The organism is Enterobacter cloacae complex sp. SYL001, from assembly GCF_049237025.1.
Lineage (GTDB): Bacteria > Pseudomonadota > Gammaproteobacteria > Enterobacterales > Enterobacteriaceae > Enterobacter > Enterobacter intestinihominis.
On sequence record NZ_JBMKJI010000012.1, the window covers coordinates 57672 to 113539 of the forward strand.

61 protein-coding genes, 2 tRNA genes and 2 other RNA genes (2 of these 65 cut by a window edge) are annotated in these 55868 nt (G+C 54.5%); 29 read left to right on the forward strand and 36 right to left on the reverse strand.

Features of this window, described 5'->3' with window-relative positions; all coding sequences use genetic code 11:
* Nucleotides 1-138: the 3' portion of an MFS transporter gene (locus tag ACOTZP_RS13065; RefSeq protein WP_271075099.1), read on the forward strand. It extends 1074 nt beyond the left edge of the window; the window shows 138 of its 1212 coding nt (coding positions 1075-1212); its start codon lies off the left edge, out of view; the stop codon is at nt 136-138.
* Nucleotides 139-213: 75 nt separating this feature from the next.
* Here the strand turns inward: ACOTZP_RS13065 and flgL are convergent, their stop codons facing one another.
* From flgL to flgB, 11 genes are all read right to left on the reverse strand, one after another.
* Nucleotides 214-1167 (reverse strand): flagellar hook-associated protein FlgL, encoded by a 954-nt coding sequence (gene flgL, locus ACOTZP_RS13070; protein ID WP_023299791.1) that lies wholly within the window; start codon nt 1165-1167, stop codon nt 214-216.
* Nucleotides 1168-1183: 16 nt separating this feature from the next.
* On the reverse strand, nt 1184-2824 hold the full coding sequence (gene flgK, locus ACOTZP_RS13075; protein WP_023305863.1) for a flagellar hook-associated protein FlgK: 1641 nt from the start codon (nt 2822-2824) through the stop codon (nt 1184-1186).
* Nucleotides 2825-2899: 75 nt separating this feature from the next.
* Entirely contained in the window at nt 2900-3853 is a 954-nt protein-coding gene (gene flgJ / locus ACOTZP_RS13080) for a flagellar assembly peptidoglycan hydrolase FlgJ (RefSeq protein ID WP_063147631.1), read from the reverse strand.
* Nucleotides 3854-4951, reverse strand: coding sequence for a flagellar basal body P-ring protein FlgI (locus tag ACOTZP_RS13085; RefSeq protein WP_022647728.1), 1098 nt, complete (start codon nt 4949-4951; stop codon nt 3854-3856).
* A gap of 12 nt (nt 4952-4963) precedes the next feature.
* Nucleotides 4964-5662: a flagellar basal body L-ring protein FlgH gene (gene flgH / locus ACOTZP_RS13090; protein ID WP_023299788.1), complete on the reverse strand. Its 699-nt coding sequence runs from the start codon at nt 5660-5662 to the stop codon at nt 4964-4966.
* A 57-nt stretch (nt 5663-5719) separates the two neighbouring features.
* Nucleotides 5720-6502, reverse strand: coding sequence for a flagellar basal-body rod protein FlgG (flgG, locus tag ACOTZP_RS13095; RefSeq protein WP_000625853.1), 783 nt, complete (start codon nt 6500-6502; stop codon nt 5720-5722).
* An 11-nt stretch (nt 6503-6513) separates the two neighbouring features.
* Nucleotides 6514-7269 carry a flagellar basal body rod protein FlgF gene (locus ACOTZP_RS13100; RefSeq protein ID WP_022647727.1) on the reverse strand — a complete coding sequence of 252 codons (756 nt, stop codon included), beginning with the start codon at nt 7267-7269 and terminating at the stop codon, nt 6514-6516.
* Between the two features lie 20 nt (nt 7270-7289).
* Nucleotides 7290-8540: a flagellar hook protein FlgE gene (gene flgE / locus ACOTZP_RS13105; RefSeq protein WP_023305860.1), complete on the reverse strand. Its 1251-nt coding sequence runs from the start codon at nt 8538-8540 to the stop codon at nt 7290-7292.
* Between the two features lie 26 nt (nt 8541-8566).
* Nucleotides 8567-9277, reverse strand: coding sequence for a flagellar hook assembly protein FlgD (flgD, locus tag ACOTZP_RS13110; protein ID WP_003857994.1), 711 nt, complete (start codon nt 9275-9277; stop codon nt 8567-8569).
* 11 nt (nt 9278-9288) lie between these two features.
* The gene (gene flgC, locus ACOTZP_RS13115; protein ID WP_003857997.1) at nt 9289-9693 is read right to left on the reverse strand and encodes a flagellar basal body rod protein FlgC; all 405 of its coding nucleotides are present in this window, start codon (nt 9691-9693) and stop codon (nt 9289-9291) included.
* A 3-nt stretch (nt 9694-9696) separates the two neighbouring features.
* Complete coding sequence (gene flgB / locus ACOTZP_RS13120) at nt 9697-10113, reverse strand: flagellar basal body rod protein FlgB (RefSeq protein ID WP_022647724.1); 417 nt, start codon at nt 10111-10113, stop codon at nt 9697-9699.
* Between the two features lie 157 nt (nt 10114-10270).
* On the opposite strand from flgB, the gene flgA reads away from it, so the two are divergent.
* From flgA to flgN, 3 genes are all read left to right on the forward strand, one after another.
* Complete coding sequence (gene flgA / locus ACOTZP_RS13125; RefSeq protein ID WP_022647723.1) at nt 10271-10930, forward strand: flagellar basal body P-ring formation chaperone FlgA; 660 nt, start codon at nt 10271-10273, stop codon at nt 10928-10930.
* A gap of 93 nt (nt 10931-11023) precedes the next feature.
* Nucleotides 11024-11317, forward strand: coding sequence for a flagellar biosynthesis anti-sigma factor FlgM (flgM, locus tag ACOTZP_RS13130; RefSeq protein WP_003858002.1), 294 nt, complete (start codon nt 11024-11026; stop codon nt 11315-11317).
* A 4-nt stretch (nt 11318-11321) separates the two neighbouring features.
* On the forward strand, nt 11322-11747 hold the full coding sequence (flgN, locus tag ACOTZP_RS13135; RefSeq protein WP_022647721.1) for a flagella biosynthesis chaperone FlgN: 426 nt from the start codon (nt 11322-11324) through the stop codon (nt 11745-11747).
* Nucleotides 11748-11805: 58 nt separating this feature from the next.
* Here flgN and murJ read toward each other — a convergent pair whose 3' ends face one another.
* The 4 genes from murJ to rimJ form a co-directional block, all read right to left on the reverse strand.
* Complete coding sequence (gene murJ / locus ACOTZP_RS13140) at nt 11806-13341, reverse strand: murein biosynthesis integral membrane protein MurJ (protein ID WP_017384735.1); 1536 nt, start codon at nt 13339-13341, stop codon at nt 11806-11808.
* Between the two features lie 129 nt (nt 13342-13470).
* A complete protein-coding gene (locus tag ACOTZP_RS13145) occupies nt 13471-14394 on the reverse strand; it encodes a Gfo/Idh/MocA family protein (protein WP_058647113.1) in 924 nt (307 codons plus the stop codon).
* Nucleotides 14395-14396: 2 nt separating this feature from the next.
* Nucleotides 14397-15047: a YceH family protein gene (locus tag ACOTZP_RS13150; RefSeq protein ID WP_045307934.1), complete on the reverse strand. Its 651-nt coding sequence runs from the start codon at nt 15045-15047 to the stop codon at nt 14397-14399.
* 9 nt (nt 15048-15056) lie between these two features.
* Nucleotides 15057-15641, reverse strand: coding sequence for a ribosomal protein S5-alanine N-acetyltransferase (gene rimJ / locus ACOTZP_RS13155; protein ID WP_003858007.1), 585 nt, complete (start codon nt 15639-15641; stop codon nt 15057-15059).
* A gap of 236 nt (nt 15642-15877) precedes the next feature.
* On the opposite strand from rimJ, the gene mdtH reads away from it, so the two are divergent.
* From mdtH to ACOTZP_RS13200, 9 genes are all read left to right on the forward strand, one after another.
* Complete coding sequence (gene mdtH / locus ACOTZP_RS13160) at nt 15878-17086, forward strand: multidrug efflux MFS transporter MdtH (protein ID WP_022647718.1); 1209 nt, start codon at nt 15878-15880, stop codon at nt 17084-17086.
* 120 nt (nt 17087-17206) lie between these two features.
* A complete protein-coding gene (locus ACOTZP_RS13165; RefSeq protein WP_023305855.1) occupies nt 17207-17767 on the forward strand; it encodes a lipoprotein in 561 nt (186 codons plus the stop codon).
* A gap of 128 nt (nt 17768-17895) precedes the next feature.
* On the forward strand, nt 17896-18942 hold the full coding sequence (gene pyrC, locus ACOTZP_RS13170; RefSeq protein WP_022647716.1) for a dihydroorotase: 1047 nt from the start codon (nt 17896-17898) through the stop codon (nt 18940-18942).
* Between the two features lie 75 nt (nt 18943-19017).
* On the forward strand, nt 19018-19263 hold the full coding sequence (dinI, locus tag ACOTZP_RS13175) for a DNA damage-inducible protein I (RefSeq protein WP_022647715.1): 246 nt from the start codon (nt 19018-19020) through the stop codon (nt 19261-19263).
* A gap of 273 nt (nt 19264-19536) precedes the next feature.
* Nucleotides 19537-19791: a biofilm formation regulator BssS gene (gene bssS, locus ACOTZP_RS13180; protein ID WP_023299782.1), complete on the forward strand. Its 255-nt coding sequence runs from the start codon at nt 19537-19539 to the stop codon at nt 19789-19791.
* Nucleotides 19792-19905: 114 nt separating this feature from the next.
* A complete protein-coding gene (solA, locus tag ACOTZP_RS13185; RefSeq protein ID WP_023305854.1) occupies nt 19906-21024 on the forward strand; it encodes an N-methyl-L-tryptophan oxidase in 1119 nt (372 codons plus the stop codon).
* 50 nt (nt 21025-21074) lie between these two features.
* Nucleotides 21075-21188, forward strand: coding sequence for a YceO family protein (locus tag ACOTZP_RS13190; RefSeq protein ID WP_022647713.1), 114 nt, complete (start codon nt 21075-21077; stop codon nt 21186-21188).
* A 226-nt stretch (nt 21189-21414) separates the two neighbouring features.
* Nucleotides 21415-21981: a cytochrome b gene (locus ACOTZP_RS13195; RefSeq protein WP_022647712.1), complete on the forward strand. Its 567-nt coding sequence runs from the start codon at nt 21415-21417 to the stop codon at nt 21979-21981.
* A 1-nt stretch (nt 21982) separates the two neighbouring features.
* The gene (locus tag ACOTZP_RS13200) at nt 21983-22561 is read left to right on the forward strand and encodes a YceI family protein (RefSeq protein ID WP_022647711.1); all 579 of its coding nucleotides are present in this window, start codon (nt 21983-21985) and stop codon (nt 22559-22561) included.
* Nucleotides 22562-22599: 38 nt separating this feature from the next.
* Here ACOTZP_RS13200 and ACOTZP_RS13205 read toward each other — a convergent pair whose 3' ends face one another.
* A complete protein-coding gene (locus ACOTZP_RS13205) occupies nt 22600-23649 on the reverse strand; it encodes a rhodanese-related sulfurtransferase (RefSeq protein WP_023299780.1) in 1050 nt (349 codons plus the stop codon).
* Nucleotides 23650-23867: 218 nt separating this feature from the next.
* Between ACOTZP_RS13205 and ACOTZP_RS13210 the strand changes: the two genes are divergently transcribed.
* The 3 genes from ACOTZP_RS13210 to ACOTZP_RS13220 all read left to right on the forward strand — a co-directional run bounded on the left by ACOTZP_RS13210 (nt 23868) and on the right by ACOTZP_RS13220 (nt 26625).
* A complete protein-coding gene (locus ACOTZP_RS13210) occupies nt 23868-24794 on the forward strand; it encodes a Kdo(2)-lipid IV(A) acyltransferase (protein ID WP_271075098.1) in 927 nt (308 codons plus the stop codon).
* Nucleotides 24795-24935: 141 nt separating this feature from the next.
* The gene (gene mdtG, locus ACOTZP_RS13215) at nt 24936-26171 is read left to right on the forward strand and encodes a multidrug efflux MFS transporter MdtG (protein ID WP_154848736.1); all 1236 of its coding nucleotides are present in this window, start codon (nt 24936-24938) and stop codon (nt 26169-26171) included.
* A 79-nt stretch (nt 26172-26250) separates the two neighbouring features.
* On the forward strand, nt 26251-26625 hold the full coding sequence (locus ACOTZP_RS13220; RefSeq protein WP_271075097.1) for a MysB family protein: 375 nt from the start codon (nt 26251-26253) through the stop codon (nt 26623-26625).
* 7 nt (nt 26626-26632) lie between these two features.
* Here the strand turns inward: ACOTZP_RS13220 and ACOTZP_RS13225 are convergent, their stop codons facing one another.
* From ACOTZP_RS13225 to mdoG, 3 genes are all read right to left on the reverse strand, one after another.
* Nucleotides 26633-26860 (reverse strand): YceK/YidQ family lipoprotein, encoded by a 228-nt coding sequence (locus tag ACOTZP_RS13225; protein ID WP_003858030.1) that lies wholly within the window; start codon nt 26858-26860, stop codon nt 26633-26635.
* Nucleotides 26861-26944: 84 nt separating this feature from the next.
* A complete protein-coding gene (gene mdoH, locus ACOTZP_RS13230; RefSeq protein WP_271075096.1) occupies nt 26945-29473 on the reverse strand; it encodes a glucans biosynthesis glucosyltransferase MdoH in 2529 nt (842 codons plus the stop codon).
* Entirely contained in the window at nt 29466-31019 is a 1554-nt protein-coding gene (mdoG, locus tag ACOTZP_RS13235) for a glucans biosynthesis protein MdoG (RefSeq protein ID WP_032622136.1), read from the reverse strand. The genes mdoH and mdoG overlap by 8 nt, the downstream gene beginning before the upstream one ends.
* A gap of 255 nt (nt 31020-31274) precedes the next feature.
* Here mdoG and mdoC point away from each other — a divergent pair, with 255 nt between their 5' ends.
* Entirely contained in the window at nt 31275-32414 is a 1140-nt protein-coding gene (gene mdoC, locus ACOTZP_RS13240; RefSeq protein WP_022647705.1) for a glucans biosynthesis protein MdoC, read from the forward strand.
* Nucleotides 32415-32455: 41 nt separating this feature from the next.
* Here the strand turns inward: mdoC and ymdB are convergent, their stop codons facing one another.
* The 5 genes from ymdB to csgB form a co-directional block, all read right to left on the reverse strand.
* Nucleotides 32456-32992 (reverse strand): O-acetyl-ADP-ribose deacetylase, encoded by a 537-nt coding sequence (ymdB, locus tag ACOTZP_RS13245; RefSeq protein ID WP_022647704.1) that lies wholly within the window; start codon nt 32990-32992, stop codon nt 32456-32458.
* Between the two features lie 80 nt (nt 32993-33072).
* Entirely contained in the window at nt 33073-33393 is a 321-nt protein-coding gene (locus tag ACOTZP_RS13250) for a type 1 fimbrial protein (RefSeq protein WP_045307928.1), read from the reverse strand.
* A 153-nt stretch (nt 33394-33546) separates the two neighbouring features.
* Nucleotides 33547-33879, reverse strand: a complete 333-nt coding sequence (csgC, locus tag ACOTZP_RS13255; protein ID WP_023299776.1) for a curli assembly chaperone CsgC — start codon at nt 33877-33879, stop codon at nt 33547-33549.
* A gap of 56 nt (nt 33880-33935) precedes the next feature.
* On the reverse strand, nt 33936-34391 hold the full coding sequence (gene csgA / locus ACOTZP_RS13260) for a curli major subunit CsgA (protein ID WP_003858043.1): 456 nt from the start codon (nt 34389-34391) through the stop codon (nt 33936-33938).
* A 39-nt stretch (nt 34392-34430) separates the two neighbouring features.
* On the reverse strand, nt 34431-34886 hold the full coding sequence (gene csgB / locus ACOTZP_RS13265) for a curli minor subunit CsgB (RefSeq protein ID WP_023299774.1): 456 nt from the start codon (nt 34884-34886) through the stop codon (nt 34431-34433).
* 743 nt (nt 34887-35629) lie between these two features.
* Between csgB and csgD the strand changes: the two genes are divergently transcribed.
* The 4 genes from csgD to csgG are packed head-to-tail and all read left to right on the forward strand — an operon-like array spanning nt 35630 to nt 37977.
* Nucleotides 35630-36280: a biofilm master transcriptional regulator CsgD gene (gene csgD / locus ACOTZP_RS13270; protein ID WP_006809293.1), complete on the forward strand. Its 651-nt coding sequence runs from the start codon at nt 35630-35632 to the stop codon at nt 36278-36280.
* Between the two features lie 4 nt (nt 36281-36284).
* Complete coding sequence (csgE, locus tag ACOTZP_RS13275; protein WP_003858052.1) at nt 36285-36674, forward strand: curli production assembly/transport protein CsgE; 390 nt, start codon at nt 36285-36287, stop codon at nt 36672-36674.
* A 26-nt stretch (nt 36675-36700) separates the two neighbouring features.
* Complete coding sequence (gene csgF, locus ACOTZP_RS13280; RefSeq protein WP_003858054.1) at nt 36701-37117, forward strand: curli production assembly/transport protein CsgF; 417 nt, start codon at nt 36701-36703, stop codon at nt 37115-37117.
* 26 nt (nt 37118-37143) lie between these two features.
* Nucleotides 37144-37977: a curli production assembly/transport protein CsgG gene (gene csgG, locus ACOTZP_RS13285; protein WP_023299773.1), complete on the forward strand. Its 834-nt coding sequence runs from the start codon at nt 37144-37146 to the stop codon at nt 37975-37977.
* Between the two features lie 43 nt (nt 37978-38020).
* Here csgG and ACOTZP_RS13290 read toward each other — a convergent pair whose 3' ends face one another.
* The 4 genes from ACOTZP_RS13290 to ghrA form a co-directional block, all read right to left on the reverse strand.
* A complete protein-coding gene (locus tag ACOTZP_RS13290; protein WP_271075095.1) occupies nt 38021-38503 on the reverse strand; it encodes a DUF1097 domain-containing protein in 483 nt (160 codons plus the stop codon).
* A gap of 96 nt (nt 38504-38599) precedes the next feature.
* On the reverse strand, nt 38600-39154 hold the full coding sequence (locus ACOTZP_RS13295; RefSeq protein ID WP_022647698.1) for a TorD/DmsD family molecular chaperone: 555 nt from the start codon (nt 39152-39154) through the stop codon (nt 38600-38602).
* Between the two features lie 19 nt (nt 39155-39173).
* On the reverse strand, nt 39174-39911 hold the full coding sequence (locus ACOTZP_RS13300) for a phosphatase (protein ID WP_271075094.1): 738 nt from the start codon (nt 39909-39911) through the stop codon (nt 39174-39176).
* Nucleotides 39912-39995: 84 nt separating this feature from the next.
* Nucleotides 39996-40934, reverse strand: coding sequence for a glyoxylate/hydroxypyruvate reductase GhrA (gene ghrA, locus ACOTZP_RS13305; RefSeq protein ID WP_154051632.1), 939 nt, complete (start codon nt 40932-40934; stop codon nt 39996-39998).
* 229 nt (nt 40935-41163) lie between these two features.
* On the opposite strand from ghrA, the gene ACOTZP_RS13310 reads away from it, so the two are divergent.
* Nucleotides 41164-41251: transfer RNA gene (locus ACOTZP_RS13310), tRNA-Ser, on the forward strand.
* 44 nt (nt 41252-41295) lie between these two features.
* Nucleotides 41296-41432, forward strand: a non-coding RNA gene (locus ACOTZP_RS13315) — RtT sRNA.
* A gap of 62 nt (nt 41433-41494) precedes the next feature.
* On the opposite strand, the gene ACOTZP_RS13320 is transcribed toward ACOTZP_RS13315, so the two are convergent.
* Nucleotides 41495-42400 (reverse strand): LysR family transcriptional regulator, encoded by a 906-nt coding sequence (locus ACOTZP_RS13320; protein WP_271075093.1) that lies wholly within the window; start codon nt 42398-42400, stop codon nt 41495-41497.
* A gap of 109 nt (nt 42401-42509) precedes the next feature.
* Here ACOTZP_RS13320 and ACOTZP_RS13325 point away from each other — a divergent pair, with 109 nt between their 5' ends.
* The 4 genes from ACOTZP_RS13325 to ACOTZP_RS13340 all read left to right on the forward strand — a co-directional run bounded on the left by ACOTZP_RS13325 (nt 42510) and on the right by ACOTZP_RS13340 (nt 44473).
* The gene (locus tag ACOTZP_RS13325; protein WP_271075092.1) at nt 42510-43370 is read left to right on the forward strand and encodes a pirin family protein; all 861 of its coding nucleotides are present in this window, start codon (nt 42510-42512) and stop codon (nt 43368-43370) included.
* Between the two features lie 20 nt (nt 43371-43390).
* Nucleotides 43391-44068 (forward strand): isochorismatase family protein, encoded by a 678-nt coding sequence (locus ACOTZP_RS13330; RefSeq protein WP_003858068.1) that lies wholly within the window; start codon nt 43391-43393, stop codon nt 44066-44068.
* A gap of 137 nt (nt 44069-44205) precedes the next feature.
* Nucleotides 44206-44293: transfer RNA gene (locus tag ACOTZP_RS13335), tRNA-Ser, on the forward strand.
* Nucleotides 44294-44336: 43 nt separating this feature from the next.
* A non-coding RNA gene (locus ACOTZP_RS13340) (RtT sRNA) lies at nt 44337-44473 on the forward strand.
* 213 nt (nt 44474-44686) lie between these two features.
* Here the strand turns inward: ACOTZP_RS13340 and ACOTZP_RS13345 are convergent.
* From ACOTZP_RS13345 to efeU, 5 genes are all read right to left on the reverse strand, one after another.
* A complete protein-coding gene (locus tag ACOTZP_RS13345; protein WP_271075020.1) occupies nt 44687-46192 on the reverse strand; it encodes an alanine/glycine:cation symporter family protein in 1506 nt (501 codons plus the stop codon).
* A 419-nt stretch (nt 46193-46611) separates the two neighbouring features.
* Nucleotides 46612-47403 carry a phosphate starvation-inducible protein PhoH gene (phoH, locus tag ACOTZP_RS13350; protein WP_017384762.1) on the reverse strand — a complete coding sequence of 264 codons (792 nt, stop codon included), beginning with the start codon at nt 47401-47403 and terminating at the stop codon, nt 46612-46614.
* Between the two features lie 499 nt (nt 47404-47902).
* Nucleotides 47903-49186, reverse strand: coding sequence for an iron uptake transporter deferrochelatase/peroxidase subunit (gene efeB / locus ACOTZP_RS13355; RefSeq protein WP_023305843.1), 1284 nt, complete (start codon nt 49184-49186; stop codon nt 47903-47905).
* A 3-nt stretch (nt 49187-49189) separates the two neighbouring features.
* On the reverse strand, nt 49190-50317 hold the full coding sequence (gene efeO, locus ACOTZP_RS13360; protein WP_022647690.1) for an iron uptake system protein EfeO: 1128 nt from the start codon (nt 50315-50317) through the stop codon (nt 49190-49192).
* Between the two features lie 41 nt (nt 50318-50358).
* Nucleotides 50359-51192 carry an iron uptake transporter permease EfeU gene (gene efeU / locus ACOTZP_RS13365; RefSeq protein ID WP_271075017.1) on the reverse strand — a complete coding sequence of 278 codons (834 nt, stop codon included), beginning with the start codon at nt 51190-51192 and terminating at the stop codon, nt 50359-50361.
* A 251-nt stretch (nt 51193-51443) separates the two neighbouring features.
* Here efeU and ACOTZP_RS13370 point away from each other — a divergent pair, with 251 nt between their 5' ends.
* Nucleotides 51444-52628: a NupC/NupG family nucleoside CNT transporter gene (locus ACOTZP_RS13370; RefSeq protein WP_023299769.1), complete on the forward strand. Its 1185-nt coding sequence runs from the start codon at nt 51444-51446 to the stop codon at nt 52626-52628.
* Nucleotides 52629-52710: 82 nt separating this feature from the next.
* Here ACOTZP_RS13370 and ACOTZP_RS13375 read toward each other — a convergent pair whose 3' ends face one another.
* Nucleotides 52711-53130, reverse strand: a complete 420-nt coding sequence (locus ACOTZP_RS13375) for a DUF3574 domain-containing protein (RefSeq protein ID WP_023305840.1) — start codon at nt 53128-53130, stop codon at nt 52711-52713.
* Between the two features lie 72 nt (nt 53131-53202).
* The gene (gene putP, locus ACOTZP_RS13380; protein WP_022647686.1) at nt 53203-54711 is read right to left on the reverse strand and encodes a sodium/proline symporter PutP; all 1509 of its coding nucleotides are present in this window, start codon (nt 54709-54711) and stop codon (nt 53203-53205) included.
* Between the two features lie 422 nt (nt 54712-55133).
* Here putP and putA point away from each other — a divergent pair, with 422 nt between their 5' ends.
* Nucleotides 55134-55868, forward strand: the 5' portion of a protein-coding gene (gene putA / locus ACOTZP_RS13385) for a trifunctional transcriptional regulator/proline dehydrogenase/L-glutamate gamma-semialdehyde dehydrogenase (protein WP_404349424.1). It continues 3228 nt past the right edge of the window; only the first 735 of its 3963 coding nucleotides appear in the window; its start codon is at nt 55134-55136; its stop codon lies beyond the right edge, outside the window.

Here is a 55868-nt window from a genome sequence, read left to right on the forward strand (position 1 = left end):
GCATTAGGCAGCAATATCTATACGCTGGCAGGCTGGACGGGCGTGGTAGCACTGGCAACCCTGTGTGGTGCCATTGCGCTGGCTATCAGAGTGATTGAAAGCGCCCGGGTGGTGTCCGCTCAGGCAGAAAGTGTGTAAAAAAAATGCCCAACCCGGACGGGTTGGGCAGTCAAAACATGCCCAGTTTCAAGACATGTCAAACAGGTCAGAGTCTTATCTGTTCATCTGGAACAAAGACATACCCTGCATATCGCTAAAGGCTTTATACGAGGCCTGCAAAGCCGCCTGCTGCATGGTGTAGGAAGAAATCACCGAGTTCCAGTCCACGTCAACCAGGTCGCTCATCTGCTGAGTCTGGCCCAGCGCGCGGTCTTCACCCAGAGAATCCAGCTTGCCCAGCTCGTCCAGCTTGATGCCGAGGTCGGCGCGCACGGTCAACACGTTGTTGAGGGAGTTGCTCAGGCCACGGTTGGCTTTATCAATAGCCGCCGTAAATGCTTCAGCCTTCGTTTCGTCATCGCCAATCGGCTTATTCAGCGCTTCAATTGCGGAGTCGAGGATCTTGAACAAATTCGTTTCCGGCGCACTACCATCTGGCTCTGGCTTCGCATTGCTGGTGAAGCTATCGAAAACTTCAGTGCCCGTATGGCTGATTTGCATCGTGCGCGCAGAGTCAACCTGCTGGCTGATTGGCGTTCCGCCGCCCTTATAATCACCCGTAGCCTGGTCGAAAGCCGCCGCTTCGGTCTTGTAACCGGAAAAAATATAGCGACCGTTACCGTCCGTGCTGTTAGCCAGGTTCATGAGCTGATCGCGAATACCTTGCAGGTTCGTTGCCAGCGAAGCGCGGTCATCGTCACTTAACGTACCGTTGCCCGCATTGACAATCTTTTCCTGAGCAGCCTGGATAGCGGTTGTCACTTGCGATAACACGTTTTCTTCCAGCGAGACTTTCGTCGTAGCGAAGGAGCGCGCCAGCGCATACTGGCTATTTTGCGTTTGGGCCTGAGAGAGCACAACGGCCTGCGAAGCGGCAATCGGATCGTCAGACGGACGGTTGATACGCTTCCCCGTAGACATCTGCTCGCCGTAGCTGAGCCAGAGGCTTTGGGAGTTCGTCACGCCGCGCATGCTTTGCTCATACATCATTTGAGTACTAATACGCATTTTTTATGCCTCAGCCTTAGCGGATATTGATCAATGCATCAAACAGCGTGCTCGCCGTTTGCAGCACCTGCGCATTCGCCAGATAGTACTGCTGATAGCGTTGCAGGTTGCCATACTCTTCATCCAGGTTAACCCCGGAGATTGACTGCTGTTGTTTGGTCAGCTGCGTAACAACGTTAACTTTGGTTTCGCTGCTGGTTTTCAGCGACGCCGTGGTGCTGCCCACCGTACTGACCAGCGCGGCATAAGCATCGTTAAAGGTTTTGTTCCCCCCCACCAGCTTGGCGCTCTGCAAATCCAGCAGCTTTTGGCCATTGGTATTGTCGCTTTCGCCGCTTCCTTGCGCGGAGGCCATCGCCAGTTTGGACTCGTCGCTGATCGCAACGTCCATATTCACGATAACGTCATTCACCGGCTTCACGATAAAGCTGTCTTTATTATTGGCCGAGCCGCTAATGTTGACGTTGAGGCCATCAAACGACAGATTACCGCTGGTATCCGGCATAGCCGTGAAGCTGGTGTTGTCTGACAGACGGGTGATGGTCCAGTCAGTACCGTTATACTCAACTTTGTAGTTTGTCGCCTGGACCTTGGTACTGTCCGTCATCGTTGCCGTCACGGACGCGCTTCCGGTGTTCTTACCGTTACTCAGCACTGCCGGGGAGCCAAAATCAAACAGCTTGCCGCCTTTATCCCCGTTGGCATCAAAGCCCGCCTGGTGCTGGGTATTCATGGCATCCGCAAACGCCAGCGCCATCTGGTTAAGCGTATTTCGCGCCTGATCCAGATCCTGAGAACGGAACGTTAACAGCCCCCCAAGCGACCCCGTGGTGATCTGTTTTTCCGAGATCTCCACGTTGCCCGCTGCGGCATCCACATACGCAATCGTTGTACGTGCAGGGTCCGCGCTGGATTTCACCGCAGCCAGCTGGCTGGCGTTGCTGCCCTGTACCAGGGTGTAGCCGTTGGCGATAGAGATGTTGTAGGTGCCGCTGTCCTGTACGGTCACGTCCACACCGACTATTTTGTTCAGTTCGCTCACCAGCTGATCGCGCTGATCGAGCAGTTCGTTCGGGGATGCGCCCGCCCCTACGCCAGTCAGCCGGGAAATCTGATCGTTAAGGTTGGCAATCTGCTTCGCATAGTTATTGATCTGATCGACGCTGGTAGAAATCGCCGTATTGACCTGCGCATCCTGATCGCGGAGATATTGATCGTTAGTTTTGAACTGGTTTACCAGACCATCTGCCTTCCCGAGTACCGTCTGGCGTGCAGCCGGATCTTCTGCGTTACTCACCAGCGTTTGCAGGCTTTTAAAGAAATCCTGGAGGTTGGCAGAAAGCGAGTTCGTGGTATCCGACAGCACGTCGTCAATTTTCGACATCTGCTGGTAGCGCGTGGTCAGGCCGCTGCTCTGGTTCTGCGCCGCGCGCAGCTGGTTGGTAATAAACGCATCATATTCACGCTGAACGCCGGAGACATAGACCCCGTTACCCACCCAGCCGCCGCCGGTCAGGGTGCTGTTTGATGCGCCCAGAATGGTAGTCTGGCGGGTATAACCTGCCACGTTGTAGCTTGAAATATTATTACTGACGGTATTGAGTGCCGACTGCGCAGCACTGAGGCCACTCATGGCGCTGTTAATCAAACTGGACATGGGGGTTCCTTTTATACGTTCAGACACGAGTCCTGATGAAGGTTATCGGCAACCTCCACCGGGACTTGAGAACTTTCAGAACAGATTTTCGAGATCTGTGCTATACGCTTTGCTGACCTTCTCAGACATGGATTTCAGCTGCTGGATCATGCTGGTCAGCTTGCGTGCATAGTTTGGATCGGTCGCGTAGCCGGCATTCTGCAATGCCTGAGCGCCCTGCTCTGGCGTGGTGGCCTGGGTCACGGCGGTGTAACGCGGATTCCGGCTCAGCAGCCCGACATAATCCGACAACGCTTCCAGATACGAGCTGTAGACGCGGAATTTGGCTTTCACCTTCACTGCCGCACCGTTCTCATATTCGGTGGTGGTAATTTCCGTGGTCGGCCCCTTCCAGCTGGAAGTGGCCTTCACGCCAAAGATGTTGAAGCTCGGCTCGCCGTTCTCCCTGCGGATCTGACGTTGCCCCCAGCCCGACTCCAGCGCCGCCTGCGCCAGAATCAGATGGTGTGGCACGCCGCTTTCTTCACTGGCAAGACGCGCCGGCAGGGAGAGCTGCGCCAGGAAGTCTTTGCTGTCGCCGGAGAGCGGCTCGTCACGCGTTTCTGCTGGCTTCGGCATCGCCTTACGCACCATCTGGGTCAGCGCCTGATTTTGATAACTGGTCACCTTTTCCAGATCAAACTTCAGCGGCACCTGCGGCGGGGCCTCTTCAGGCGGGAGCCCCTGAGCGGCTGCGGTCTGCTTCACAATCATGTCCGCCAGGCCGAGCCCCTTTCCGGCGGTCATTTGCTGGGCAATCTGCTGATCGTACATGCTGGTGTAAAGCCGCGTGGAATCGCTGCTGAACATGCCATCTTTCGGCAGGGTTTCACGCATGCTTTTCAACATCATTTGTACGAACATGCCTTCCACCTGACGGGCCACCGGGCGGATATTCGCCGCCGGATCCTTGCCCGCTTTGGTTTTCAGCTCGTTGAGCGACTGGGCATCCCAGGCGGCACTGGTCAACAGTTTGCTATCGGTCAGCATTTAGATGATTTCCAGTTTGGCGCGCAGGCAGCCTGCACTTTGCATGGATTGCAGAATGGACATCAGATCCATTGGCGTTGCACCCAGTGCGTTCAGGGCACGCACCACGCTGTTCAGGTTGGCGCTGGAGCGCACGCTCTGCAACGATCCGCCGCTCTGTCGTAAATCAATCTGCGTTTGCGGGGTCACTACCGTCTGACCGCCACCAAACGGGGTATCCGGCTGGCTGACGTTGGCCGAGCGGTTAACCGTGACGGAGAGATTGCCCTGAGCCACGGCGCAGCTGTCCAGCGTCACTTCGCGGTTCATCACCACCGATCCGGTACGGGAGTTGATAATGACTTTTGCATCCTGCACCGACACGTTCACTTCCATATTCTGGATATCGGCCAGCATCCGCACCTGGTTGCTGCTACCGGTTGACGTGCGGATCTGCACGGTGCGGGCATCCAGCGCGGTGGCGCTGCCGTAACCCCGGCTGCGGTTGATGGTGTCAGCAATCTGCTGCGCCATCGTGAAGTCTTCGTTATTCAGTTGCAGGTTAATGGTGTTGCCGGTGCCGAACTGGGTCGGCAGCTCACGTTCGATGATCGCGCCGTTGGTAATACGTCCCCCGTTCAGCTGGTTCACCTGCACGCTGCTGCCGCCCGCCGACGCACCTGCCCCGCCAACCAGAATGTTGCCCTGCGCCAGAGCATACACCTGGCTGTCGACGCCTTTCAGCGGCGTCATCAACAACGTACCGCCGCGCAGGCTTTTGGCGTTACCCATCGACGAGACAACCACGTCGATGGTTTGCCCCTGACGCGCAAAGGCCGGATAAGACGCGGTCACCATCACCGCCGCCACGTTTTTCAGCTGCATGTTGGTCCCCGCCGGTACGGTAATACCGAGCTGAGAGAGCATGTTGTTCAGGCTCTGGGTGGTGAACGGCGTCTGGGTCGTCTGGTCACCCGTCCCATCCAGCCCCACCACCAGGCCGTAGCCAATCAGGGAGTTTTCGCGCACGCCCTGCACGCTGGTGAGATCGCGAATGCGATCGGCCTGCGCAACGGTAGCGACCAGCGACAGCGCCACGGCGAAGAGAAATTTATACATAGGTCACCTCGCTTACATCGGCGATAAGTTAAGGAAGAAGCGTTGCAGCCAGCCCATATTTTGCGCTTCGTTGATGTAGCCGTTGCCGACGTACTCAATGCGCGCATCCGCCACCTGTGTGGACGGTACGGTGTTGGTGCCGCTGATAGTGCGAGGGTTAACCACACCGGAGAAGCGAATGAATTCCGTACCCTGGTTAATGGCGATCTGTTTTTCGCCCACCACGTGCAGGTTGCCGTTCACCAGAACCTGGTCAACCGTTACCGTCAGCGTTCCGCTGAAGGTATTGCTGGCGTTCGCGCCACCTTTACCGTTAAAGGTGTTGCCGCCGGAGGCTTCCACATCCGCACGGGCGTTGCCGAACAGCCCTTGCAGATAGCGCGGTACGGTGTCGAAGCCAAAATTGGTTTTGCCGTCGCGGCTGGCGTTCGCCGACGAGCTCTTGCTCGCGCTGACGTTTTCCTGCAACACAATGGTCAGCGTATCGCCGACGTTACGCGGACGACGGTCTTCAAACAGCGGCTGATAACCGTAGTTAATCGGCTGCGCGGTCTGGAAAATAGAGCCGTTCACCACCGGCGAGGGGCCGGGAACGGGTTGGGCGGTAGTCGCACCCTGTACCAATGGTTTAGACGGGATCCAGGCACACCCGCTGAGGGTGACAGCCAGAACAGTCAGGATCGGATAACGAAACGCCGCGTTTTTTTGCATTGCCTTCATCTTCGAAAACAGGGAGCCGGTGCGACGTTTACCGCACCGGGCTACACCTTAGAGTTGCGTCAGTTTTTGCAGCATCTGGTCGGTCGTCGACACTGCTTTACTGTTAATTTCATAGGCGCGCTGGACCTGGATCATATTCACCAGCTCTTCCGCCACGTTAACGTTCGAGGTTTCCACATACCCCTGGTACAGCAGCCCCGCACCGTTCAGGCCGGGGGTACTTTCATTTGGCGTGCCGGAAGACTGCGTTTCGGTGTAGAGGTTCTCACCGATGCTTTCCAGTCCGGTATCGTTCATGAAGGTCGTCAGGTTGAGCTGACCAACCTGGACCGGCGCGGCCTGACCTTGCTGAGTGACACTGACGATACCGTCACGGCCAATGGTGATGCTCAGCGCGTTCGCCGGGATGGTGATCGCAGGCTGAACCTGGAAGCCGCCCGCCGTCACCAGCTGACCATTCTGATCCACCTGGAACGAGCCATCGCGGGTATAGGCGGAGGTCCCGTCAGGCAGTTGCACCTGGAAGAAACCCTGACCTTTGATGGCAACGTCTTTGCTGTTGTTGGTCTGGGACAGGTTGCCCTGGCTGTGCAGACGCTCGGTGGCGACAGGGCGTACGCCGGTACCAATTTGCAGACCGGACGGCAGCGTGGTTTGCTCAGAAGACTGCGCCCCTGGCTGACGAATCGTTTGATAAAGCAAATCTTCGAAAACCGCACGCTGGCGCTTGAAACCATTGGTGCTGACGTTTGCCAGGTTGTTGGCAATTACATCCATATTGGTTTGCTGTGCGTCCAGACCGGTTTTCGCGATCCATAAAGAACTGATCATAGGGAGTCCTGTTAACTCATAGCCAGAAGTTGGTTAGCCTTGCCTGCGTTTTCATCGACGCTGCTGATGATTTTCATCTGCATTTCGAAGCGGCGGGCGCTGGCGATCATGTCGGTCATGGCTTCGACCGGTTTGACGTTACTGCCTTCCAGCACGCCGGACATCACGCGGATGGTCGGGTCGGCCTGTAACGTGGCGCCACGCGTGGCCTGCGCCGCCTGGGTCAGACGGAACATCCCGTCATCACCACGCTGCACTTCGTTGCCTTCCGCTTTCACCAGCTTCAGACGACCGACAGGCGCAACGGTGTTCGCCGGGTCGCCCGGATTCAATGCCGAGATCGTCCCGTCTGCCGCAATGGTCAACTCTGACCCTTCCGGCACCGTCAGCGGACCGGCTTCGCCCATCACCGGATGCCCCTGAATCGTCAACTGTCCGGTGGCGCTCACCTGAATGTTACCGTTGCGGGTATACCCTTCTGCGCCGTCAGCCGTTTGCACCGCCAGCCAGCCGTCCTGCTGAAGGGCAACGTCCAGCGGACGCGCGGTGTAATCCATCTGGCCTGGCGTCATGTCGGCGCCCGGCGTGGAGGCGGTGACCAGCGTACGCGTGGGCAATGACAGCCCTTCTACCGGCACCGCACGCAGTGCGTTGAGCTGTGCACGAAAACCAGGCGTGGAGGCGTTCGCCAGGTTGCTGGCGGTAACAGCCTGCTGATTGAGCGTCTGGCTTGCAGCCCCCATCGCTGTATATATTGCGTGATCCATTGCGCTTTCCCGTCAGCCGCTTAACGCAGGTTAACCAGCGTGTTGAGGATCTGATCCTGGGTTTTGATGGTCTGCGCGTTGGACTGGTAGTTACGTTGCGCGACAATCATGTTCACCAGCTCTTTACTCAGATCGACGTTGGAGGCTTCCAGCGCGCCGTTGGTCAGCGTGCCGAAGTTACCGGAACCCGCGGTACCCAGCAGGGCAACACCGGAAGACTGCGTGGCAGACCAGACGTTATCCCCTTCGGACTTCAGGCCTTCGTTGTTGGCAAAGTTTGCCAGCACGATCTGGCCCAGCACCTGGGTCTGTTCGTTGGAGTAGTTACCGACAACGGTGCCATCATCGTTGATCTGGTAGCTCACCAGGTCGCCCGGCTTATAGCCGTTCTGGCTCGTCGCCACGATGTTGTTCGCACCGGTGTTCTGTTGCATGGAGCTCTGGAAGCTAAGAGAGAACTCGGCAGGCTCCGCACCGCTAATGATGCCAGTAGTAATGTTGATAGCTGGGGTGGCGTTTGGCGTAGCGCTTATCACGCCAGCAGCGTCGTAGTTATAAACACCCGCCAGGTTACCGTTACTGTCGAAGCTCATCTGTGCCGCTTTTTTTGCAGGAGAACCCGCTACGCTGCCATCCTGGGTATACACATCCCATTTGTTGTCAGTTGTTTTGACATAGAACAGGTTCATGTTGTGCGCATTACCCTGGCTGTCAAACACTGTCACGGTGCCTTTCTTGTTGTAAGAGTCAGGGTTGGCCGGGTCGAATGCGACGGTTGGCGCGGTATCGGTGGAGTTCAGGTTGATCTGCTGAGAGGCCGTGGTGGTGGACTTCGCCGCCATCAGCGTCGTTGGGATGGTGATCGCCTGCGGATTCGCACCGGTTTGCACCGTCGGCGGCGTGCCGGCAACCGGATAACCGGTTAACTGTAGCCCCTGCATGTTCACCAGGTTACGGTTTTCATCCAGCTTAAACTGGCCGTTGCGGCTGTAGAACACGGAACCGTTGGCATCCACCATACGGAAGAAACCGTTCTGGCTGATGGCGACATCCAGACCACGACCGGTGTTGGTGGTCGTCCCGTCAGTGAAGTCCTGGGTGATACCCGCAACCTTCACGCCCAGGCCCACTTTAGAGCCTGCAAACATATCTGCAAAAGACGCAGAACCGGATTTAAAACCATAGGTCGCGGAGTTGGCGATGTTGTTGCCAATGACGTCCAGGTTGGTGGCCGCAGCATTCAGGCCGCTGACCGCTTGAGAAAAGGCCATGACTTACTCCTGATAAGTATGAAGGCTTAGATAATCTGCCGAACTTCGTCGAGTGTGGTGGTACCGGAGGTACCCAAATCCAGTTTGTTGCCATCGCTACCTTTGATGACGCCCTGAACCAGGGCAAACTGTAGCGGCTGAGCCACCAGCTGCGTGGTGCCGTTGCTGGCGCTAATCGCAACCTGATACGAGCCGTTAGGCGCTTTAGTGCCGTCGGTCAGGCTGCCATCCCAGGTAAAGGTATGAACGCCCGCTTTAAGCTCGCCAATCTCAATCGTGCGCACCACGTTGCCGCTGGCGTCTTTGATGGTGGCGGTGACTTTGTCGGCCGGTTGCTGCAACTCAACGCCAAACGGCGTTGTGGTGGTGGTGGACGTGCCATCGGTGGTGCTGGTGCCCGCCAGAATCGTGGTCCCCGGGATCATCACCCCGTGACCGATCAGGTTGGCGGCCTGCAAGGACTGGCTGTTATCGATTTGACCGGAGACCGAGCCGAGCGTGGTGTTCAGTTTCTCAATGCCGCTGACGGTACTGATCTGCGCGAGCTGCGTGGTCAGTTCGTTGTTCTGCATCGGATTGGTCGGGTCCTGATTTTTCAGCTGTGCCACCAGCAGGGTCAGAAAGCTGCTCTGTAAATCGGAGGCATTGCTCCCGGTGAGAGAGCTGGAACCGGTTGCACTACTGGTGCTGTTGACGCCGGTATTTGTCGGGTCATTCACGTTTACGGCGATGGACATGCGTGTCTCCTTTACTGGCCGAGAGTGAGTGTTTTGAGCATCATGCTCTTCACGGTATTAAGCACTTCGACGTTTGCCTGGTAGCTGCGTGACGCGGACATGGAGTTCACCATCTCCCCGACCACATCCACGTTCGGCATTTTCACGTAGCCGCTGGCATCCGCGAGCGGGTTGCCTGGCTCGTAAACCAGCTTGTCGGGCGCCTGGCTCTCAACCACGTCCGCCACTTTCACGCCGCCCGTTGCCGCACCCGGTGCAGCATCAACCTGGAAGACGACCTGTTTAGCGCGATACGGTTGTCCGTCAGGGCCGGTCACGCTATCGGCGTTGGCCAGGTTACTGGCTGCCACGTTCAGTCGTTTGGACTGCGCCGTTAATGCCGAACCGGCGATATCAAAAATATTCAGCAAGGCCATTTACTAATTGCCCCCCTGCAGGACGGTCATCATGCCTTTGATTTGCCCGCCGAGTAGCGTCAGGCCTGTCTGGTATTGCAGGCTGTTATCGGCAAACTGTGTGCGTTCCCGGTCCATGTCGACGGTGTTGCCATCAAGCGAGGGCTGATCGGGGACACGATAAAGTAAGTCAGTTGATGGCGCGGTCATCGCCTGAGCGGGAATATGCCGTGAGGATGTCAGGGCAAGTGAGACACCCGTCCCTTCGGCACGTCCACGCTCCATCACTTTTTTGAGTTCACTGGAAAAATCAATATCGCGCGCCTGATACCCGGGGGTGTCCGCGTTGGCGATATTGGCGGCTAAAATTTCCTGCCGCTGGGCGCGTAAGTTGAGCGCTTCCTGCTGAAAACGTAACGCGGCGTCGAGTTTATCGAGCATGTCTCCTCCGCTGATGAGAAAATTTCAGTTCACAGCTTAAATCTCACCCCGTCTCCCCTATCGACGGAATAAGCGCAAAATGCGTCGCTATTTGTTGCGTTGATGGAAAACCACTGCGGGTAGAATTTGCTTAATTCTGGACATGGTGGAACGTGCGATGCGGACTTTTAAACGTGGCCTTGCGGCGACCCTGCTGCTTTTGAGCCCTCTTGTGCAGGCTGAGGGGTTAGAGAACCAGCTCAATGCATTCTTTGCGCAGAAGCTGGCCGGTTTTAGCGATGACGTACGCGTGACCGTACGCACCCCGCCTAACCTTTACCCTTCCTGCGAAGCCCCGTCATTTAGCGTGACCGGCAGCACCCGATTATGGGGCAACGTGAATGTGCTGGCGCGTTGCGCCAACGAAAAACGTTATTTACAGGTTGCGGTTCAGGCGACAGGCAATTATGTTGTCGCCGCCGTTCCCATTCCCCGGGGCAGCCTGCTGCAACCAGACAGCGTAACGCTGAAGCGAGGCCGTCTGGATCAGCTTCCACCGCGGACGATGCTGGATATTAACCAGGCTCAGGAGGCGGTCAGCCTGCGCGATGTCGCCCCTGGACAGGCGATACAGCTCTCTATGCTGCGCCAGGCGTGGCGGGTGAAGGCGGGACAACAGGTGATGGTGGTCGCCAATGGCGAAGGCTTTAGTATCAACAGTGAAGGAAAAGCGCTGAATAATGCCGCAGTAGCACAAAATGCCCGGGTCAGAATGTCCTCAGGCCAGGTGGTCAGCGGCACGGTCGGTCCTGATGGGAATATTCTGATTAACCTGTAATCTTTTTAAAGATTTCGCGGCGACTGCCGATAAATATTCAACAAATGATGATGTCAGGCGCAAACGCCGCGAACCCTCGATGAGGACAACACTATGAGCATTGATCGTACATCAGCCCTGAAGCCGGTTAGCACTGTACAACCTCGCGAAACGAATGAGGCTGCCCCGCAAAAAACGCGTCTGGAAAAAACCTCGACGGCTAACAGCACGAGCGTCACGCTGAGCGATGCGCAGTCGAAGCTGATGCAGCCAGGCAGCAGCGATATCAACATGGAACGAGTTGAAGCGCTGAAAACGGCTATCCGTAACGGCGAACTGAAAATGGATACCAGCAAAATCGCTGATGCGCTGATTCAGGACGCACAGAGTTTCCTCCAGAGTAACTAACCGTATGAGTCGACTGTCAGAAATACTGGATCAGATGACGGTGGTCCTGAACGACCTGAAAACGGTGATGGACGCAGAACAGCACCACCTCTCTTCTGGTCAAATCAACGGCAGCGCGTTGCAACGCATTACTGAAGATAAAAGCTCGCTGCTGGCGACCCTGGATTATCTGGAAAAACAGCGACGCGCTGAGCAAGACACGAAACGCAGCGCCAATGATGAGATCAACGAACGCTGGCAGACCATTACAGAAAAAACCCAGCATCTTCGCGATCTCAACCAGCATAACGGCTGGCTGCTGGAAGGTCAGATTATCCGTAATCAGCAGGCGCTTGAGGTGTTAAAGCCCTATAAAGAGCCGGGGCTGTACGGTGCGGATGGTCAAACGGCCACGGCACGTATCACGGGCGGGAAAAAGATTTCGATTTGACGCACTAGCGGCATGTCATGAAGCGGGGAGCACCTTCTGGTGACTCCCCTTTTGGCGTTTATACCGTACGGCGGGTAAACTCTTTCACCTTGAAGCCAAGCACCGCCAGCGTGGCAAAGTACGCCACCACCCCGACCACCACCACGGCCATCAGACGCATCAGGCGGTAAGGCATGGTGCCCTGCGCCCACTCAGGCATGACATACAACATGCCAACCAGCGCGGCCGCCATCACTACTACCGCGATCGCCAGACGCAGCAGGAAGCTTGCCCAGCCCGGCTGCGGGGTGAAGATATCCTGCTTACGCAGCTGCCAGTACAGCAGCCCGGCGTTGAGACAGGCCGCCAGACCAATCGACAGTGACAGACCCGCGTGTTTCAGCGGACCAATAAACGCCAGGTTCATCAGCTGCGTCATGATCAGCGTCACAATGGCAATCTTAACCGGCGTTTTGATGTCCTGACGTGAATAGAAGCCGGGCGCAAGCACCTTCACGACAATCAGCCCCATCAGCCCCACCGAGTAGGCTACGAGCGCACGCTGGGTCATGGCGGCATCAAAGGCGGTGAATTTTCCATACTGGAACAACGACACCGTCAGCGGTTTCGCCAGGATCCCCAGCGCCACCGCGCTTGGCAGCGCCAGCAGAAAACAGAGACGCAGACCCCAGTCCATCAGGCGGCAGTATTCATCGTGGTTGCCGCTGGCGAAACTTTTCGACAGCGACGGCAGCAGAATAGTCCCCAGCGCCACGCCCAGCACCCCGGATGGAAACTCCATCAGCCGGTCGGCGTAGTACATCCAGGACACCGAGCCCGACACCAGGAAAGAGGCGAAGATGGTATTGATGATGAGCGAGATCTGGCTGACGGACACGCCGAGTATTGCCGGTCCCATCTGTTTGATAACGCGCATTGCGCCCGCATCTTTGAAATTAATGCGCGGCAGAACCAGCATGCCGATCTTTTTCAGGTGCGGGAGCTGGTAAGCAAGCTGTAACACCCCGCCGACGGTCACGGCCCAGGCCAGCGCCAGCACCGGTGGGTTAAAATGCGGCGCGGCGAACAGCGCAAAGCCAATCATGCTGACGTTGAGGAACGTGGGGGCAAAGGCCGGCACGGAGAAGCGGTTCCAGGTATTCAGGATGGCACCCACCAGCGACGCCAGCGAAATCAGCAGAATATAGGGGAAGGTTATCCGCAGCAGTTGCGTCGTCAGGGCAAATTTATCCGCCGTGTCGGCAAAGCCCGGCGCCGTTACCATGATTACCCAGGGCGCTGCCAGCATCCCCAGGACGGTCACGATCGCCAGCGCCAGCGTCAGTAAACCGGAAACGTAAGCCACAAAGACGCGGGTGGCATCTTCGCCCTGCTTGCTTTTATATTCCGCGAGGATCGGGACAAATGCCTGTGAGAAAGCCCCTTCGGCAAAAATACGGCGCAGCAGGTTCGGCAGCTTGAACGCAACGAAAAAGGCGTCAGTCGCCATCCCTGCGCCAAAAACCCTTGCCACAATGGCATCGCGCGCAAAGCCAAGCACGCGGGAAAACATGGTCATCGAGCTGACGGCCGCCAGCGATTTTAATAAGTTCATTAACGTGAAGTTCCACAACCCTACGGATTTCCAGGACGGATAAGCGAAAGCGCCACCCGGCAAAGCCAACAAGCGGCGCTTAGTCTAACCGGATTTCAACGAATTACTATCGGCAGATGTTACAGCGAGTTATTCCGACATCGCTTCGCGCCAGAGTCGTTCCACGATGCGCTGCGCCAGAATGGCCTGCTCCCCGGACGTTTCAGGAACCGTCTGATTCTGCACGCAGGTAATGAAGTGACGCGCGCAGCCCACAAAGCCACGCTGCTCCAGGGTGCTCTGCCAGCCGGGAACGGGTAACGCGAGCACGCCATTGCCCTTCTCTTCCCGCCACTCACGCATATCGGTGACGTCATACAGCGCGCCATCCGTAACGGCCTGCACGGACTCGCGCTGGCTGCCCGCCCGACGATGCATGCTGGTCGTCACCTGTAAATGCTCAACGGCAAAATGATGTTCGGCGTAAACCATTTCACCCTGCTCGTTGGTCAGCAGCGTGCCGCTTTGCAGCTGGGCTTTTCCGTTACTCAGCCAAAGGGCCGTATCCACGACGTGGAGATAATCATCCAGCAGCGTGAACCGCAGATCGTTCGGCCCTACGCTGTCGGTACGGTGCTTATCCATACGCAGAGAAGCAAACGAGCCGGACTGCGCTTTAAGCTTCTGATAGAGCGGCGCAAAACGGCGGTTGAAGCCGACCATCAGCGTCAGCTTTTTACGCGCGGCCAGCTCAATCAGTCGTTCAGCATCCTGCACATTTTCCGCCAGCGGCTTATCAACGCAGACGTGAACGCCTGCGTTCAGCAACTCGCTCACCACCTGGAAGTGCGTCGCGGTTGAGGTATGCACAAATACCGCATCACATTCACGGGCTAAATCCTGGAGTGAGCCAGCATAAGGGATGCGCCAGGTTTTGCAGATGCGCTCTGCTTTCTCGCGAGTGGGCGACCACGCCCCTTGCAGCGTCCAGTCTGACGCGGCGCCTAAAACGGGCAGCCAGGCTTTTTGCGCAATCCCGCCCAGCCCCACCACTCCAATGCGTAATGTAGTCACGGTTAATCTCCCAGGTGTGCGAGTAAAGCATCCAGACGCTGCTTCAGCCCGGCAACCTCGTCTTCCAGGGCTGCCACGCGCGCGGTCAGGCTGTCGTTTGATGCTGGCGTGTCGGATTCGACGGCCAGCGTAGAGGACTCCACGTCGCCGCTAAACAGGTGCATGTAGCGGCTTTCACGCTTGCCCGGTTCGCGGGCCAGACGCACCACGTAAGGACCGTCCTCGCGTGAGGCTAATCCCTCCAGCGTCTGTTCAACGTCCTGCATATCCTGAAACTCATGCATGCGGGAGGCGCGTGTGCGCAGTTCACCCGGCGTCTGCGCCCCGCGCAGCAGCAGCGTGGTGATAACCGCCACTTCTGCGGCGCTGAGTTTTAAATCGCCAAATTCGGAATTACAAAAGCGCTGTTCATATTTAGTGACGCGATTACCGAAGCCGCTGACGGTGCGCAGGTAGTGGCGCTTCACCAGCTCATCAAGGATATCCTGCACCTCGTACTCGCCAAGGTTCATCACCGGCTCACGGTTCGTCTTTTGGTTGCAGGCCATCGTGACGGCATTCACGGAAAGAGGATACTGTTCCGGCGTCGTAACCTGCTTTTCCAGCAGGCAGCCAATCACGCGCGCTTCGGCGCCATTTAACTGATATTTCATCTTTTCTCCTTAACGACCCGCGGTCCACTCCTGCGTGGTGAGCGCGGTGAGCACATGGTCCCGCCACTCGCCGTCAATCAGCAGATAATCTTTGGCATAGCCCTCTTTCTCAAACCCCAGGCGGGCCAGCAGATCGCCGCTGCGCTTATTGTGCGGCATGTAGTTCGCCATAATGCGATGGATATGTTGCGTGCGCTGCATGTAGCGAATCGCCGCCGTCAGCGCCTCAAACATGAGCCCCTGCCCCTGCCATTTCTGGCCGATGGAATACCCGAGATAGCAGGCGTGAAACGACCCGCGTACTACGTTTGAAAAATTGGCAATGCCAACGATCTCTTTCTCTTCCGGATCGAGAAGCGCGAAATAAAACGCACTTCCCTGTTTGTGAAATTCCGCAATCATACTGAGGCGCGCCTGCCAGCCAGAGGGGTAGCAATGGCTCTCGTCCCGAACGGGTTCCCAAGGTTTTAAAAACTGGCGATTCTCGGCGTAATAATCCGCCAGACGCCAGGCATCACGCTCATGCACCAGACGAACGACCAGCCTGTCCGTCGTCAGACGCACTTTTGGCACATTACTGCGATAGCCAAACATCGATACCACTCCTTCCCGTCGCTTCTGCTCTGCCTGTTAGCTTTACTATACCTGCGCCTGTGCCTTCTGTGAAAACAGTGACATACCATTTTTATCGCTTTTCACATTTTTCGATGAGAACTCTCTATCAAAGCACCTTTTTGATAAAAAAATATTGTCGCCAGCAGGTATGTGAAAAAGCGCGGCGACACCGCAGAATATTAGCGTGCTCACCTTTTATTTTCCCTGGAGGGAAAATGTCTCGCGTATCACAGGCCAGGAGCCTGGGTAAATATTTCCTGCTCGTCGATAACATGCTGGTCGTGCTCGGCTTTTTTGTCGTTTTTCCACTTATATCGATTCGTTTTGTCGATCAAATGGGCTGGGCGGCGCTGATGGTCGGGATCGCGCTGGGCTTACGCCAGTTTGTACAACAGGGTCTTGGCGTGTTTGGCGGGGCAATAGCCGACCGCTTTGGTGCGAAACCGATGATCGTCACCGGCATGCTGTTACGTGCGGCGGGATTCGCCACGATGGCAATCGCTCATGACCCCTGGCTGCTGTGGTTCTCCTGTTTCCTTTCCGGGATTGGCGGCACCCTTTTCGACCCACCGCGTACCGCGCTGGTAGTCAAGCTGATCCGCCCACAACACCGGGGTCGTTTCTTCTCAATTTTGATGATGCAGGACAGCGCTGGCGCGGTAGTGGGCGCCCTGCTGGGAAGCTGGCTGCTGCAATACGATTTCCGCCTGGTCTGCGCCACCGGCGCGGTGCTGTTTATTCTCTGCGCGCTGTTTAACGGTCTGTTTCTGCCTGCATGGAAGCTGTCGACGGTAAAAGCGCCGGTGCGGGAAGGGCTTGACCGCGTGCTGAGCGATAAACGCTTCGTCACCTATGTTTTAACGTTGACCGGCTACTACATGCTCGCCGTACAGGTCATGCTGATGCTGCCGATTATGGTTAACGATATTGCCGGCACGCCGGCGGCGGTAAAATGGATGTATGCCATTGAGGCCTGCCTTTCTCTGACTCTGCTCTATCCGATTGCCCGGTGGAGCGAGCGCCGTTTCCGGCTTGAGCACCGTCTGATGGCCGGGCTGTTGCTGATGACGCTGAGCATGATGCCCATCGGCCTGGTGAGTTCACTCCAGCAGCTGTTTATGCTGATTTGCACCTTCTATATTGGCTCAATCATTGCCGAGCCGGCCCGTGAAACCCTGAGCGCGTCACTTGCCGACGCCCGGGCCCGTGGCAGCTACATGGGCTTCAGCCGTCTCGGACTTGCGCTTGGCGGCGCGCTGGGTTACACCGGTGGCGGCTGGCTGTTTGATGCTGGAAAAGCGCTCCATCAGCCGGAGCTGCCGTGGGTCATGCTCGGTATGGTCGGCTTTATGACGCTGATTGCCCTCTGGTGGCAGTTCAGTGATAAACGCAGCACCCGCGGGATGCTGGAACCTGGCGCCTGACCTTCTGGGGGAGGATATTTACCTCCCTTCACTATCAGTTTTTTCTGCTGGTTTCTCCAGGATCACCCTGACATACTGGCGTATCAGGACAGATGCGCCGATTTTATGTTGAGGAACACCATGAAAAAGATCGTTATTGCCGCTGCGTTAATTGTCAGTGGGCTGCTGGTGGGATGTAACCAGCTTACGCAGTACACCGTCAGTGAGCAGGAAATTAATCAGGCGCTGGAAAAACATAATAACTTTTCAAAAGATATCGGCGTGCCCGGCCTTGCGGATGCACATATCGTCCTGACGAATCTCGCCAGCCAGATTGGGCGCGAGGAGCCTAACAAAGTCACCCTGTCCGGCGATGCCAGCCTCGACATGACCTCGCTCTTCGGCAATCAGAAAGCGGATATCAAGCTGAAGCTCAAGGCGCTGCCGGTCTTCAATAAAGAGAAAGGGGCAATTTTCCTGCAAGAGATGGAAATCGTCGATGCGGTCGTCACTCCGGATAAAATGAAACCGGTGCTGCAAACGCTGATGCCTTATCTCAACCAGTCGTTACAAAACTATTTCAACCAGCAGCCCGCCTACGTTCTGAGCGAAGACAAGAGTAAGGGCGAATCTCTGGCGAAGAAATATGCCAAAGGGATAGAGGTGAAACCGGGTGAAATCATCATTCCTTTCACCGACTAAATACTCCGGGCGCTCAGGCGCCCGTTTTTTTTAACGGAATAGTGTGCAAACGAAAACGTTTCCGCTTATGATTTGTGTCCGGCAAAAACAGCCATCTTATGACTGATCCCTTTCAAGCCGGAGCTTCCATGACTGTACAATCCCAGGTTCTCAAAATCCGCCGCCCAGACGACTGGCATATCCATCTTCGTGATGGCGACATGCTGAAAACCGTCGTGCCGTATACCAGCGAAATTTATGGCCGTGCGATTGTTATGCCTAACCTGGTTCCGCCAGTCACCACCGTCGAGGCCGCGATCGCCTATCGCCAGCGTATCCTTGACGCCGTTCCGGCCGGGCACGATTTTACTCCGTTGATGACCTGCTATCTGACGGACTCGCTGGATCCCAATGAGGTTGAGCGCGGATTTAACGAAGGTGTGTTCACCGCCGCGAAGCTCTACCCGGCAAACGCCACCACCAACTCCAGCCATGGGGTGACGAGCATCGACGCCATCATGCCCGTTCTGGAGCGTATGCAAAAACTGGGGATGCCACTGCTGGTGCACGGGGAAGTGACCCACGCTGACATTGATATTTTCGATCGCGAAGCGCGTTTTATCGAAACGGTCATGGAGCCGCTGCGCCAGCGTCTTCCTGGGCTGAAGGTAGTGTTTGAACACATTACGACCAAAGATGCCGCAGAGTATGTCCGGGATGGAAACGAATTGATTGCCGCCACCATCACCCCGCAGCACCTGATGTTTAACCGTAACCACATGCTGGTGGGTGGCGTTCGTCCACATCTGTATTGTCTGCCGATCCTCAAGCGCAATATCCACCAGCAGGCGCTACGTGAGCTGGTCGCCAGCGGCTTCCCGCGCGCGTTCCTCGGCACGGATTCCGCCCCGCATGCCCGTCACCGAAAAGAGGCGAGCTGCGGCTGTGCAGGCTGCTTTAACGCCCCGACCGCCCTGGCAAGTTACGCAACCGTCTTTGACGAGATGAATGCGTTAGGCCATTTCGAAGCCTTCTGCTCCCTTAACGGCCCGCGTTTCTACGGTCTGCCGGTTAATGACACGTTCATTGAGCTGGAGCGCAAAGAAAGCCAGGTTGAAGCGTCGATTGCGCTCACCGACGATACGCTGATCCCCTTCCTGGCCGGTGAAACCGTAAGCTGGACGGTAAAAAGCTAAAAAATTGTCATCCCCCTGTTGTCAAACCGCCAATACAACTGTATAAATAAACAGTATATTACACAGGGGGCATTTATGCGTATTGAAGTCACCATTGCCAAAACCACCGTCCTGCCTGCTGGCGCACTCGACGCTCTGGCGGGTGAGCTATCCCGACGTATTAACAGCACTTTTCCTGAAAACGATGGCGCCATAACGGTACGTTATGCGACAGCAAACCATCTTTCCGTCATTGGCGGCGCGAAAGAAGACAAAGACCGCATCAGCGAAATTTTGCAGGAAACATGGGAAAGCGCCGACGACTGGTTTATCACTGATTAAAATTTGCTCCCTCATTGTGTTTTTTGCCGGGTCGCCCCGGCTTTTTTTCGTTTCGTCTCCTGAAAGTTCAAAATATTTCAGTATCTTCTTAGAAAATCGTGAACAAGATGACGTTTTATTGTTCGAACAATCCTAAAAAGCAGAAAAATGTGTTGCTACCCGTTTATTTTTTCCTGCGGAACCCTTATTAATTGATATACTGAAAAAGCTTTCAGAAAAACATGCATTGAACCTCAAAGTCGTTGTCTTCTAACACGCATTAAGGGGGTTATAATGGAAAAGAATAATGAAGTCATCCAGACCCATCCACTCGTTGGCTGGGATATCAGCACCGTAGACAGCTACGATGCGCTGATGCTGCGTTTGCACTACCAGACCCCGAATCAGCTAAACCGTGACGAAGCGGAAGTTGGACAGACGCTGTGGCTTACAACAGACGTCGCCCGTCAGTTTATTTCTATTTTGGAAGCAGGCATCGCAAAAATAGAATCTGGCGACTACCAGGAAAATGAGTATAAACGGCATTGACCTTATGCCCCTTTTCACTCAACAGGCACCCTCGCGGTGCCTTATTTATTTCGCTCTTGTATAAGCCCACATAGTTAATTACTCTGCTAACAAAGCGTTAGTAAAGAGAAGCCTATGAAATACGATTTGATCATTATCGGAAGCGGCTCCGTTGGATCTGCAGCCGGTTATTACGCTACGCAGGCGGGTCTGAATGTGCTGATGATTGACGCCCACCTTCCCCCTCATTCTGAAGGAAGCCATCACGGCGATACCCGTCTTATCCGTCACGCTTACGGCGAAGGTGAGCGCTATGTACCGCTGGTGCTTCGGGCTCAGACGCTGTGGGATGAGCTGGCCGCAGTCACCGAAGAACGCATTTTTGAGCGCACCGGGGTCATTAACCTGGGGCCCGCCAACTCCACGTTTCTGGCGAATGTCGAGGAGAGCGCGAAAGCCTACCGTCTGGACGTTGAGCGTCTGGATGCGAACGACATAATGGCGCGCTGGCCGGAAATTTCTGTCCCTGAAGACTACATTGGATTGTTTGAAGCCAATTCCGGGGTACTGCACAGCGAAACGGCCATTAAGACCTGGATTGATCTCGCCGCCAAAGCGGGCTGCGCGCAGTTGTTTAACTGTCCGGTCACGGGTATCACCCACCATGCCGGGGGTTCAACCGTCACCACGTCTGAAGGTGAATATACCGCCACGCGCCTGCTGGTGAGTGCGGGAACGTGGGTGACGAAACTGCTGCCGGATCTGCCCATCCAGCCGGTACGCAAAGTCTTCTCCTGGTTCCAGTCTGACGGGCGTTACAGCAGCCAAAACAAATTCCCGGCGTTCACGGGCGAGTTACCTAATGGCGACCAGTACTACGGTTTCCCCTCGGAAAAAGACGCGCTCAAGATTGGCAAACATAACGGCGGACAGGTAATTTCCTCTGCGGAAGAACGCAAGCCGTACGGAGCCTATCCGCAGGATGGTTCCGAAGCCTTCACGTTCCTGCGTAATATTCTGCCGGGCGTAGGCGGGTTGCTTTATGGCGCAGCGTGCACCTACGACAATACGCCAGATGAAGACTTCATCATCGACACCCTGCCTGGGCACGACAACACCCTGATCGTAACCGGGCTCAGCGGTCACGGGTTTAAATTTGCCTCTGTGTTAGGTGAAATCGCCGCCCAGTTTGCTCAGGGGATTGCGCCTTCGTTTGATCTCAAACCCTTCGCGCTCTCGCGCTTTAGCCGATAATACCGCTACAGGCTCCGAATAACCGGAGCCTGATTTGCGAGAGGATCATGATGCGCAGACTGGTGAATTACCTTATCAATAACATCCGCGAGCATTTCATGCTCTACATTGTCCTTTGGTCGCTGCTGGCGATTGTTGACGTCATCTTTATTGTATTCTTCTGAAAACCATCACTGACGTTTATTGACACTCCTTTAAACTTATTTAACTTATAGTTTTTATAAAAAGTCATCTCAAATTTATTGAACGAAGCGATTGAAATACATTGCGGAAACATATTCAAATTCGCTGAAATAAAATAACTAAATAACATTATTCCTTTTTTTCAGTTGCATTATTTAATTAATCCGGCCATTTTTATTGCTCAGTCATTTGAGAACGGAAATTCATATGCAATGGCGTAACTCCTCCAGCCGCTACGGAATAATATCCATGTGTTTACACTGGCTATTTGCACTTGCTGTCTATGCCATGTTTGGTCTCGGCCTCTGGATGGTGACATTAAGCTATTATGACGGTTGGTATCATCAGGCCCCCGAATTGCACAAAAGCATTGGGGTTCTGCTGATGATGGGTCTGGTTTTTCGCGTGATCTGGCGACATCTCTCTCCGCCCCCTCCTGCCCCCAAAAGCCATGGCCGTCTTACCCGCATAAGCGCTGTTGGCGCACATATCGCACTCTATGCCCTGCTGTTCGCCATTCTGATCAGCGGTTATCTCATTTCGACCGCAGACGGCAAACCGATCAGCGTGTTTGGGCTCTTTGACGTCCCTGCCACGCTGGCTGACGCCGGTTCACAGGCTGACACCGCAGGTGTGGTTCATCTGTGGCTGGCATGGAGCGTGGTGATCCTGTCTGTTCTGCATGGCCTTGCGGCCCTGAAACACCACTTTATCGATAAAGACGATACGCTGAAGCGCATGCTTGGCCGTTCGTCAGTTGACTCTGGAGCATAAAATGAAAAAACGCCTGTTGGGTATCGCATTAGGTTCGCTGTTATTTACCACCGGTTCGGCCATTGCCGCCGACTATAAAATTGATAAAGAAGGCCAGCATGCCTTCGTCAATTTCCGTATTCAGCATCTGGGTTACAGCTGGTTATATGGTACGTTCAATGATTTCGATGGCACATTTAGTTTCGACGAGAAAAACCCTGCTGCCGATAAAGTAAACGTCACCATTAATACTAACAGCGTCGACACTAATCACGCCGAGCGTGATAAACATCTGCGCAGCGCTGAATTCCTGAACGTAGGCAAATTCCCGCAAGCTACTTTCGCGTCGACAGAAGTGAAGAAAGACGGTGATAAGCTCGCTATTACCGGTAATCTTACGCTGAACGGCGTAACAAAACCGGTAACACTGGATGCGAAATTAATCGGCCAGGGCGACGATCCGTGGGGCGGAAAACGTGCTGGCTTTGAAGCCGCCGGCAAAATTCATTTGAAAGATTTTAATATCACCACAGATTTAGGACCGGCATCGCAGGATGTAGAGCTGATTATTTCGGTGGAAGGCGTTCAGCAGAAGTCATAAAACAGGCCCGGCAGGCTTTTACGCCGCCGGGCAATGTTTTACTCCGGGTCCGGAATACCCAGTTTGGTATTCAGTCGGCCCCGGGATTTATTAAAGATCTTATTCCCGTTCTCGCGCCCGGCACGGCGACGACGTTGCTCTTCTTCAGGCAGGATACTCTCTTCACTGCACAGCTCGCTACAGCAGCCATTAAACTTCTCGGCACATGCAGGACACTGAATAAACAGAAGATGACAACCGTCGTTTTTGCAGTTGGTATGCGTGTCGCACGGCGTACCGCACTGGTGGCAGTGAGCGATTACGTCCTCTGAAATTCGCTCGCCCATACGCTCATCAAACACAAAGTTTTTACCGATAAAACGCACCGGTAACCCCTGCTCGCGGGCGCGGCGGGCATATTCAATGATCCCACCCTCAATATGCCAGACTTTATTAAAACCGTTGTGTTTCATCCAGGCACTGGCTTTTTCGCAGCGGATCCCACCGGTGCAATACATAACGATCTTTTTGTCTTTATGCTCCTGCATCATCTCAACCGCTTTCGGCAGCTGTTCGCGGAAAGTGTCGGCAGGAATTTCCATCGCATTCTCGAAGTGGCCCACTTCATATTCGTAGTGGTTACGCATATCGATGAACACTGCATCCGGATCGTCGAGCATCGCGTTCACTTCAGCGGCCTTGAGGTACTCCCCCACATTAGCGGCATTGAAGTTCGGATCGTCGATGCCATCCGCCACAATACGCTCACGCACCTTCATGCGCAGCACCCAGAACGATTTGCCGTCATCATCCAGCGCAATGTTCAGGCGTAAGCCGTTAAGCGCCGGATCAAAACCATAAAGGAGATCGCGGAAGGCGCTGACTTTGCTTTCCGGCACGCTGATCTGCGCGTTAATACCCTCACGCGCCAGATAGACGCGACCAAACACGTTCAGGGCGGTGAAAGCCTGGTAAAGCGCATCGCGGGTCGCCTGTGGATCGTTGATGGTAAAATATTTATAGAAAGAGATCGTTGTGCGCGGTTCGGTTTCGGCCAACATACGCGCTTTCAACATCTCATTCGAAACGCGGTTGTGTAACACTGGCATGGTGTACAAGTCCTGCAATCGTTGAGAAATAAAAATCGGTCGGCATGATATAGCAAACAAAGACAATTTACATCCACACAATTTACGCTACATTTCAGTCAACCTGATTAATCAGACTTAACACTTGCATATTCTTTCATGTTTCGATGACAGACATTTTGGCTATGCCTCAAAAAATGAGACAATAGCCCTTCAGGACGTTAGAACACAGGACAGACATGACCCAGTTACCGAAATTTACTGCCGCGCTTTTACACCCACGCTATTGGTTAACATGGTCAGGCATTGGCTTGTTGTGGCTAATTGTACAGCTGCCTTATCCCGTAATTTTCCGCATGGGTAAAGGACTGGGCCGCATTGCTCAACAGTTTATGAAGCGTCGCGCCAGGATCGCGTATCGAAATCTTGAGCTTTGCTTTCCTCAGATGAGCGAATCTGAGCGTCACGACATGGTGGTTAAAAACTTCGAATCTGTCGGCATGGGACTGATGGAGACCGGTATGGCCTGGTTCTGGTCGGATAAGCGCATGGCGCGCTGGACGGAAGTGGCCGGAACCGGCATGGATCCGGTGCATAATCTCCAGGACAACCAGACTGGCGTCCTGCTGATTGGCGTTCATTTCCTGACGCTCGAAATTGGCGCGCGCATGTTCGGCATGCAGGCACCGGGTATTGGCGTTTATCGTCCCAACGATAATCCGGTGATCGATTTGATACAGACCAACGGACGCATGCGCTCGAATAAAAGCATGATCGACCGCAAAGACCTTAAAGGGATGATCCGCGCCCTCAAATCAGGTGAAGTGGTCTGGTATGCCCCGGATCATGACTATGGCCCGCAATCCAGCGTGTTTGTCCCGTTCTTTGCGGTGGAAGATGCGGCGACAACCACCGGGACCTGGATGCTGGCGCGGATGTCCAAAGCGGCTATCGTGCCGTTTGTACCGCGCCGTAAACCAGACGGTTCAGGCTATCAGCTCATCATGCTGGAGCCGGAACTCACGCCGCCGCTGGATGATGCAGAAACCACCGCGCGCTGGATGAATGCTATTGTCGAGAAATGCATTATGCTCGCTCCCGAGCAGTACATGTGGCTGCATCGCCGCTTCAAAACCCGGCCTCAGGGCGTCCCTTCTCGTTATTAATCTGCATGCGGTCTTCTGGGCCGCAAGCTGTTTTAGCTTTAAAAGCTCCCCGTCATTGCGGCAATCATACCCCAGGCGCATAATTAGCAGGCTTATTACCTCACTGGTCACGGTGCCCTGCACCTCATTATGCGGATAGTTATGTCCTCCACAGATGCTCCCATAAACTGGAAACGCAACCTGACGGTTGCATGGCTGGGTTGTTTTCTTACTGGCGCCGCCTTTAGCCTGGTAATGCCCTTCCTGCCCCTCTACGTTGAACAGCTCGGCGTCACCGGCCATAGCGCACTGAATATGTGGTCCGGCCTGGTGTTCAGCATTACGTTCCTGTTCTCCGCCATTGCGTCGCCTTTCTGGGGTGGGCTTGCGGATCGCAAAGGCCGCAAAATTATGCTGCTGCGCTCCGCGCTCGGCATGGCGATCATAATGCTGTTGATGGGGGTGGCGCAGAATGTCTGGCAGTTTCTGATATTACGCGCGCTCCTGGGTCTGCTCGGGGGATTTATCCCCAATGCCAACGCCCTGATCGCAACCCAAATCCCACGCCACAAAAGCGGCTGGGCATTGGGTACGCTTTCCACTGGCGGCGTAAGCGGCGCACTGCTGGGTCCGCTGGCGGGCGGGCTGCTGGCCGACCATTACGGACTGCGGCCGGTATTCTTCATTACCGCCAGCGTGCTGTTCCTCTGCTTCCTCGTGACGCTTATCTGCATCCGTGAGAATTTCACGCCGGTAGCCAAAAAAGAGATGCTGCACGCCCGGGATGTGCTGGCCTCGCTGAAAAACCCAAAGCTGGTGCTGAGCCTGTTTGTGACCACCATGATTATTCAGGTGGCCACCGGTTCAATCGCGCCTATTCTGACGCTCTATGTCCGCGACCTGGCCGGCAACGTCAGCAATATCGCCTTTATCAGCGGCGTGATCGCCTCTGTTCCCGGCGTGGCCGCGTTGCTGAGCGCGCCACGGCTCGGTAGGCTGGGCGATCGCATTGGCCCGGAAAAAATCCTGATCTGCGCCCTGATCGTCTCCGTTCTGCTGCTGATCCCCATGTCGATGGTGCAGTCTCCCTGGCAGCTCGGCGTGTTGCGCTTTCTGCTGGGCGCAGCGGACGGCGCGTTGCTTCCGGCGGTGCAGACGCTGCTGGTCTATAACTCCACCAACCAGATTGCCGGACGTATTTTCAGCTACAACCAGTCGTTTCGCGATCTGGGTAACGTCACCGGGCCGCTGGTCGGCGCGGGGGTTTCGGCCAGTTTCGGTTTCCGGGCGGTCTTTATCGTGACGGCAGGCGTCGTGCTGTTCAACGCTGTTTATTCCTGGCTCAGCTTATCCCGGGCGCTACGCCCGGCGCGCATAACACAACATCGTGACGGCTAATTTACGCATTCATACTTGCACAATCATATAATCAGCTATTCTTTCCCTGAATACCTTCACGAAAAACAGGGAGACACCAATGACCATGTACGCCACGCTGGAAGAAGCTATCGATGCCGCTCGCGAAGAATTCCTCGCCGATAATCCCGGCATTGAGGAAGAAGATGCTGACGTGCAACAACTCAATATCCAAAAATACGTCCTTCAGGACGGCGATATTATGTGGCAGGCCGAATTCTTTGCTGATGAAGGTGAGGACGGAGAATGTCTGCCGATACTGAGTGGTGAAGGTGCGCAGGCGGTATTCGACAGCGACTATGACGAAATTGAGTTACGTCAGGAGTGGCTGGAAGAAAATACGCTGCATGAATGGGATGAAGGTGAGTTTCAGCTCGAACCGCCGCTGGATACCGAAGAAGGTCAGGCCGCAGCGGACGAATGGGACGAGCGATAAGCTCTCGTTACTCGTAAGGGCCGTGGCTGGCATCGATGGGCAGCAGTAGCGTGTCGAAAATCAGCGAAAACGGCAGATCGAGCACGGTGAGATAGCGCCATGCGGAATCGCGGACATCCCACTGTACGCCGGGGTAGTACTGATTCCCGTGGCCCTGTCCGGGAATGGTGCGGCTGATGATGCTGCCGCAGCCGCTGAGCAGGCATGCCATCATGACGACGATGATTACTTTCATTTCTGACCTCTAAAAAAATACCGGCCCCACAGCCGGTATTTGATTTGGCAGGTGGCGCTTCGCTTACCCGCCCTACTTAACAACTTACTTCGTCTTCAGGGCCAGCGGATTCAGCTTCACGTCCTTGTAGTAGTTCACCCACGAAGAGTATCTCTCCGGAGAAGACCACACGCGGTAGTGAAGCCGTGCCATCGTCACCGGATCGCTCAACAGCACCAGACGACGGTCGCGGTTAAGTTTTTCTGGCGTCTCATTCAGCGCCTGCTCAACGTGGCGATCGCGGGCGATCTCCAGCACCTGGCTGGCGCGGTGACGCGCAGTCGCCATCGCGGTTGCCAGCGCGTTGAATGACGGGTTAAACACGGCGTGCATAAAGCCATCATCCAGCGTGCGTTTGCGGTTCTGCTCCAGATAGGTATCGGTATCCACCAGCACCTGCGGCGGAGAATACTCTTCCGGGATCAGGAACAGCTTCCAGCGTTTGGTACGCAGGCCCACCGTAGAACGGCTGGAGATCACCGACACAAATGGCGACAGGATCAGCGAGAAGACGATTGGCGCCAGCCAGAACAGGAAACGCAGATCCAGCCAGGCCATACCAACTGCCCACACCAGGCCCAGCAGCAGCTGAGAGCCGTGGCGCATAAAGGCTTCACTCCATGGCGTAGAGTCATCGTCTCGCTGCGGTGAATTCCACACCACTTCCCATCCCAGGAACGCGCTCACCACGAATACCGTGTGGAACAGCATACGCACCGGTGCCAGCAGGACCGAGAACAGCACTTCCAGCAGCAGTGAAAGGGTTACGCGGCAGAAACCACCGTACTCCTTCGAACCTTTACACCAGATCAGAATGATACTGAGCAGCTTGGGCAGGAACAGCAGCACCATGGTCGACGCGAACAGCGCAATCGCCAGCTCCGGACGCCACTGCGGCCACACCGGGAACAGCTGGCGCGGTTGCAGGAAGTACTGCGGCTCCGTCAGGGCATGCACAACCTGCAACGCGGTCGAGAGTGCCAGGAACATAAACCACAGCGGCGCAGACAGATAGGACATGACGCCCGTCAGGAACACCGCACGGTGAACAGGGTGCATCCCCTTCACCAGGAACAGGCGGAAGTTCATCAGGTTACCGTGACACCAGCGGCGATCACGCTTGAGCTCATCCAGCAGGTTCGGCGGCAGCTCTTCATACGAGCCCGGCAGATCGTAGGCAATCCAGACGCCCCACCCTGCGCGACGCATCAGCGCGGCTTCCACAAAGTCATGCGACAGAATGGACCCGGCAAACGATCCTTCACCCGGCAGCGGCGCCAGGGCGCAGTGCTCGATGAATGGCTTCACACGGATAATGGCGTTGTGGCCCCAGTAGTGAGATTCACCCAGCTGCCAGAAGTGCAGACCGGCAGTAAACAGCGGCCCGTAGACGCGGGTCGCAAACTGCTGGCAGCGCGCATACAGCGTGTCCATACCGGACGCTTTTGGCGAGGACTGAATAATACCCGCGTTCGGATTGGCTTCCATCAGACGGACCAGCCCGCTCAGACAGTCGCCGCTCATCACGGAGTCCGCATCCAGTACCACCATGTAGCTGTACTGGTTACCCCAACGACGGCAGAAGTCATCGATGTTCCCGCTCTTACGCTTAACACGACGACGACGACGACGGTAGAAGATCTGCCCTTCACCCTGCACTTCAGCAATCAGCTCCATCCAGGCTTTTTGCTCTGCCACGCATATATCCGGGTTGTAGCTGTCGCTCAGGATGTAGACGTCGAAGTGCGCCGCATTACCGGTCGCCTTTACGGACTCCCAGGTGGCACGCAGCCCGGCGAATACGCGGTCAACATCTTCGTTACAGATAGGCATGATCAGCGCGGTACGATGCTCAGGATTGAGGGGTTCATCCCCGACCGTCGACGCGGAAATGCTGTATTTGTCACGCCCCATCAGCAGTTGCAGGAAGCCCATCAGCGCCGTCCAGAACCCGGCGGAGACCCAACAGAACAGCACGGCGAACAGCAGAAGGATGCCGCTCTGTAAAATATACGGCAGCAGCTGCATGAAGGAGACCCAGATATCCTGGCCAATCATGTCAGCAGGGTTAATCAATGCCCAGCCCTGGTACGGCAGAATAGTTTTCATGTACCAGGTGGCGACAACCGTCTGTGCCAGCGTCAGCAGCAGCAGAATGTAACGACGAATCGTTCCCACGGTACGCCATTTCTGCTCGGACGCCTGTTGTTCTTTGGTCAGACGTGACAGATAGCGCGGCGTCACGTCACGCCCACGCAGGCGATCCCAGAAGCGACCCACCGGGTTGGTGCGCCACGGATCGGGGAACATAGAGGAACGCGTGGCCTTCGGCATCGCCTGTAGCTGGTCACGCCCTTCGTCATCCTTGATTAACTGCCCTTCTGCCAGCGAGTCTGGCCATGCCTGCTCCAGACGTGCCTTCACTGACCCCAGCGGCGTATCATCATCACGGGAAAAGTGACGATGTTCACCATCCAGCGCGGTGTGAACCGCGCGGATGTCGCTCGCAGGGAGTGCCGCTTTTTCAATGTCCGTTAGCGGCATGGCATCAATATATTCAGATGTATTATTCATTGGCAGGTAGCTGATAGCTCCAGGTTTCACTCAGCGGCTTATCGTTACTGACCAGCGCGGCGCGCATTTCAGTGGTCTGTTTCGGATCTTTCACCTTCACGCGCAGGGTCAAACGCCACCCTTTGGTGACCGGATTGTAACGCACAGCGTTCTCAACGATTTCACCGTTATCGCCAATGCTGGCCTGTGCCGTCACGGCAGTATCCGGCGCCAGTTTTTTCATATCCTGCCCGGTGAAGTCCACGATAAATGCCAGCGTGCCATCCGGCTGACGAATCAGGTTGGACTGCTTCACGTCCCCCGTAGAACGACGCGTCTGCATCACATACGCGTTATCCGGTGCGTGCAGTTTGTCTTCGTCACGGCTGAAGGTGATCGCATACTTGAAGTTCATCTCTTTACCGGCTTCAGGCAGCTGATCCGGTGTCCAGTACGCCACGATGTTATCGTTGGTTTCATCATTGGTTGGAATTTCAACCAGCTCAACCTTGCCTTTACCCCAGTCGCCTTTCGGTGTAACCCAGGCGCTTGGGCGCAGATCGTAGCGGTCGTCCAGATCTTCAAAGCGGGAGAACTGACGGCCACGTTGCAGCAGACCAAAGCCCTGCGGGTTTTCCATCGCAAAGCTGCTGACGGCGAGGTGTTTCGGGTTGTTCAGCGGACGCCAGATCCACTCGCCGTTACCAGCATGAATGGAAAGGCCATTAGAATCATGCAGTTGAGGGCGGAAGTTAGTCGCCGGAGACGGCTGATTCGGCCCGAACAGGAACATGCTGGTCAGCGGCGCGACGCCCAGTTTGCCCACTTTATCGCGCAGGTAAACTTTAGACTGCACGTCAACCACCGTGTCACGCCCTGGCATGATCACGAAGCGATAAGCGCCTGTCGCACGAGGGGAGTCCAGCAGCGCATAAATTGTCAGACGTTTGTCGGTTGGTTTTGGACGTTCGATCCAGAACTCGCGAAAACGTGGAAATTCTTCACCTGATGGCAGCGCGGTATCAATTGCCAGACCGCGCGCAGAAAGCCCGTATACCTGCCCCGCGCCAATCACGCGGAAGTAGCTGGCGCCAAGCATGCTGACGATTTCGTCGTTTTTATCTTTGCTGTTAATCGGGTAAAGCACCTTGAAGCCTGCGAAGCCGAGGTCTTTCACCGTGTCTTTATCGTGTTGCACATCGCCAAAATTGAAATAATCCGGGCTGTACTTGATTTTACGTACCGCGGTCGCCGTCACTTCATTGATGGCAACCGGCGTGTCGAAGTACATACCCTGGTGGTAAAATTCAAGCTTGAACGGGGTTTTAATATTGTTCCAGTACGCTTTATCGTGATTGAACTGGATCTGCTGATAGTCCGCGTATTTCATGTCGCGGAAAACGGAGGGCAGGTTACTTTTTGGCGCTTCGTAGCTCTTGCCCGCCATCGATTTAGCCTGTTTTGCGACATCATCGATGTTAAAGGCCAGTGCAGATGAGGTATACAGTGACAACAGCACTGCTACACCCAACCAACGCATTTTCATCATTTGTGGTTTATGTTTCATAATAAGTAAGCACTTCCCCCTTTGTGTGCTTATATCGATCCGATCCATTTTAATGGAAACTCAGGCAATCCGACAACATTATCACTGCTTTGTTCAGCTCGCTGGCTCATGGATTAAGCAAATGAAAGAACCCGCTTTTCACTTTGCGTGCTTATCCTGGAGACAGGGTGTCGGTCTTGGTGTAGGGTTGGCTCCGAATGTAACCATTATGAGCCTTAGGGATAAGGCGAAAAGTCTGAGAATGCGCAAAGTTATATGAGCACAACCCCTGTACAACGTGAATATTTCCTCGACTCGATCCGCGCATGGCTCATGCTATTGGGGATCCCTTTTCATATTTCACTGATCTATTCCAGCCACACCTGGCATGTGAACAGCCAGATGCCCTCCTGGTGGCTGACGCTGTTCAATGATTTTATCCATGCCTTCCGCATGCAGGTGTTTTTCGTCATTTCAGGCTATTTCTCTTACATGCTCTTCTTGCGCTATCCCCTCAAGCGGTGGTGGAAAGTGCGCGTGGAGCGCGTGGGCATACCAATGTTGACGGCCATTCCGCTGCTGACGCTGCCGCAGTTCATCATGTTGCAGCATGTTAAAGGCAAGGCGGAAAACTGGCCTAATCTCTCGTTCTATGAGAAATACAACACCCTGGTCTGGGAGCTGATTTCCCACCTCTGGTTCCTGCTGGTACTGGTGGTGCTAACCACGGTGAGTTTGCTGATCTTCAGTCAACTGCGCCAGCGCGCGAGCGCCGCAACCTCGACCTTCTTCGCCAACATCACCCTGGGTAAGCTGTCGCTGCTGTTTCTTGCGCTGGGGGTCGCGTATGCCGCCGTCAGGCGTACGCTGCTCATTGTCTACCCTCCCATTCTGAGCGATGGGCTGTTTAATTTCGTGGTGATGCAGACCCTGTTCTACATTCCCTTCTTCCTGATTGGGGCGCTGGCATTTATTCATCCCCGGCTTAAAGCGCTGTTTACCACCCCCTCCCCCTGGTGTGCGGTGGGTGCTGCGCTGGCCTTTGCCGCCTATCTTCTCAATCAGCGCTTTGGCAGCGGGGACGCGTGGATGTATGAGACAGAGAGCGTGATAACGATGCTGATGGGCCTGTGGATGGTTAACGTGGTGTTCGCCCTTGGCCATCGTCTGCTGAATTTTAAATCAAGTCGCGTCACCTATTTCGTTAATGCTTCACTGTTTATCTACCTGGTCCACCATCCGCTGACGCTGTTTTTCGGGGCGTACATTACGCCGCATATCAAATCGAATGCGCTGGGCTTCTTCACCGGTCTGGTCTTTGTGGTTGGCATTGCCATCGTGTTGTATGAAATCCACCTGCGGATCCCGCTTTTGCGTTTCCTGTTCTCAGGCAAACCTCAGGTTAAAGCGGGATAAAAAAACGGCGCCTCCAGAGCGCCGTTTTTGCTTTTCAGACATCAAAATGCCTGGCTGCGCGCGGTCAAAAGCCGCTGATACAGGTCGGCGGTGTGCTCATCGAAACAGACAAAAATGACTTTTTCCGGCATGGGTTTGAGGGAAAGGTAGTGATAAACGGTATTCACGGCGATCGTAGCTGCCGCTTCCTTTGGATAACCGTACACCCCGGTGCTAATGGCGGGGAACGCCATGGTCTTATAGCCGTTATCTGCCGCAAGCCGCAGGCAGTTACGATAAGCCTGCTCCAGAATCTCAGCCTCATGGCGGTCGCCACCGTGCCAGACGGGTCCAACGGTATGGATCACCGCTTTGGCCGGGAGATCGCCCGCAAGCGTAATAACAGCATGCCCCGGCGGGCACTCTCCCTGCTGCTGGCGCACGGTTTTGCATGCTTCAAGGAGCTGAGGGCCCGCGGCCCGGTGAATGGCACCATCCACCCCGCCCCCACCCAAGAGGGAGGAATTGGCTGCGTTGACGATCACGTCAACGTGCACCGTCGTGATATCGCCATGAATAACGTCGATTTGCGGTCTCATAAACACCCTCTGCAACCCGCCTTTTTCATCAGTGTATCGCAGAGGGAGAAGGAGAAAAACTGTCGCGAAAAAAACGGCGGTTAACGGTAATCCACCTGAACGACCGCAAGCGTTTTCTTTTCATTCAGGTATTTCATGGTGACAGCGGCCAGCGCTGAGTGAGGATGATGGCCCCGGAGCGCCTCGTCATAACTGATGGTATGCGTTTTCATACGGTTATTTTCCGGGCAGGAAATCGCAAACTGCCGATGCCGGGGCGTGACTTCGCACGGGTCAGCGACCACCGCGCCACGAAAATGAATCACCCCACCATTCTCTATAGTTGCTGAATAAGCCGGAGAAAAAAAAGAGGACAGGATCAGTCCCAGACCAGAAATAATACACGCTGCGGATTTGAACATTATTTGTACTCCTCAATGAAATTCGTCCTTGAGGGGTAAAAACGCTCCGTTATGACGTATCTGTTTAAGCAACCCGTTTGCTGGGTTCTTGATATCAGCATAGCTTACCTGTGCAGCACCGCCACTTTATTAAATCATTGATTTTATGAATGATTAAAGCGTACTTGCCGGTGCGTTCCACTGCTGTGATAAATGAAGCGATTTTCCATCGGAAACGGTGACGATTATTTTTACCGCATCCCCTGAGCGAATATTTAAACTGATTCGCGTTAAATCAATCGGCTGATTAGCGGGTATAAAAAGAGTATTTTTCTGCCGCGATGTACTTTGTCCCCCCTGCCCCTGTCGGACAGATAACACCTCAACCTGACATTCGCAGGCGTCTGCCAGCGTGACCTGAGGAATAATGGTTGTCACATTTGCCTGCTGTGAGGTGCTGAACGTTATCTGGCTGGCAAGCGCGGCAAGGAGAATGAAGGTGCTCATGAGATCCTCCCGAAAAAAAACAGGGCGCATGCCCTGTTTTTTGGTACAGAAATGAATCAGTACTGGTGTGCGGTCGCGTTGTTGCCGAAGCCAACCTGGTGCACAGTCACCGTTGAGCCGGACGCTGTCTGGTCTACCGCCGCGCCGTTGCCGCCGCCGAACTGTTTCACGTTGATAACAGAATCTTTGCTATTCCACTGGTCGATGGTGGCGCTGTTACCAAAGCCTTTTTGCAGCAGATCGATAGAACTGTCATCAGAGCCCTGGCCAACGTCTGCGCCGTTACCGCCACCATGCTGGGTAATGGTCAATTCAGAATCTCGGGCGTCCGTCTGCAAAGCAAGCGCGGAGTTACCGCCGCCGTACTGGTAAATGCTCAGGGTTGAGTCAGGGCCGTTATTGCCGCCACCCCAGCCACCACCGTGACCGCCGCCAAATTGTGGTACCGCACCTGCGAAAGCACTGCCAGAAACTACGATTGCTGCAATAACTGCCACTTTGAAAAGTTTCATGGTAAACCCCCATCGGATTGATTAAGGCGTCACACATCGCTAGCGTTGAATAACGCGAATAGCCATTTGCGACTGTCTCTGTACTACAACTGCTGTTTTCTGCGTACCATACTGCGTTATATTCGCCCTGTTACCCGAGCCTTTCTGGATAATCATGGCGGTGTTGCCAAAAGCGCCCTGCTTAATACTCGCATCGTTGCCGTTGCCGGTCTGATCGATATAAGCAAGGTTATACGTCCCTGACTGATCAACATTCGCGCGGTTATTCCCGCCCTCCTGGGAAATAACGGACAGCAATTTAGAACCGCCCTGGCGTACATCAGCATTATTTCCTGAACCCTGTTGACCAATAATGGCTGCCTGATTGTATGAAGCTTTACTTAATTCATTTATCGCAAAATTATATTCAGAACTGGCTAAATCTGAATCACCTGCGATTACAAACCCAGGCGCACCCAGTAATGTAAACATCATAAACAACGTTTTGTTTTTCATGCTGTCACCCTGGACCTGGCTATAAAAAAGGTATTCCTTACTCCGTTAACGCGATTCGTTTTGTTAACGCCGCGTTACGGAAAAGAGTATGTCTGCCGAAACATGTTTAATATCTCACCCGTGCGCCTTATTTTTATATTCCCCTTCACCTCAAAGTCGTAAATCTCGCCTGAAACGACGGGATACTCGCCTAAAGCAGAAACCAAAAATGTCTTCCTGCGCTTGTACAACAGCGAGACAGGTTGTCCAACCTGTACCGGCTTCTTCAGACAAAAACGACAATGCCCTTTGTCACGCGCGTGACACGAAGCAAGTTTTCTTAAGAAAAAATTCCGGCTTAGGGAAGTCTTATGTTTTTAGCAGAGTTCATACTTTTTACCGGTTGGCTTACAATAATAAAAAACCAGATAATACAACTCATTATAATATACCGTATGGTTTTTAAAATCTGTGCACGTTTATACACCTGTACAACTTTCCCCTTATCTTAAAAACTATTAACCCTGCAAAATACACAAATAAATATCGAATTTTACATTCTGTTACACGATTAACACTTGCTTTAAAGTTTGCAATAGCTAGATTGAAAACAGCAGTACGTTATTTGTTTTTAATTTTACCGCCTCCTTTGGAGGAAGGTTTTTTAACTACACACAGCAGTGCCACACCTGCAGTACTTCTGGTGCCCTTTTCAATAATACGAGGGCAGCTGCCGGGTGTCATAAATAACGTGGGGTTTCATCATGTTTAATGAAGTCCATAGCTTACCCGGTCATACATTATTGTTGATCACAAAACCTTCCTTACAAGCGACAGCGTTATTGCAGCATTTAAAACAATGCCTGTCACTTAACGGGAAACTTCATAACATTCAACGTTCTTTTGATGATATCGCTCCTGGCAGCATCATTCTTCTCGATATGATGGAAGCGGATAAAAAACTGATCCATTACTGGCAAGATAATTTAAGCAGGAAAAACAATAATATCCGCGTATTGTTATTGAATACGCCTGATGAGTATCCTTTCCGCGAAATTGAGAGCTGGCCGCATATTAACGGCGTGTTTTACGTTACAGAAGAAGAAAACCGTGTCGTGGAGGGTTTGCAGGGCATATTGCGGGGGGAGTGTTATTTCTCGCAAAAACTGGCCAGCTACCTCATTACCCACTCCGGAAATTATCGCTATAACAGTTCGGAATCGGCCCTTCTGACGCACCGTGAGAAAGAGATCCTGAACAAACTGCGTATTGGTGCTTCAAATATTGAAATCGCCCGTTCGTTATTTATCAGCGAAAATACGGTTAAGACGCATCTTTATAATCTTTTCAAAAAGATAGCTGTTAAAAATCGCACGCAGGCGGTGTCGTGGGCAAACGATAACCTCAGGCGTTAATAGCATGAAACGCACCCTAAGTTGGATTGCCGCCGCAGGCATTATGCTTGCTGCCGGAAACCTTCAGGCTGTTGAGGTGGAAGTTCCTGGACTGTTGACCGACCACACCGTCACCTCTGTCGGACACGATTTTTATCGTGCCTTCAGCGATAAGTGGGAAAGCGATTATCCGGGTAATTTAACCATCAACGAACGGCCCAGTGCGCGGTGGGGAAGCTGGATCACAATAACCGCTAATCAGGACGTTATTTACCAGACTTTTTTATTCCCAACGAAAAGAGACTTCGATCAGAACGTCGCTTTCGCACTGGCACAAACAGAAGAAGCTATTAACCGCCTACAGTTAGATAAAGCCCTTTTGAGCACAGGCGATTTAGCAAAAGATGAGTTCTAGCAACGACACCTATTTCGGAGGCTGTAATGCGTCTCGCACACACAGTGATTTCGTTAATGCTCATTGCGCCGTTGAGTTGGGCCGGAAATATGACATTCCAGTTCCGCAACCCTAATTTTGGCGGCAACCCGAATAACGGAGCCTTTATGCTTAACCAGGCGCAGGCTCAAAACTCCTATAAAGACCCCAGCTATGACGATGATTTCGGTATCGAGACCCCGTCAGCTCTGGATAATTTTACTCAGGCCATCCAGTCGCAAATATTAGGTGGCTTATTAACCAACATTAATACCGGAAAACCCGGCCGGATGGTCACTAACGACTTTATCGTCGATATTGCCAATAAAGACGGGCAGCTTCAGTTAAATGTGACAGACCGAAAAACCGGTAAGACGTCGACAATCCAGGTTTCCGGTTTGCAGACCAGTTCAACTGATTTCTAAACGACCCCGAAATAAGGACAATTATCATGCAGCGCTTTTTTATTTTAGTTGCAGTGTGCTTATTAAGCGGTTGTTTAACTGCCCCGCCAAAAGAAGCCGCTAAACCCACCCTAATGCCCCGTGCCCAGAGCTATCGGGATCTGACGCATCTGCCGGGCCCTACCGGGAAGATATTCGTCTCGGTCTATAACATTCAGGATGAGACGGGCCAGTTCAAACCGTATCCGGCCAGTAACTTCTCCACGGCCGTACCGCAGAGCGCCACCGCGATGCTGGTTACCGCCCTGAAAGATTCGCGCTGGTTTATCCCGCTGGAACGCCAGGGGCTGCAAAACCTGCTTAACGAACGAAAAATCATTCGTGCTGCACAGGAGAATGGTACCGTTGGCGTCAATAACCGCATGCCGCTACAGTCTCTCACCGCAGCCAATATCATGGTGGAAGGCTCGATTATCGGCTACGAAAGTAACGTGAAATCGGGCGGCGCGGGTGCCCGTTACTTTGGTATCGGGGCCGACACGCAGTATCAGCTGGATCAGATTGCCGTCAACCTGCGCGTGGTTAACGTGAGCACGGGTGAAATTTTATCCTCCGTGACCACCAGCAAAACGATTCTCTCATATGAAGTGCAGGCGGGGGTATTCCGCTTTATCGACTACCAGCGTTTGCTGGAGGCTGAAATTGGCTATACCTCTAACGAGCCGGTCATGCTGTGTCTGATGTCGGCCATCGAAACCGGGGTGATTTTCCTGATTAATGACGGTATCGATCGCGGCTTGTGGGATCTTCAGAATAAAAGTGACGTGAGTAATGCGGTGCTGGTGAAATACCGTGAGATGTCGGTTCCGCCGGAGTCATGATTGGCGGCGTATAAAAAGGCGAGATTTTCGTCTCGCCTTTTTTTTATTTACTTACCACAGGAACGTTCTGGCTCTTCTCGCGTCGGGCTGCAAGCCAGAGACCGCTGTTCTTCATAGCGTAGCCAAACAGTAATCCCAGCATGAGCGAAGGGACCACCAGCTTCCAGTCCCCCTGGCCTGCAAAGGTCGCGCAGGCACCCATGAACGTGCCGGGCACAAAGGACAACAGCAGATGTTTTGCCTGAACGCACATCATGAAGGCCACAATACCGGTCATGACGTACCCCAGGATTTCCACATGCGGCGCCAGCGCGCTGCCTTTCATAATGACCAGCGCCCAGACCACGCCACTCAGTAACGTGCAGCCTGAAATAAAGAGCCCTTTGAGCCCACCCTGCGGGCAGGCGAAATAGGCCGTGCAGCCAAGAAAACCGGCCCAGCTCAACAAACCGAGAGATACCGCCACCCAACCCCAGAGGCCGGAGAGGATGCCAGTCGTTATTGCAATACAAAGTAATATGTTCATGGTGCGCATCTTAGCAGATGCGCACCCTAGAAATGAGATCAGAAGCACGTTACGTGCAAGTTGAAATGTATCGTTGCAGGATTTTTGTGATTTAAATCACTCTTCACTCTCTTCTTCCAGCTCATCCCACATGGCAGCGATAGCGTCACGCGTCAGCGGAGCCAGCGTTCTCCAGAACGGAGAGGTGGCGTGGGCTTCAACTTTACCCAGGAAGGTTCCGACCCACGGCAGCAGATACGTTTCGAACAGGGTTTCAATCGCCTCATTCTCATCATCACCTGCTTTATCTTCAATCCATGAGGCCGCCAGCAACAGGGTACCGATATGATCGGCAGGCATATCCGTCAGCGGCATGCCGCGTTCTGAAAGAAACGCCCGAACTTCCGCTTCGGTCGCACCTTCCTGCCAGGCAGAACGATACGGCGACACGCGACACTCTTCCCCCACGAACAGCGCGTTGTAATCCGTTGAAATCTGCTGCATATCGCAACTTTTTTGCAAGCGTTCCAGCAACTCATCCTGTTCCAGCGGCCAGCTCTGCGCCAGTTTACCTTCACGAATCAGGGTAAACAGCGGAACCAGCAGCGGATCCTGCGGCTGGCGGTAATATAAGGTGCCCAGCACGCGGCAAAGGATGGAAAACTCATTCATGTTTTTATTCCGTTATTAATTAAAGATCGGCAAATTCATCAATCGGCGCCATGCCGCGCGACTCAAGGAAGTCGAGCATACGACGCGGCGTGACGTTCAGGATCTGTTCTTCCGGGAAATTCACGTCCCGCAATATTTTCAGGCACTCGCTGAAATCACCCAGCGTGAAGGCCGTGTGTGAATCAGAGCCCAGCGCCACCATTCCGCCTGCGTCACGCACGGCCGCCGCAACGTCGCGGCAGTTGGCCTCACTGCCCTTACGCGAATGCACGAACGAGGAGTTGTTGATCTCCAGCGCCACGCGGTGCTTCGCTGCGGCCTGTGCCACGGCCTGAAAATCGATCGGGTATTTCGGATTTCCCGGGTGGCTGATAATGTGCACATTGCCGCTGGCAATGGTGGCAATCATCGCCGCGGTGTTGGTCTCTTTATCCTGGGGCGCAAAGACCGGCTCGTGAAAGCCGGCGAGGATCAGATCTAACGAGGTCAGCATCGGGCCGGTGCAGTCAATTTCACCGTCGGTATTTTTGATGTTCGCTTCGATGCCTCGCAGTATCCCGATACCGTCAACCAGACGTGGCCAGATACGCATATTCACAAAATGCCAGTAGTGCGGCGCATCCGCCATATCCGGACCGTGATCGGTTATCGCAAACAGCTTGATGCCTTTCAGCTTCGCCTGAGCGATATAATCATGGAGGTTACTGTAAGCGTGAGTACTGGCGACGGTGTGCATATGCAGGTCAACGGGATACATCTTTCTCTCCTCTGCGGTTTTTCCAAAGGATAGCAGTTATCAGCGGCGAATATTAGCAAAAACCCGGCGAACGCCGGGTTTCTCTCAGTAGCCTCGCTGTCTGTCGACCTGTCCGGTCACCACGTTGCCCTTCTCTATTTCGCTGATGGTATGCGAGATATACGCCACGGCCTCCGCCGGTCGCGTCACGGCCGCAATATGGGGCGTCATCGCCACGCGTGGATGTGCCCAAAGCGGGCTGTCTGTCGGCAGCGGTTCGCGGCTATACACATCCAGCATTGCGCCTTTCAGTTTACCGCTATCCAGCGCTTTCAGCAGATCGTCTTCCACAACGTGTACCCCGCGCGCCAGGTTCATTAAGTAGCTATCTTCTGCCAACTGGTTGAGGAGCGTGCCATTGATAATGCCGACCGTTTCCGCCGTATTCGGCAGCAGGTTAATGAGAACGCGTGTCCCTTTCAGGAACGCCGGGAGTTCGTCCAATCCGGCAAAGCTCTCGACGCCCGGATAATCCTTACGGCTCCGGCTCCAGCAGCGCAGTGGGAAGCCCCACGGAGCGAGCGCTTCGGCGACTTTCGAACCCAGCACACCCGCCCCGAGGATGCCGATGGTGAAATCTTCACGCTGATAATCCGGGAGCGGTTCCCAGTGGGATTGCTGTTTAAACGCCTGATAATCGTCGAAGCGGCGGAACCAGTGCAGCACCTGGCTTACGGCGTATTCCTGCATCTGCTCCCCCATACCGGTATCTTCCAGACGAAACAGGGGAATATCTTCCGGCAGCATTTCAGGGTGAGCCTTCAGCTTACTGAGAATGGAATCCACCCCCGCACCAAGAGCAAACACCGCCTTCAAACGGCGTCCCTGTAGCATTTCGACCGGGGGATGCCAGACCAGCGCGTAGTCGGCATGTTCATTATCGCCCTGTTTCCATTCGCGAACGCGTGCGCCAGGCAGTGCCGCCGTGAGCGCCTTAATCCAGTAAGCCGTATCAAAAGTGGGGTGATAGAAGATAATATCCATAGTCATTGCCTTTTAGTGCGCTGTTTTATTTTCATTTTCAACTGGCTTGTCAGCATAACAAATTTATCGCTAAACCGCGTTGCTGATAAAAGAGGCGCTTTTCGCACATTTCGAAATCAGGTTGCCTGAAGTTTGTCTAAACACGCTAAATTACTGAAAAAGTGGGTTGACGGCAGTACGGCTTTTCCTTACATTAGCGCCCGTCCCGACAACAACGGGATGACAATATGGTGAGGTGTCCGAGTGGCTGAAGGAGCACGCCTGGAAAGTGTGTATACGGCAACGTATCGGGGGTTCGAATCCCCCCCTCACCGCCATATTCAAGACGAGAGCTCGTACGAAAGTACGGGCTTTTTTCTTATATATTCTCCGCAAGGGGGGGATGAGAACCCCCGACCGGGGTTCGACAACTGGCGCAGCCAGTTGGACAGACTGTGAGCGTAGCGAACAGGCTGCCCGCAGGGCGAGCGAAGCGAGTCAATCCCCCCCTCACCCTAACCCTCTCCCCGGAGGGGAGAGGGGATAGTTAGGTGCTCGCATTCAGTTGTCCCCTGGAAACGTTACTCCTCCACCATCCGGGCATACTCTTCGGTGAGAAAATCCACCAGCGTCCTGACCGATGGCAGCAGGCCGCGCCGGGAAGGATACACCGCATGGATCACTTCCCTTCTGGGTTCCCAGGCATTCAGCACCCGAACAAGCTCACCTGAAGCCAGCTGATCCTTCACCATCAAAATGGGCAACTGTACCACGCCCACGCCCGCCATCGCTGCCTCCCGCAGCGCCAGCATATCGGTAGTCACCAGGCGCGGCGTGAAGTGAATGTCTGCTTTCGCCCCCTCCGGCCCGCTCAGCTCCCACTTATGCAGGTGTTTACCAGCGCCCATACTTAAACCTGGCCATTCGCTGAGTTCAGAGGGCATCGCCGGGTTGCCCATCCGTTCAATCAGTGTCGGCCCGGCAACCAGGCAGTGTCCCCTGTCCGCCAGCACCCTTAATACCAAATCGCTGTCATCAAACGGGCGCGGACGAACGCGGATCGCCACATCCACCCCCTCCCCCACCAGATCGACCCGGCGGTTGGTGGCTTCAAGCTGGAGGTTGATCCCCGGATAGCGCGCCATAAACCTCGCCAGCATGGGCCCCACGTGAACGTGCAGTAGGGTTACGGGGCAAGTGATCCTGACCATACCGCGCGGCTCAGCCTGTAAAGCAGCCACCGCCTCCTCCGCAGCTTCAGCCTCCACCAGCATGGCTTTACAGTGCTGATAGAACGTCTGCCCCACTTCAGTCACCGCAAACTGCCGCGTGGTACGTTGTATCAACCGAACACCCAGGCGTTCTTCCAGCTGCGCAATCCGACGGCTCAGTTTCGACTTTGGCTGATCGAGCGCCCGCCCCGCCGCCGCAAAGCCGCCATGCTCCAACACCTTCACAAACCATACGAAATCATTGAGATCCTGCATACGCCCCCATTGTTCCATTTAAGGAACAGTGAATGTCAATTTTGCTATCTACCGGGATATTAGCCCTGAATATAAGCTATTTACATCAACAGGACATCAGGAGTTAATCATGAAAAACGTAACAGGCGTGTATACCGCACCTCGTCCGCACTGGGTCGGTGATGGTTTTCCGGTTCGTTCGATGTTTTCTTACCAGACGCACGGCGAACCGCTGAGCCCGTTCCTGCTGCTTGACTACGCCGGACCACATACCTTCCCGGCGGATGGCGCAAAACGCGGCGTGGGCGAGCATCCTCATCGCGGTTTTGAAACGGTGACCATCGTCTACTCAGGCGAAGTTGAGCACCGTGATTCCACCGGCAGAGGCGGCGTTATTGGTCCAGGCGATGTGCAGTGGATGACGGCAGGCGCAGGCATTTTGCACGAGGAGTTCCACTCCAGCGCGTTCTCGCAGAAAGGCGGTGAACTGAAAATGATGCAGCTGTGGGTCAACCTGCCCGCTAAAGACAAAATGGCGACGCCTGGCTACCAGAGCATCACTCAGGCGGATATCCCGGTGGTCACCCTGCCGGATAACAGCGGAACAATGCGCGTGATTGCTGGCCGCTTTGGAGAGGTAACCGGCCCGGCGCATACCTTCTCACCGCTTAACGTATGGGATCTCGCGCTGCACCAGGGCAGCCACCTGACGCTCAATCAGCCCGAAGGCTGGAGCACGGCGCTGGTTGTTGTTGAGGGCAGCGTGACAGTGAACGGCACCACGCCTGCGGGTGAGGCGCAGCTGGTCGTGCTGAGTCAGAGCGGCGACAAGCTGCATCTCGAAGCCAGCAGCGATGCCAAAGTGTTGCTGATGGCCGGGGAGCCACTGAATGAATCCATCGTGGGCTATGGCCCGTTTGTGATGAACAGTAAAACCGAAATCGCCGAAGCTATTCGCGATTTCAACTCCGGCCGCTTTGGCCAAATCTAAACGTAATAAAGGAGCGCATTATGTCTACCCCTGCAAACTTCAACGGTGCACGTCCCGTTATTGACGTCAATGATGCCGTTATGCTGCTTATCGATCACCAGAGCGGATTGTTCCAGACTGTTGGAGACATGCCAATGCCTGAGCTGCGCGCTCGTGCAGCAGCGCTGGCAAAGATCGCCTCGCTGGCGAAGATCCCGGTGATCACCACGGCATCGGTTCCACAGGGACCGAACGGCCCGCTTATCCCGGAGATCCACGCCAATGCGCCGCACGCACAGTATGTGGCACGCAAGGGTGAAATCAACGCCTGGGATAATCCGGAGTTCGTGGCGGCGGTGAAAGCCACCGGACGCAAAACGCTGATTATCGCGGGGACGATTACCAGCGTTTGCATGGCCTTCCCGTCCATCAGCGCGGTGGCGGACGGATATAAAGTGTTTGCGGTGATTGATGCCTCCGGCACCTACAGCAAAATGGCGCAAGAGATCACCCTGGCGCGCGTGGTGCAGGCAGGCGTGGTACCGATGGACACAGCGGCAGTGGCCTCAGAGATCCAGCGCACGTGGAACCGTGAAGATGCGGGAGAATGGGCAGAGGTGTACACACACATCTTCCCTGCCTACCAGCTGCTGATCGAAAGTTACAGCAAAGCGCAGGACGTTGTGAAAAACAGCGAAGTGCTCGATTCGCAGCGTTGATCCTGCGCGGTGCGCCATAAGCTGATTAAGGCTTAACCGAACAGGCACGAATGCAGAAAATCTGCTTGACCGCTTTCGCGCAACTCCCTATAGTAGCGCCCCGTTGCCCCCCAAGCGGTCAGGCAGCAAAACAATATGGTGAGGTGTCCGAGTGGCTGAAGGAGCACGCCTGGAAAGTGTGTATACGGCAACGTATCGGGGGTTCGAATCCCCCCCTCACCGCCATATTTTAAGAAGAGCTCGCATGAAAATGCGGGCTTTTTTTCGCATGTTGCACGTCTGCGGGGGGATGAGAACCCCCGACCGGGGTTCGACAACTGGCGCAGCCAGTTGGACAGACTGAGAGCATAGCGAACAGGCTGCCCGCAGGGCGAGCGAAGCGAGTCAATCCCCCCCTCACCGCCATATTTTAAGAAGAGCTCGCATGAAAATGCGGGCTTTTTTTTCGCATGTTGCACGTCTGCGGGGGGATGAGAACCCCCGACCGGGGTTCGACAACTGGCGCAGCCAGTTGGACAGACTGAGAGCGAAGCGAGTCAATCCCCGCCGGTGCGGGTGATACCGCCTCACCCATAAAAAAAGCCCGCGCATAAGCACGGGCCCGTTTTAAACTATTCCTCAGTTATTCAACTTCCCCGCCGGCTGCTTTCCTTCAGGAGAAGAAACCTGCCCCGGCAATCCCCCCTCTTCATCTCTGCGCTCCCCCAGCCAGTAATCCGCATTTTTAATCCCAAGCCGAACCGGATCAAACTGTGGATCAATTCCCTGCGCATTCTGGGTTTCATAATCCTTCAGGCTGGCAAAGGCTTTATTATGCAAGAGGACAATGGCAATAATGTTGAGCCAGGCCATCAGCCCTACCCCGATATCCCCTAATCCCCATGCCAGATCCGCGGTGCGGATTGTGCCATATACCGTGGAAGCCATCAGACATAATTTAAGCAGGAATGTCAGCCACGGACGGTGAATTTTACGGTTGATGTAGGCGATATTGGTTTCAGCGATATAGTAATAGGCAATGATGGTGGTGAAGGCAAAGAAGAATAGCGCGATGGCGACAAAGTAATTACCAAAGCCCGGCATCATACTTTCCATCGCTGTCTGCACATAGCCAGGACCCGCCGCCACGCCTGCAATACCGGTATAAAGGGCTGCGCCGTCGACGCCCTGAACATTATAAAGCCCGGTGATCAACAGCATAAACCCGGTCGCGGAGCAGACAAACAGCGTGTCGATATATACGGAGAACGCCTGAACCAGCCCTTGTTTCACCGGATGACTTACGGCTGCTGCCGAGGAGGCATGTGGCCCGGTACCCTGCGCCGCCTCGTTGGAATAGACGCCGCGTTTAACGCCCCACATGATAGCCTGGCCCAGAATAGCGCCAAATCCCGCTTCAAGGCCAAATGCACTTTTCCAGATCAGCAGGATAACAGAAGGCAGTTTTTCAATATTGATCGCGATAATAACGCAGGCAACAATAATATAGCCGAGCGCCATAAACGGAACGACCATACTGCTAAAGCTGGCGATCCTTTTTACACCACCGAAAATAATGAAGCTTAACAGTACAGCCAGTATTGCCGCCGTAACGTTTGGGTTAAGACCGAAGGCAATATCCAGGCTGGCGGCAATTGAGTTTGCCTGTACGCCCGGAAGTAATAAACCGCAGGAGAAAATGGTCACAATAGCAAATAACCATGCGTACCACTTCACCCCCAACCCTTTTTCAATATAAAAGGCAGGTCCCCCACGATATTCGCCGTTAATTTTTTCTTTATAAACCTGACCTAACGTGGATTCAACAAAAGCAGAGCTGGCGCCTAAAAATGCCACTACCCACATCCAGAAAAGCGCACCGGGGCCACCAAAGGTAATGGCGGTCGCCACACCGGCGATATTCCCTGTCCCTACGCGGCCCGCCAGCGTCATCGTCAACGCCTGAAACGATGATACGCCGGCATCGGTAGCCCCGCCCTGAAACATCAGGGTAATCATATGTTTTATATGACGTAATTGTAGAAAACGACTACGCAGTGAGAAATAGAGACCGACACCCAGACATAAAAATATTAACGCAGGGCTCCAGATAACACCGTTAATTGCACTAACCAGTTCGTTCATGTATGACCCTCAGCGTGATGTTCCAGAGGAAACGATCCCCTGGTGTGTTTCTTCTTAGAATTTAATTTGAACAAGTACGAAACATAGATAATTACCCAAAAGACACCAACTTAATTTTTACTGCTTAGTCATGTTCTGTGACAACATTCACGTTTAATTTTCACCTAACAATTAGCGCGATCATTATATTCACAGGTATTTTGTGGGTATTGTAAATACATATCACATTTTTTCTAACTGTATAAAAAACGTTCGCAGCAAATTAACAGTAATATTATTATTACCGCAAAACGGTGCGTAAATGCCGTTGAATGCTATAGGAAATAAATATGATTTAAAAAAAGCCATGCGAACAGAGGGAATAAAAGAAGCTTCCCGGCATGACGCCGGGAAGAAATGACTTAAAATGTGAAATGATCTTAGTCGGAGTACACTTCCAGCGTTCGTTGACACAGCGCTGAGCGGACGCAGTCCTCTTTTGTGAAGCGGACCACCCCTATCATCTCATCTTCCTCAAAACGTGACATGGCATCGCTCAGGCCAGACTTCACGCCCGACGGCAGGTCACACTGGGTAATATCGCCGTTGACGATAACCGTCACGTTCTCCCCGAGGCGCGTTAAAAACATCTTCATTTGCGCAGCGGTCACGTTCTGAGCCTCGTCAAGAATAACGACCGCATTTTCAAATGTACGTCCGCGCATATAGGCGAACGGCGCGATTTCCACCTTGCCAATCTCTGGTCGCAGGCAGTACTGCATAAAGGAAGCGCCCAACCGCTTCACCAGCACGTCATAGACGGGCCTGAAGTACGGGGCAAACTTCTCAGAAATATCGCCAGGCAGGAAGCCCAGATCTTCATCCGCTTGCAGTACCGGACGGGTAACGATGATCCTTTCCACGTCCTTATGAATCAGCGCCTCCGCCGCTTTGGCGGCACTGATCCAGGTTTTCCCGCATCCGGCTTCCCCGGTTGCAAAGATGAGCTGTTTACTCTCGATAGCATTCAGGTAGTGCGCCTGAGCTTCATTCCGCGCCACTATTGGCGATGCATCGCGGCTGTCCCGCGCCATGCCAATGGATTCTACGCCGCTCATCTGCACAAGCGAGGTGACCGATTCTTCTTCACGCTGTTTATGGCTACGTGAATCCCGTCTCAGCACACGTTTTGCTTCGCGACGAGCTTTGATCACTGCTTTCTGTCTTCCCATGGATAGCACCTTGAGTTGTTGGTATTCATCACACGCGCCAGCATCGGCACGATTATGCGCACGAACATCAGAGGGTTGGCTTCCTTGTAAGCCATTGCTTGCATTACCGGATGACGATACAGAACGGCTACGCGCACCGTTATGCACGTCGGTAGAAATCGTATTTAGAGGTGGAGGGGAGAATTTTGTGGTGAGGAAATCGCTGCCGGAGTCTGAGCCTCCGCGCCGGGTGCTGCGGTTGATGTGTTTACCTTGTCCAGTACAGGACGCAACCATTCGCGATCTCCATAGTGAGTCAATATCACTGCCGGGAACTACCGCTGTCTTATCTTAAGTACATCAGGAATTATCATAAATGCAACATTTATTTTACCTAGATGCAACCTTTAAGACTGCTCCTGCAGCGGAATCAGTCTCATATATGAATATTACAGAAATATAACAACAAGATAGTCATATGGAAAAATAATGTCCCCGCGAACTGTCGCAGGGACGATTATCAGGCTTCTATCAGACCCTGAGCGAGCCAGGTCTTCGCGTCACGCGCGCCGGGCAGGGCAAAGAAATAGCCGCCGCCGATGGGCTTGATGTACTCCTCCAGCGCTTCGCCGTTGAGCCGCTTCTGCACGGTGAGGAACCCTTTCTCCAGATCGTGCTGATAGCAGACAAACAGCAGTCCCATATCAAGCTGACCGGAATTGGTCACCCCCAACGAGTAGCTGTAGCCCCTGCGCATCATCAGACTGGACTGGGTCTCTTTGGTGCGAGGATTAGCGAGACGAATATGGCTGTCCAGCGCGATGACATCTCCGTTCGGATCGCGGGCGTAGTCGGGTTCATCGTGCTCGTGCTTCATGCCGAGCGGTGCGCCGGTTTGCTTATCGCGGCCGAAGATCGTCTGCTGCTCTTTCAGCGGCGTGCGGTCCCAGAACTCCACGTGGAACTGAATGATACGCACCGCCTGATAGCTGCCACCCACCGCCCAGGCCGGTTCGCCCTGATCCGCCGTCACCCAGACCACGTTTTTCATCAACACGGTATTGCTGCTGTCCGGGTTGGCGGTACCGTCTTTGAAGCCCAGCAGGTTGACCGGCGTCTCTTTCCCTTTACTGCGCGCGGCGTGGTCTGAGATAAAACCTTCCCGCTTCCAGCGCACGCTGAGCAGATCCGGGGTGTGCTTGATGATATCGCGCAGGGCGTGGATCACCGTATCCTGGGTATTGGCGCAGATCTGCAACAGCAGATCGCCGTGGCACAACGCCGCGTCGAGAGAGTCATTCGGGAATCGCGTCATTTTTTGCAGCGCTTTCGGCTTCTGCTTCGCCAGACCGTAGCGATCATCAAACAGCGATTCCCCCACCGACACGGTGATGGTCAGATTATCGGGAGCGATAAACGCCCCGAGGATCCCGGAATCCATCGGCGGCAGGCGCGGATTCGGTGTTTCCGGTGCCGGACCGCCCGCCGTAAGGAAGGCAATGCGCGTGGTCAACAGCCTGAACAGACGCTCAAGGTCAGCCTTATCACTCGCCAGCGAATCGAAAGCCACCAGCATCATCGAGGCCTGCTGCGGCGTCAGGATTCCTGCCTGGTGCTCACCATAAAACGGCTGCGTTTCCATACGCGCATCCGGGGAGAGCGTGCCGGGGGCACTTTGCGGTTTTGCCGCATGCGCCACCGGACAGCCGCCCGCCAGGGCAAACGCGCCGCCCAGCGCCCCTACCCCTTTTAACAACCGACGTCGGGAAGGTTCCGCCACGTCGTACTCATCATGCTTGTTCATCGCTTAGTCCAGACCCAGAACGCCACGCAGCAGGGAGAGATCTTCCGCCAGCGTCGTAATCGGGCCTTTCAGCGCGTTACGGTCAGCATCGGTCAGCTTGTCGTAGGTTTCGAACCCGTCTTTGGTACGGTATTTCGCCAGGATGGCGTCAACTTTCTTAAAGTTTGCATCCACTTTCGCCAGCAGTTCGCCGTTCTCTTTTTGCAGCTGAGGCCGCAGCAGATCGACAATTTTTTGTGCGCCGTCGACGTTTGCCTGGAAGTCCCACAGGTCGGTGTGGCTGTAGCGATCTTCTTCGCCGCTGATTTTGCTCGCGGCCACTTCTTCAATCAGACCCGCAGCACCACCCACCACTTTCGACGGCGGGAAGGCCAGCTCGCTGATGCGTTTTTGCAGCTCCAGCACGTCGCTGTTGAGCTGATCGGCGTATTTCTCCATCCCTTTGGTGGAGCTATCGCCAAACAGGGCTTTTTCCAGGCGGTGGAAGCCGGTGAATTTCGGATCGGCGGCCTTCTGCTCGTAGTCATCTTCGCGGGCGTCAATGCTGCCATCGAGGTCAGAGAACAGCTCGGCAATCGGCTCGATGCGCTCGTAGTGCTGACGTGTAGGCGCATACAGGGATTTCGCTTTTTCGATATCGCCCGCTTTCACCGCGTCGGTAAAGGCTTTGGTGCCTGCCACCAGGTCAGCCGTCTCTTTGGTGACGTAGGCTTTATAGGCGGTAATGGCGTCGCCGAGGCTCAGCAGCGCGGTGCCTTTGGCCGCGTCCGCCGTCGCTGCGCCTTTGACGATCAGCTTACCTTTCGGGTTAGTCAGCAGGCCGCAGGTCATGTCATATTCCCCCGGCTGAAGATTAGCGGTCATTTTCTGGCTGAAGCCAGGCGCGATATTTTCACGCTCTTCTACCACCATCACGCCTTTCAGGATCTCCCACTCCAGCGCCTTCTGGCTGTGGTTCTGAATAATAAACTGGGTTTTACCGCTGTTAACCGTGATGGTCATCGGCTCGCACTGTTTATCGTTGACGGTGACTTTTACCTGCGGAATATCTGCTGCCTGAGCGGCGAAGGCAGACGCGAACAGCGCTGCCACACCAACCTGTAACGCGCTACGACGGAATTGAATAGCCATGTCTCTTCCCTTTAAAGTATGTTGTAACTAAACAAAGCGCTTCACGGCGCAGTACGCGACGGCTGAGCGCTGGGGCGCGATGGCATGAAGAACAGCACCAGCGCCGGAATAAGATAGATAAAGTACATCGCCACCTCGCTGACGCTCGGCGTTTCCTGATAGCCGAAGATACCTTCAAGGAGCGTGCCGGTCAGTGAGTGGGTGGAAAGAACGTTACTAAGATCAAACGCCACGTCCTGGAAGTGGTACCACAGGCCCGCCTCATGGAAGGCGCGGATCGCCCCTGCCGCCAGCCCCGCGGCCACCAGCAAAATAAACAGGCTGGTCCACTTGAAGAACGCGCCCAGGTTAAGACGAATGCCGCCCCAGTAGAGCAGGAAGCCAAGCACAACCGCCGTGGCCAGCCCAAGCATCGCGCCCAGCGGCGGCCAGATGCCCACGTCCTGCTGAAAAGCCGCGAGCAGGAAGAACACTGACTCCAGGCCTTCACGCGCCACGGCGAAAAAAACCATCATGATCAGCGCCCAGCCGTGTTGGTTGCCTTTTTGCAAGGCGTTATCCACCGCCTGCTCCAGCTGTACCTTCACGTTACGGGAGACCTTGCGCATCCAGAACACCATCCAGGTGAGGATCACCACCGCTATTACGGCAACAATGCCTTCAAAAAGCTCTTGCTCTTTCTGAGGAAATTCTCCGGTGGTTTCGTTGATAAGAATACCCAGCCCCAGGCAGAGCGCCGCGGCCAGGAAGACGCCAACCCACATCACGCCGATCCAGCGTCCACGCTGGGTGCGCTTCAGATAACTGGCGATAAGGCTAACAATCAGGGCCGCTTCAAGGCCTTCGCGTAACATAATGAGAAAAGGAACAAACATGCAGACACCTTAAATGTTTATCACGGTCAACTGATGCAAAGAAAGGTAAATTCTTGTGATAGTGATTATCATTACGGCTACAAGAAAAACAAGCGAAATATGTGGAGTTTTGATGACCAGATGTAAACGCATTGCGGAATAATAATTGCCTGAGTAACCGTTGCGTTTATAAGGTATAACGAAAATGCCCATTTACGGTTAACCGGGGCTGTGGCTAAATGTCCGCCTCGAAAACCAACTGAAAATAAACCATGTTTAAAATTGTCCATTTCCTGCTGGCGCTGGTGATTATTCTTGCGCTTGCCTGGCTGGTGAGTTTCGACCGCCGAAAAATTCGCATTCGTTTCGTTTTACAGCTGATCGTGATTGAAATCGCGCTGGCATTCTTTTTTCTGCATGCAGAAAGCGGTCTGTTTATTATTAAATACGTCTCCGGTTTCTTTGAGTCGCTGCTTAAATTCGCTGCCGAAGGGACGAATTTTGTCTTTGGCGGGATGGGTGAAAAAGGGCTGGCGTTCATTTTCCTTGGCGTGCTCTGCCCCATTATTTTTATCTCGGCGCTGATTGGTATTCTGCAGCACTGGCGTATTCTGCCGATCTTTATTCGGGTTATCGGGACGCTGCTGTCAAAACTGAACGGCATGGGCAAGCTGGAATCCTTTAACGCGGTGAGCTCACTGATACTCGGTCAGTCTGAAAACTTCATTGCCTACAAGGGCGTGTTGGGCGATCTCTCCTCGCGCCGCCTGTTTACGATGGCTGCAACGGCGATGTCGACGGTTTCGCTGTCGATTGTCGGTGCCTATATGACCATGCTCGACGCCAGATTTGTCGTCGCGGCACTGATCCTGAACATGTTCAGCACCTTTATTATCCTTTCGGTCATTAACCCGGCCCGCCCGGAAGCCGAACCCGATATCAAACTGGAAAAGCTGCATGAATCCCAGAGCTTCTTTGAAATGCTGGGCGAATATATTCTGGCCGGTTTTAAGGTGGCGATGATTATTCTGGCGATGCTGATTGGCTTTATCGCCCTTATTAGCGCCGTTAATGCCCTCTTCTCCAGCGTATTTGGCCTGAGCTTCCAGCAGATTCTGGGTTACGTGTTTTATCCGCTGGCGTGGCTTATTGGTATTCCGCTGAGCGATGCCTTAAGCGCGGGCAGTATTATGGCAACCAAACTGGTGGCGAATGAATTTGTGGCGATGATCGAGCTGCAAAAAATAGCCCACCAAATGTCACCGCGCGGACTAGGGATTTTGTCAGTGTTCCTGGTGTCGTTCGCTAACTTTGCCTCCATTGGTATTGTGGCGGGGGCAATAAAAGGCCTGAACGAGCAACAGGGTAATGTGGTGTCGCGGTTTGGTTTACGCCTGGTGTACGGGGCAACGCTGGTGAGTTTGCTGTCGGCGAGCTTTGCGGGGTTGGTGTTGTAAGTTTTGTGCGGTTAATGCCCGGCGGCGCTTCGCTTACACGGGCCTACGATACAACAACGGCGGGATTTCCCGCCGTTTTTTATTAAAACTGTACGCACACCGGCTGGTCGACCCGCATCACCGACTCCTGTGCGAAGCGGGATTTATAAATACCGCGTAAAGCCTCAATGTTTTTCTCGCTCTGCGCGTCTTTGCCGTGGATCAGCATCAGCGCCTTGCTCGGCTCGCGCGCCACCTTGCCGTCGTTACCCAGCCACTGACCGCGGGCATCAAATACCGTTAAGCCATCGCGAAAGCGCGGCGTCACGTCCTGGTCGACAAACTGCTGCCATTCGTTGCCTGTAATTTGCGCCCCGGCAGGACGGTTTAAGCCGAAATAGAGCGTGGTTTGCTGCATCTGATTTTCTGCTTTGCAGGTTTCCACCGCCGCATGCTGCGCGGGTGCGTTACAGCCCGCCAGCATTACGAATGCTGCCACCATTAGCCCTGTTTTAATTCTCATTGATGAAGACTCACATAGGTGAAAGGACTATCCCCTCTCCCCACCGGGGAGAGGGTTAGGGTGAGGGGGAAATTACTCAGCCTGGAGCTTAGACGGCGGCGCTGAGTGGTAATGCGCATCCGCTTCCGCAAAGCGCTTCTGCATAGATGCAGACGGCGCTTTACCCAGCAGGCTAAACACCACAATACCGAGGCTGCCGAAGATGAAGCCCGGGATAATTTCGTACAGGCCCAGCCACGCGAACTGTTTCCAGACGATAACGGTAACCGCACCGATAATCATCCCCGCCAGTGCGCCGTTGCGGGTCATGCGTGACCACAGAACGGAGAACAGCACCACCGGACCAAATGCGGCGCCAAAGCCCGCCCACGCGTAGCTCACCAGCCCCAGCACGCGGTTTTCCGGGTTAGCCGCCAGCGCAATCGCCACCAGCGCCACCAGCAGCACCATAAAACGCCCTACCCACACTAACTCTTTCTGACTCGCGCCCTTACGCAGGAACGCTTTGTAGAGGTCTTCGGTGATGGCACTGGAGCACACCAGCAGCTGACAGCTCAGGGTGGACATGACTGCCGCCAGGATCGCGGAGAGCAGGATACCGGCAATCCACGGGTTGAACAGGATCTGCGCCAGCTCGATGAACACGCGCTCGGCGTTCTGGTTCACCGCGCCCGCCTGCGCCGGGTTGTTGTTGAAGTAGGCGATACCGAAGAAACCGACCGCGCACGCCCCCGCCAGACACAGGATCATCCACGTCATGCTGATGCGACGCGCGTGAACGATGGTGTGGTGAGAATCCGCCGCCATAAAGCGCGCCAGAATGTGCGGCTGACCGAAGTAGCCCAGGCCCCAGCCCATCAGGGAGACGATGGCCACGAAGTTCAGCCCTTTCAGCATATCGACGTTTTCGATGCTCTTCTGCTTGATCACTTCCAGCGATTCGCCAAAGCCGCCGACGGTAAAAATCACAATTATTGGGGTCAGGATCAGGGCGAAAATCATCAGACTCGCCTGCACGGTATCGGTCCAGCTTACCGCCAGGAATCCGCCCACGAAGGTATAGAGGATGGTCGCGGCCGCACCGGCCCACAGCGCCGTTTCATAGCTCATGCCGAAGGTGCTTTCGAACAGGCGCGCGCCCGCCACAATGCCGGAGGCACAGTAGATGGTGAAGAACAGCAGGATCACCACCGCAGAGATAATACGCAATATGCGGCTGTTATCTTCAAAGCGTCCGGTGAAGTAATCCGGCAGCGTCAGGGCGTTGTTGTTGGCTTCGGTATGCACACGCAGACGGCCTGCTACCAGCTTCCAGTTGATCCATGCGCCAACGGTCAGGCCGATGGCGATCCAGCTTTCGGAGATACCGGAGATGAAAATCGCGCCCGGCAGCCCCATCAGCAGCCAGCCGCTCATGTCGGATGCGCCCGCTGAGAGTGCGGTGACCATCGGGCCCAAGCTGCGCCCGCCGAGGATGTAGTCGTCAAAGTTTTTAGTGGAACGCCATGCCAAAAACCCTATCAGGATCATGCCAAAAATATAAACGAGAAATGTCACCAGCATCGGTGTGCTAATAGCCATTCAAATTCTCCAAAATGTCGAGCGACAGCCGTCCGGGCTGCCTTGTTATGTCATCACCGGAACGTAGTGATGTGTGTATGTGTTTCCGTTGGGCGCGCTATCCTGCCGTATACGCATCCCACTGACAAACGATTTAACACTGCATTTACATGAATTTCATCCCTGGTTTTATACGTCTTTCCTATAGGTTGCACTCGCTCACGCTTTTATGGGTTGCACCTTTAAAAAGTGTTAAGCACCGCATAAAAACTGGGCTCAGAAACCGCCGCGCGTTCTTTTTCACAGCTAACTAATCGTTAACAATCCATTCATTTTCCAGCTTGCAGACCAGGTCACATTTAACACGGTTGCACAAAGTTGCAACATGGTGGATATTTCACGCTATCAACAGAACGCTATTACAGAACAACAGGAGTTTTGGCATGGGGATGACCACCATGGGGGTTAAGCTGGATGACGCTACCCGCGAACGGATTAAAACCGCTGCGACCCGTATCGACCGCACGCCGCACTGGTTAATCAAGCAGGCGATTTTTAACTATCTGGAAAGACTGGAGAGTGAAGAAGGTCTGCCGGAGCTGCCTGCCCTGCTGGCGGGCGCTGCGAACGAAGGCGAAGAGGCCGCGACGGCCGCTGATGAGAACCACCAGCCGTTCCTGGAATTTGCCGAGCAGATCCTGCCGCAGTCCGTCAGCCGCGCCGCCATTACCGGCGCCTATCGCCGTGCCGAAACCGACGCCGTGCCGATGCTGCTGGAGCAGGCGCGCCTGCCGGAAGCCGTTGCCGCTCAGGCGCACAGCCTGGCGTATCAGCTCGCCGACAAGCTGCGTAATCAGAAAACCGCCAGCGGACGCGCCGGTATGGTGCAGGGTCTGTTGCAGGAGTTCTCTCTTTCCTCGCAGGAAGGCGTGGCGCTGATGTGTCTGGCGGAAGCGCTGCTGCGTATCCCAGATAAAGCCACCCGCGATGCCCTGATCCGCGACAAAATCAGCAACGGCAACTGGCACTCCCACATTGGCCGCAGCCCGTCCCTGTTTGTGAACGCCGCCACCTGGGGCCTGCTGTTTACCGGCAAGCTGGTCTCCACCCATAACGAAGCCAACCTGTCGCGCTCCCTGAACCGTATTATCGGCAAGAGCGGCGAGCCGCTGATCCGC

Coding starts and splice junctions, on each gene's coding strand:
- ACOTZP_RS13300 (WP_271075094.1), bottom strand. CDS start 39,911: ATGTATCCCGTTGACCTGCATATGCACACCGTCGCCAGTACTCACGCT.
- putP (WP_022647686.1), bottom strand. CDS start 54,711: ATGGCTATTAGCACACCGATGCTGGTGACATTTCTCGTTTATATTTTT.
- flgC (WP_003857997.1), bottom strand. CDS start 9,693: ATGGCCTTGCTGAATATTTTTGATATCGCCGGTTCGGCATTAACGGCG.
- flgK (WP_023305863.1), bottom strand. CDS start 2,824: ATGTCCAGTTTGATTAACAGCGCCATGAGTGGCCTCAGTGCTGCGCAG.
- ACOTZP_RS13225 (WP_003858030.1), bottom strand. CDS start 26,860: ATGAAAGTAATCATCGTCGTCATGATGGCATGCCTGCTCAGCGGCTGC.
- ACOTZP_RS13250 (WP_045307928.1), bottom strand. CDS start 33,393: ATGTTCAAATCCGCAGCGTGTATTATTTCTGGTCTGGGACTGATCCTG.
- ACOTZP_RS13085 (WP_022647728.1), bottom strand. CDS start 4,951: ATGTATAAATTTCTCTTCGCCGTGGCGCTGTCGCTGGTCGCTACCGTT.
- csgF (WP_003858054.1), top strand. CDS start 36,701: ATGCGTCTCGCACACACAGTGATTTCGTTAATGCTCATTGCGCCGTTG.
- flgH (WP_023299788.1), bottom strand. CDS start 5,662: ATGCAAAAAAACGCGGCGTTTCGTTATCCGATCCTGACTGTTCTGGCT.
- mdtH (WP_022647718.1), top strand. CDS start 15,878: ATGTCTCGCGTATCACAGGCCAGGAGCCTGGGTAAATATTTCCTGCTC.
- ACOTZP_RS13100 (WP_022647727.1), bottom strand. CDS start 7,269: ATGGATCACGCAATATATACAGCGATGGGGGCTGCAAGCCAGACGCTC.
- ACOTZP_RS13205 (WP_023299780.1), bottom strand. CDS start 23,649: ATGCCAGTGTTACACAACCGCGTTTCGAATGAGATGTTGAAAGCGCGT.
- flgM (WP_003858002.1), top strand. CDS start 11,024: ATGAGCATTGATCGTACATCAGCCCTGAAGCCGGTTAGCACTGTACAA.
- ACOTZP_RS13370 (WP_023299769.1), top strand. CDS start 51,444: ATGTTTAAAATTGTCCATTTCCTGCTGGCGCTGGTGATTATTCTTGCG.
- ACOTZP_RS13375 (WP_023305840.1), bottom strand. CDS start 53,130: ATGAGAATTAAAACAGGGCTAATGGTGGCAGCATTCGTAATGCTGGCG.
- ACOTZP_RS13290 (WP_271075095.1), bottom strand. CDS start 38,503: ATGAACATATTACTTTGTATTGCAATAACGACTGGCATCCTCTCCGGC.
- murJ (WP_017384735.1), bottom strand. CDS start 13,341: ATGAACTTATTAAAATCGCTGGCGGCCGTCAGCTCGATGACCATGTTT.
- ymdB (WP_022647704.1), bottom strand. CDS start 32,992: ATGAGACCGCAAATCGACGTTATTCATGGCGATATCACGACGGTGCAC.
- ACOTZP_RS13295 (WP_022647698.1), bottom strand. CDS start 39,154: ATGAATGAGTTTTCCATCCTTTGCCGCGTGCTGGGCACCTTATATTAC.
- csgC (WP_023299776.1), bottom strand. CDS start 33,879: ATGAGCACCTTCATTCTCCTTGCCGCGCTTGCCAGCCAGATAACGTTC.
- ACOTZP_RS13190 (WP_022647713.1), top strand. CDS start 21,075: ATGCGCAGACTGGTGAATTACCTTATCAATAACATCCGCGAGCATTTC.
- csgG (WP_023299773.1), top strand. CDS start 37,144: ATGCAGCGCTTTTTTATTTTAGTTGCAGTGTGCTTATTAAGCGGTTGT.
- flgG (WP_000625853.1), bottom strand. CDS start 6,502: ATGATCAGTTCTTTATGGATCGCGAAAACCGGTCTGGACGCACAGCAA.
- ACOTZP_RS13165 (WP_023305855.1), top strand. CDS start 17,207: ATGAAAAAGATCGTTATTGCCGCTGCGTTAATTGTCAGTGGGCTGCTG.
- rimJ (WP_003858007.1), bottom strand. CDS start 15,641: ATGTTTGGCTATCGCAGTAATGTGCCAAAAGTGCGTCTGACGACGGAC.
- mdoG (WP_032622136.1), bottom strand. CDS start 31,019: ATGAAACATAAACCACAAATGATGAAAATGCGTTGGTTGGGTGTAGCA.
- bssS (WP_023299782.1), top strand. CDS start 19,537: ATGGAAAAGAATAATGAAGTCATCCAGACCCATCCACTCGTTGGCTGG.
- ACOTZP_RS13200 (WP_022647711.1), top strand. CDS start 21,983: ATGAAAAAACGCCTGTTGGGTATCGCATTAGGTTCGCTGTTATTTACC.
- flgL (WP_023299791.1), bottom strand. CDS start 1,167: ATGCGTATTAGTACTCAAATGATGTATGAGCAAAGCATGCGCGGCGTG.
- ACOTZP_RS13320 (WP_271075093.1), bottom strand. CDS start 42,400: ATGCAGGATCTCAATGATTTCGTATGGTTTGTGAAGGTGTTGGAGCAT.
- ACOTZP_RS13330 (WP_003858068.1), top strand. CDS start 43,391: ATGTCTACCCCTGCAAACTTCAACGGTGCACGTCCCGTTATTGACGTC.
- ACOTZP_RS13325 (WP_271075092.1), top strand. CDS start 42,510: ATGAAAAACGTAACAGGCGTGTATACCGCACCTCGTCCGCACTGGGTC.
- efeB (WP_023305843.1), bottom strand. CDS start 49,186: ATGAACAAGCATGATGAGTACGACGTGGCGGAACCTTCCCGACGTCGG.
- ACOTZP_RS13345 (WP_271075020.1), bottom strand. CDS start 46,192: ATGAACGAACTGGTTAGTGCAATTAACGGTGTTATCTGGAGCCCTGCG.
- phoH (WP_017384762.1), bottom strand. CDS start 47,403: ATGGGAAGACAGAAAGCAGTGATCAAAGCTCGTCGCGAAGCAAAACGT.
- pyrC (WP_022647716.1), top strand. CDS start 17,896: ATGACTGTACAATCCCAGGTTCTCAAAATCCGCCGCCCAGACGACTGG.
- csgE (WP_003858052.1), top strand. CDS start 36,285: ATGAAACGCACCCTAAGTTGGATTGCCGCCGCAGGCATTATGCTTGCT.
- mdoH (WP_271075096.1), bottom strand. CDS start 29,473: ATGAATAATACATCTGAATATATTGATGCCATGCCGCTAACGGACATT.
- efeO (WP_022647690.1), bottom strand. CDS start 50,317: ATGGCTATTCAATTCCGTCGTAGCGCGTTACAGGTTGGTGTGGCAGCG.
- dinI (WP_022647715.1), top strand. CDS start 19,018: ATGCGTATTGAAGTCACCATTGCCAAAACCACCGTCCTGCCTGCTGGC.
- mdtG (WP_154848736.1), top strand. CDS start 24,936: ATGTCCTCCACAGATGCTCCCATAAACTGGAAACGCAACCTGACGGTT.
- flgD (WP_003857994.1), bottom strand. CDS start 9,277: ATGTCCATCGCCGTAAACGTGAATGACCCGACAAATACCGGCGTCAAC.
- efeU (WP_271075017.1), bottom strand. CDS start 51,192: ATGTTTGTTCCTTTTCTCATTATGTTACGCGAAGGCCTTGAAGCGGCC.
- ghrA (WP_154051632.1), bottom strand. CDS start 40,934: ATGGATATTATCTTCTATCACCCCACTTTTGATACGGCTTACTGGATT.
- flgE (WP_023305860.1), bottom strand. CDS start 8,540: ATGGCCTTTTCTCAAGCGGTCAGCGGCCTGAATGCTGCGGCCACCAAC.
- mdoC (WP_022647705.1), top strand. CDS start 31,275: ATGAGCACAACCCCTGTACAACGTGAATATTTCCTCGACTCGATCCGC.
- csgB (WP_023299774.1), bottom strand. CDS start 34,886: ATGAAAAACAAAACGTTGTTTATGATGTTTACATTACTGGGTGCGCCT.
- flgA (WP_022647723.1), top strand. CDS start 10,271: ATGCGGACTTTTAAACGTGGCCTTGCGGCGACCCTGCTGCTTTTGAGC.
- csgA (WP_003858043.1), bottom strand. CDS start 34,391: ATGAAACTTTTCAAAGTGGCAGTTATTGCAGCAATCGTAGTTTCTGGC.
- ACOTZP_RS13210 (WP_271075098.1), top strand. CDS start 23,868: ATGACCCAGTTACCGAAATTTACTGCCGCGCTTTTACACCCACGCTAT.
- flgJ (WP_063147631.1), bottom strand. CDS start 3,853: ATGCTGACCGATAGCAAACTGTTGACCAGTGCCGCCTGGGATGCCCAG.
- solA (WP_023305854.1), top strand. CDS start 19,906: ATGAAATACGATTTGATCATTATCGGAAGCGGCTCCGTTGGATCTGCA.
- flgB (WP_022647724.1), bottom strand. CDS start 10,113: ATGCTCGATAAACTCGACGCCGCGTTACGTTTTCAGCAGGAAGCGCTC.
- flgN (WP_022647721.1), top strand. CDS start 11,322: ATGAGTCGACTGTCAGAAATACTGGATCAGATGACGGTGGTCCTGAAC.
- ACOTZP_RS13150 (WP_045307934.1), bottom strand. CDS start 15,047: ATGAAATATCAGTTAAATGGCGCCGAAGCGCGCGTGATTGGCTGCCTG.
- csgD (WP_006809293.1), top strand. CDS start 35,630: ATGTTTAATGAAGTCCATAGCTTACCCGGTCATACATTATTGTTGATC.
- ACOTZP_RS13195 (WP_022647712.1), top strand. CDS start 21,415: ATGCAATGGCGTAACTCCTCCAGCCGCTACGGAATAATATCCATGTGT.
- ACOTZP_RS13220 (WP_271075097.1), top strand. CDS start 26,251: ATGACCATGTACGCCACGCTGGAAGAAGCTATCGATGCCGCTCGCGAA.